Source organism: Nocardia sp. JMUB6875 (assembly GCF_041154655.1).
Lineage (GTDB): Bacteria > Actinomycetota > Actinomycetes > Mycobacteriales > Mycobacteriaceae > Nocardia.
The window spans coordinates 1-56,146 of sequence record NZ_BAAFGR010000029.1 but is presented as its reverse complement, the minus strand read 5'-3'; the positions used below and the strand labels follow the sequence as shown (position 1 = coordinate 56,146).

The window sequence follows — 56,146 nt, the reverse complement described above, 5'->3', positions numbered from 1 at the left end:
GACGAGGGCCGGATCACCAAGATCGATGTGGTGCGCAATCCCGACAAGATCCAGCTGCCCGACGACCGCGAGCCGGACTGGCCGCTGGGCGAATCCCTCGACGGCGACGCCTGAGTTCGAAACCGCGGGCCCGCAAGCACTCTCGCCCTCGAGGCGGGGCGGCTGCGGGCCCGCGGCGTGTCAGGAGGCGACCGGCGTCACCGGCCGCAACCCGTGCGCGGCGGCGACCTCCGGCGAATACAGCTGCCCGGCATGCGCCGTAAGCCCCTGCGACAGACCGTGATCGGCCTTGCACGCCTCCCGCCACCCGAGATCGGCGATGGCGCGCGCATACGGCAGCGTCACATTGGTGAGCGCCACCGTCGAGGTGTGCGGCACCGCGCCCGGCATGTTCGCCACGCAGTAGAACAGCGAATCCGCCACGCGGAACGTCGGTTCGGCATGCGTGGTCGGATGCGAACTCTGGAAGCACCCGCCCTGATCGATGGCGATATCCACCAGCACCGAGCCGGGCCGCATGTGCGCGACCAGACTGTCGGGCACCAGCTTCGGTGCTCGCGCCCCCGGCACCAGCACCGACCCGATCACCAGATCCGCTGCCAGCACCGCCTTTTCGACCTCGGCCGCATTGGATCCGATAGTCGCCACCCGCCCGCCGAACCGCGCGTCCAGCTCCCGCAAGCGCGCGATATTGGTGTCCAGCACCGTGACTCGCGCCCCCATCCCCATGGCGACGACCGCCGCATTGCTGCCCGCCACCCCGCCGCCGAGCACCACCACATCCGCGGGCCGCACGCCGGGCACCCCGCCCAGCAGCACGCCCGCCCCGCCCTGCGGTGACATCAGGTGGTACGCGCCCACCTGGCTGCCGAGCTTGCCCGCCACCTCGCTCATGGGCGCGAGCAGCGGCAGCGATCCGTCGCCCGCGCGCACGGTCTCATAGGCGATGGCGGTGATCCCGGACCGCAGAATCGCGTCGGTGCACTCCCGCGAGGCCGCCAGGTGCAGGAAGGTGAACAGCACCTGCCCGTCCCGCATCCGCGAATACTCCTCGGCGATGGGCTCTTTCACCTTCAGCACCAGTTCGGCGGCGCTCCACACCTCCTCCGGCGTCGGCACGATCCGCGCCCCGGCGGCGACGTAGTCGGCGTCCGCGAATCCGGATCCGACCCCCGCCCCCACCTCCAGCAGCACCTCGTGCCCGTGCCGCGCCAGCTCCCCGGCACCGGCCGGGGTCAGCGCGACCCGATACTCCTGCTCCTTGACCTCCCGCGGAACCCCGATTCTCATACCGCCATCGTGGCCCCGCGCGGCGGCCGCCGCCACGACCGCCACGACCCGATTTCTCGCCCGGCTACCAGCAGGCAATCCCGAATTCGATCAGGACGCGACCGCGAGCGACAGCACCTCGCCGGGGGTCGGGATGCGCAGCAGGTGGTCGCGGCCGGTGACGGTGAAGCGGTGGGTCAGGTAGTCGAGGTGCTCGGAGAAGTGGGCCCAGCCCTCGGCGTGGACCGGGACGATCAGGGCGTCGCCGAGGGCCGCGGAGGCCTGGGAGGCGGTGCGGCCGTTGAGGGTCAGGTCGTGGTCGCCGAAGCGGTCGACATTGGCGGCGCCGACATTGAGGATGGCGAGATCGATGCGGCCGATCCGATCCGCGATCCGCTGCACGACCTCGACCGAGGCGTTGTCACCCGAGACGTACACGGTGGGCAGCCCGTCGGCCTGCAGCACGAATCCGGTGACGACCCCGGTCAGCGGCTCGCATCCGTCCGGCCCGTGCTGGGCGGGCACGCCGGTGACGGTCACCGCGCCGATCTGGATCGACTCCCAGTTGGCCAGTCCCCGAACGCCTTCGATGCGCCCGGCGGCATCCGGGGTGGACAGCACATGCTCGACGCTCGGCAGCAGGGCGCGCCCGGCGGCATCGAGGTTGTCGGCGTGCTGGTCGTGCGAGAGCAGCACCACGTCGATCGGGCCGACCGCGGCGGCGGGGACGGCGGGACCGTTCAGCTTGTAGAGGGTGACCGGCCCCGGGTAGTCGGTGGGCTCGTCGAAGGTGGGATCGGTCAGGAAGGTCAGATCGCCGTACGCGAATCGGACTGTGGGGCCGCCGATGTGGAGCACCTCGATGGTGGTGGCGGCTGCTGCGGTGTCGATCGTGTTCGTCATGCCAATGAGTTTCGCGATCTCACCGCACTCCCGACAGTGGCCCGAAGGCCGCTTATCGATAAGATCGGGCCATGGACAATTCCGTCGCCGCGCACACCGTCGCCACCCCGCACACCGTGGCCGTCCTCGCCTTCGACGGCATCAGCCCGTTCCACCTCTCCGTCCCGACCCTGGTCTTCGGCCGCATCGGCGCGGGCGGCGGCGCAGACAATCCCTACCGGGTGATCGTCTGCGCCGAAAACTCCGGAACCATCTCCACCCCGGCCGGTTTCGACCTCGTCATCCACCACGGCCTGGAGGCCACCGAGATCGCCGACACCGTCGTCATCCCCAGCTGGGAGCGCGATCGCCCACTGCCCGAACCCATTCGCGACGCCCTGCACCGCGCGCACGCCCGCGGCGCCCGCATCGTCGGCCTGTGCCTGGGCGCGTGGGCGATCGCCGCCAGCGGTCTGGCCGACGGCCGCGAGATCACCACCCACTGGTCGGCCGCCGCCGAGATAGCCCGCGCGTATCCGGCCGTCCGTGTGCGCGCCGACTCGCTGTGGTCCGATGACGGCGACCTCATCACCTCCGCCGGTGTCGCCGCCGCCCTCGACTGCTGTCTGCATCTGGTGCGCTCCGATCAGGGCAGCCGCGTCGCCGCCGAGTTGGCCCGCCGCCTGGTGCTGGCCCCGCATCGCAGCGGCTCACAGGCCCAGTACATCCCGGTCGCCGTCCCCGAATCCGCCGACCACGACCCGATCGAGCAGGCGATGGTCTGGGCGCGAACGCATCTCGACGAACCGGTGGACCTGGACGGCTGGGCCCGCACCGCGCTCATGTCGCGGCGCACCTTCACCCGCCGCTTCCGCGACCGCACCGGCACCAGCCCGCAGCAGTGGCTGCTGCAGCAGCGCGTCGACCACGCCCGCCTGCTGCTGGAATCCACCGACGACACCATGGACCGCATCGCCACCGACGCGGGCCTGGGCACCAGCATCAATCTGCGCCACCATTTCCACCGCCTGCTCGGCACCACCCCCGCCGCCCACCGCGCCCAGTTCCGGCGCTAGGTTCGGGCCATGAGGATTCAGCTGGGTGAGCATGCGCCGCAGGTCGATGAGAACGCGTGGATCGCGCCGAATGCCACCGTGGTGGGGCGGGTGCGGCTGGAAGCCGAAGTGAGCGTCTGGTATTCGGCGGTGCTGCGCGGGGACATGGACGAGATCACCGTCGGCGCGCGCAGCAATATCCAGGACGGGTGCGTGCTGCATGCCGATCCGGGCTTCCCGTGCACGGTGGGCGAGGGAGTCTCGGTGGGCCACAACGCGATCCTGCACGGCTGCACGGTCGGCGACGATGTGCTGATCGGCATGGGCGCGACGGTGCTCAACGGCGCGGTGATCGGGGCGGGGAGCTTGATCGCCGCGAATGCGCTGGTGCCCGAGGGCGCGCAGATTCCGCCGGGTTCGCTGGTGGCCGGCGTGCCCGGCAAGGTGCGGCGGGAGCTGAGTGAGGCGGAGCGTGATCACATTCGCTTGAATGCCGCTGCGTACCTGCACAACACGGCGCTGCACCGGCAGGGTCAAGAGGCGTGACTGAACGGGGTGTGTGAGAATCCCCACACTGAACAAGCGACCATAAAGGCCGCTGTTAGCATCGTGCGAAGCGTTCCCGGCGGCCCGGGCTGTGCCGCCGCAAGCCGGGTGCGCGCTCGGGGCTAGCAGGAGGTTTTCCACGGTGTTGTACGAGCACGACAGTATGCACCGACGCCGGATCAGCGTGGCCGACATCGCCGCGCAGCCCGGAGGGATGGAGGCGCTGCAGCGCCGGGTCCACGAGTTACGTTCCAACGGCCGGGATTTCGCGGCCAACGCCATCGAATGGGAAATGGCGGCGCTCAACGTCCGCTGATCGGATGCGGCGTGTATCGCTACGATCCGTCGATGCGATAATGCGGCACGGCCCGCACACCACAAGAGTGCCAACGCCGTTCGCCGCAATGTCGCGGTCGCCACCCGATCGACTGGAGACTCGATGCCGTCCGTGCCCACCATCCTGCAACGCATTCTGGAGAAGCCGCGGGCCGAAGGCGAACAGCTCTTGGAGAGCGCGCTGTCGGCCTTCCTCGACTTCGGGATTCGCCGAACCAGCATGGGGGAGATAGCGCGTCGCGCCGGCATCAGCCCGGCCACGCTCTACCGGCGCTTCGAATCCAAGAACGATCTGGTCGCCGCGGTCGGCGTGCGCGAGGCGCAGCGGTTCATCGCCGAGATCGACAAGCGGGTGCAGGAGGCCACCAGCAACGGCTCGGCGGTCAACGATCAGCTGGTCGAGATCTTCGTCGCGTTCATCACCCAGCTGGCGAACAACCAACTGCTGCAACGGCTGCTGCGCACCGAGCCAGACACCATCCTGCCGCGGCTGACCACCGAGGCCGGTCCGGTGCTCGCGGTCGGGCGCACCTATCTGGCCGAAAAGCTGCGCACGCTACAGGAATCCGGCGATGTGCCCGCCTTCGACGCGGATCTGGTGGCGGAGGTGCTGGCGCGGCTGGGGCAGTCGCTGGTGCTGACGCCGGACGGGCTGATCCCGCTGACCGACGAGACCGCGGCGCGCGACTTCGCGCGCCGAACCGTGCTGCCGATGATCGGCGTCCAGCCGGTCTGAATCAACACCGGGGTCTCCGCGGACCCGCGGCGATGGTCAGATATTCCCGACCCCCATGGCCGCGCTACCGGTCGCGCCCGCGGCGACCGCGCTTCCCGTCATCAGACCGACCGCCGCGAGGATGAGAGCAAACATTCCAGGACCTTTCGAATTTCGTTGTCGGAGACGAATCGAAAAGTACTGCCGTGCAATATCCTTCGGCGAGATCAGGAACCGGATTCTGGGCGGACTGTATGCCGATACCCAGCACTTTCCCAGTACCCGATTCCAACGCCGTGTGGTAGGTCGAGCAGAATGCAAGGCGTCGGAGCGTTATGCGTGCGTTCAAAGGAGATCGCGACGTGGGCGGTGCTGTCGAGGCTGAATCCGAAGTGAATGGCGAATCGCGGCACCGGAAATTGGTGGCCGTGACCGCGTGCCCGGCGGGCATCGCGCACACCTATATGGCCGCCGAGAAACTCGGGCAGGCCGCCGAAGCGCTCGGCGTCGAGATGAAGGTCGAGACGCAGGGGTCGATCGGCGTCGAGAACGCGATCACCCGCGCCGATGTGGCCGCCGCCGACGGGGTCATCATCGCCGCCGACAAGGACGTGGATCTGAGCCGGTTCGCGGGCAAGCGGGTCCTGATCGTGCCGGTGTCGGAGGGCATCCGGCATCCCGAGAAGCTCATCGAGGACGTGCGGTCCGCGCCCGTTCAAGAGGGTGCGACCGACTCCGGCCCAGCCGACAGTGAGCGCAGTGTGGCCCTCAAGGCGCTCATGAACGGCGTCAGCTACATGATCCCGTTCGTGGCCGTGGGCGGTCTGCTCATCGCCATCTCACTGTCGCTGGGCGGGCACACCGATCCCTCGGGCGGACTGGTCATTCCGAAGGATTCGATCTGGTACAGCGTCAATCAGATCGGCAGCATCGGGTTCACGCTCATGGTGCCGATCCTGTCCGGCTATATCGCCTACGCCATCGGCGACCGGCCCGCGCTGGTGCCGGGCATGATCGGCGGGTGGATCGCCAATACCGGGTCGCTCTACGACTCCAAGGCGGGCGCGGGCTTCCTGGGCGCGATCGTGACCGGGTTCCTGGCCGGGTATCTGGTGCTGTGGATCAAGAAGGTGAAGGTTCCCAAGTTCGCGCAGCCGATCATGCCGATCATCGTGGTGCCGATCGTGTCCACGCTGGCGGTCGGGCTGTTCTTCATCTATGCGATCGGGCGGCCGATCTCCTACATCTTCGAGCACCTCACCAGCTGGCTGGGCGGGATGACCGGCACCAGCGCCATCGCCCTCGGCGCGATCGTGGGCCTGATGATCGCCTTCGACATGGGCGGACCGGTCAACAAGACCGCCTTCCTGTTCGGTGCGGGCCTCATCGCCACCGGCAATCTGTCGGTCATGGGTATGGCGGCGGCCGCGATTCCGGTCATGCCGCTGGGGCAGGGCCTGGCCACGCTGCTGCGGCGTCCTTTGTATGACGATCAAGAGCGCGAGGCCGGGCTGGCGTCGATGTTCATGGGATTCTTCGGCATCTCCGAGGGCGCGATCCCGTTCGCGGCTTCCCGTCCCGCTCAGGTGATTCCGGCCAATATGATCGGCGGCGCGGTGGCGGGCGCGATCGCCGGACTCGCCGGGGTCGGGGACGCGGTGCCGCACGGCGGGCCGATCGTGGCGCTGCTGGGGGCGATCAAGGGGATTCCGATGTTCTTCGTCGCGGTGGTGGCGGGGACCGTGGTGACCGCGGTGCTGACGATCGTGCTGATCGAGTTCCGGGCGCGCCGGAAAGCCCCGTCGCAGAGCGGAACCGCCGCGGCCGTCACCGAAACCGGGGTCGTCACCGAAACCGCCTCCGGAACAACCGAACCGCAGATCCTCGACGGGGCGCTCACCGAGCGCACGGTGCAGCCGGTCCTCGAGGCCACCGACAAGCAGTCCGCCATCCGCGAAATGGCGGCGCTGCTGGCGCGCAGCGGCAAGGTGAGCGATGAGTCCGAGCTCCTCGCCGCCGCCCTGCGCCGCGAGGCCGAGGGCGTCACCGGGCTCGGCGACGAAATCGCCATCCCCCACGCCAAAACCGACGCGGTCACCGCGCCCGTGGTGGCCTTCGCCCGCGCGCCACAGGGCATCGACTGGGACTCCCCCGACGGCAATGCCGCCAAACTCATCTTCATGATCGCGGTCCCGCTGGCCGCCGCGGGCGACGAGCATCTGCGCATCCTGGCCCTGCTGGCCCGCAAGTTGATGGACCCGGCGTTCCGCGAGCGCTTGCTCGCCGCGCCGGACCGCTCGGCCATCCTGGAAATCCTGGGCGAAATTCAGCAACCGGCCGAGCGCGCTTGACCGCATTCACCTCATCAAATCTGGAATACCGACGAGTCGTTTTGCCAAACCTGCTGGTAGGCAAGGGAACTCGCGCATTCCGAATCCGCACACAGCCGCCTTGCGACCGTTGTACGATCTGCTATACAACAGGATCGGCAAAAGCCTTCCACCCCTGGTGAATTCGCGAATTCCCTTTATGCCATGAAGGGAATCTGACATGTCGCAAGCAATTCCGGGTCAGTTGCGCCTCTTGACTCCGGATCAGGAAGCCAGTGCCCTCGCATTGGTGAACGACCTGCTCACCGGTGACGCCACCGGCGTGTCCAGCTACGCCACCACCGACGTCGACGCGGTGCGCGGCCGGTGCGTAATCCAGAACGTGAAAATTCCGGGCCATCAGAATGTTTCACTGGACGCGCTCATCGCGTACCCGCGAACCGACGAACCGCATCCGCTGATCGTCATGCCGGCCGGTCTCGACAAGACCGGCTGGAAGATGTACGGCGGGGCCGTGATCCGGCTGCTCATGCGCGGCTACGCGGTCGTCGCCTATACCGAACGCGGTCTCCCCGGATCCGAAGGCGACCTGACCGTCGCGGGCCCCGAGGATGTCGACGACGGATGCGCGGTCATCGACTGGGCGCTGCGGCACAACGAGCTACACGCCGATCCCGAACGGGTCGGCATGGCGGGCATCTCCTACGGTTCCGGCATCAGCCAGCTGGTCGCGAACAAGCACGACAAGGTCAAAGCCGTTGTCGCGCTGAGCACCTGGGCCGATCTGGGCGAGGCGCTCTACGACAACGACACCCGGCACGTGGCTGCCGCGGCGGCGCTGGCCAAGGTCAGCGAGCATCCCAGTGACGAGCTGGTGAAGGTGCTCGAATGGTTCAACGCGAATACCAATATCGAGGGAGTTCTGGACTACGCGAAGCCCCGGTCGCCCGCACAGCTGGAACCCTCCGAGATACGTCCCGTGCCAACCTTTTTCACCAGCTTCTGGCACGAGACCATCTTCCCGCAGAATCAGCTGCTGAGATATTTCGACCGCTACCCCGGCCCCAAGCGCCTGGACATGGCGATCGGCGACCACGCGGCCGTGGAGATCCCCGGGCTGCTGCTCGGCGTCTACACCCGCACCACCGAGGCCGCCTACGACTGGTTCGACCACTACCTCCTCGGCGTGGACAACGGCATCGACCGCGACGGCGAGGTGCACACCGAATCCATGCACAACTTCACGATAACGGCCTCCCCCGACCTGGCGTCCTGGCCGAAGGCGAAGCGCCGCTATCACCTCCAGGCGCCCGCCACCGGATCCCCCGACGGCACCCTGACACTCGACCAGCCGTCGGCCGTCAGCCAGACCTTCCAGTCGGGTCCCGAACAAGTCGTGGTCGCGAAAACCCTGGTCTTCGACGGCATGTCCGAGCGCCTGCTCATGCCCAACCGCCAGCGCTTCGCCGATATCGGCCGCAACCGGGCCGCCGTCTGGACCACCCCGCACGTGTTCCTGAAACGCCAACACATCGCCGGTACTCCCCAGCTCGAGGTGACGGTCACCCCCTCCGGCACCACGGTCACCCTGATCGCCTACCTCTTCGACCTCGAGCCGTTCACCGGCACCCTCCGCATCATCACGCATGCCGCGGCCACGGTCACCAATACCGACCCCGCGCAATCGAAGCCACTCGTCCTCCCCCTCCAAGCCACCGACTACGAGATCGACCCCTTCCACAAACTGGTCCTGGTCATAGACAGCTCCGACCCCTTCTATACCGACCAGGTCGACACCCGCTCCACCATCACCCTGTCCAACGCCAACGGCGCGGCTCACCTGGACATCCCGATCGCCCCCTGACCGATCCCCACCGAATCCCGCGGTGCGGCCGACCCCTTCGGCCGCACCGCGATCCCGCTATGAGCGAAATCACGCACGCCATTGGCGTCCAGCCGTGCGACCGGGGTAACACTGCTATGACACGTCAAGTCGGTCGCGCCATGGACACCCCGTTTCCGCCGGCCCTTGTCAGACCGCCGGAAACAAAGGAGTTACCAGCGATGATCAGATGTATCGCATCCGCCACCCCGGTCAGTGACGGCTGGACCATCACCGTCATCGGCCTGCCCGTCGACGTCGATCCTTTCCACGCCGCCACCCTCTCGGCCGCCCGCACCGCCGTCGCGGAGCTGGCGGCCTCCGTCACCGGAATCCCTTGCGGTACCGAGGAAATCGAGATGTACGTCGAATCCGTCGGCGACCTGGTCGGCGCGGTGGAAATGGCCCGTGCCGCCCGCGCCCGCGCCGCCGCCCACGAGCAAGCCACCCTGCTGCGCGCAGCCCGGCGAATGATCGCCCAAGGCCTATCCGAAGCCGACACCGCCGAACTCCTCGGAGCCGACGTATCCACTCTCGCCCTCATGGCGAATTCAACCCCGTGACTGGCTGAATGCGCCGTCAGGCCGGGGTGAGGGCTGTTCGGAAGGCGGTGAGGGTGGTTTCGCCCGGGGAGCGATCCAGAATGGCGAAGGTGATCTCGTCGAAGTGTCCGCCGAACCGGCCGCCGTCGGCGATCAGTCCGCGGAAGATACCGGCCACCACGCCAGGGTCATTGCCGTAGGCGCCGCAGCCCCAGGCGCCCAGCACCAAACGCCGGTAGCCGGCGGCTGTTTCGAGAATGCGCTCGGCGCGGGCGGCCAACACCGCGGGAATTCGATGCGCCTCACTCGGCGACTCTTGAAGGATCACATTGGTCCGGGGTGCCGGGCAGCTGAGGAAGCCGACCGTATAAGGGTTTTCGAGCAGGGTGCCCGTGTCATCGCGGAAGACGGGCACGGCCGGCGATAGAATCACACGATCGCTGCAGAACGGATCCGGCGTGCCCCGGTGGTATTCGTAATATTGCGGCACCGCCAGCAGCGTGGTGTACAGCGCCGACGCCCGGCACAACGCCTCTTCTTGAGTACGCGCCCCCAAAAGGTAGTGGCCCCCCGGATTCCGAGCGGATGCGAAATTCAGCACCGCAACCGGCTCCGGATCGGCATCGACCATCCGCCGCGCCGCCTCGAGACTGCTCTCCCCGGTCACCGTGATGACAGTGCTCGCCTCCCCGCGGGTGCTGACCGACACCGGCTCAGGACCAAACATCCGGGTCCCCTCGACAGCCGCCCGCACCGCCGCCCCCAGCGAAACATACTTCCCACTCGGCGCCCGATAACCCCCCGCCGCGATAATCCCCTCATTCTCGACAGCCATGGCCACCAGCAGCTCACTCACGCCCGCCATGCTCTCACGAGGTTCGACGAGCATGCTTCTGGCAGACAAACGTCGAGAACGCATGTGCCCAAATGCATTCTGGTGAGGTTGGGGACCTCAAGGGTGCCGAAGACTCCCGTTCCCGATGCCGGCGGTGAAGGCATCCCACTCTTCCGGCGCGAAGATCAGCGCCGGACCGGTGGGGTTCTTCGAGTCACGGACGCCCACCTGCCCGCCACCGAGGAAAGCGACCTCGACGCAGTCCTGGCCCCCTGAGCTGTGGGTGGACTTGAACCATTGAGCCCGGCTCAGATCAACGGCCATTGTCGAACTCCCTTGCTATCTCGCGGATCAGATCTCGACTCGGGCGGGCGTCCAAGGTGGCGCGCTGAACCTTGCCGAACGCTTCACGATAGAGCTCGACCTCTGTCTGACGCTCAAAGTACATTGCGCCGGCGAAGCTTTCAGCGAACACCACAGTGGGCTCGGTCAGCTTGCCGCGAGCGTCTTTCGCGAATCGGAAGATGATGAACGGCGGTAGTGGCATGCCCAGCGGGAATCCGGCACGGAACGGCAGCAGTCTGACCTCGACGTTCTCGCGGGTGCTCAGGTCCGCGATGTGCCGTAACTGCGCGGCCATCACCCGGCGGTCACCTACCACTGTGCGCACCGCGGCCTCTTGAAGAACCACCAGCGCCTGGGCTGGATGGCGTTGGCGCAGAATCACGTTCTGACGTTGTGCACGCAGTTCGACCCGTCGATCGAGCGCGGAGGCCGTGTCCGCCGGGAAGTAGATTCGGTCGAGGGCGCGGGCGTAGTCGGCGGTCTGCAGGAGTCCGGGGACGATCAGGGGTTGGAAGATCGTCATGCTCTTCGCACCGGCCTCGAGTCCGACGAACAGGTTGGAATGCGCCGGGATCAGATCGGCGTAGGCATGCCACCAGGATTTCGCGGGAGTCTGCTCGGCCAGCGATTTCGCTGCGGCGGTCTTCTCATCGTCGAGTCCGTACACCTCGCACAGCCCCAGAACATCTCTGACCCTTACCTTTTCGGTCAGTCCCCGTTCCAGCCGACTGAGGGTCGACTTGTTCCATTCCATCAGCCCGGCCGCCTGCTCCACCGTGAGCCCGGCCCCGTCCCGAGCCTCCCGCAGAAACCTGCCGAGCTGCCTGCGGGGCAGGGTGCTTCCAGTCTCTCCGGGCTCATCCCCATCGGTCATGCCGCTCGCCTCCGTTGCGTGCCGCAGTCGAGAGTTGTTGCGAAATGCACCAACGATAATCCGTGTTGCACAACGCGAGCTGGGGTTTCTCGCTGATTCCGCAGATTCTCTGCGCGTGCCGCACCGACTGCGACTCGTGTCGCATCGTTCTCCCATGACCAACAATGCTTCGACAATCGGTGCGATCGCGCTCCTCGTCGCCATGGTTCTCGTCGGGCACTTCACGATGAACCGCACCGGCTGCACCGCAGCGCATTACAGCGGTCGGGCCACGATCAGCGTCGGTGAGCTGCGCCGCCGCCTGATTGCCGAACGACCGTCGAATCAACCGACGCTGCAAACGAATTCATGGCTGTCCGCGTGGTCGCACGATGTACCCGAGGCACCGCTCACCGCAGCCCAGGCGCACGACGCCATGCGGCTGCATCGGCAATGCCAGATGGATTCCTGCGAACGCAAGCGCGCCGCCTACTGGGCGCTGGTGGCGGACGGGCGAATTCGGCCCGATGGGCGAGCCGAACGGAGGGCAGCACAATGAGCTGGATCGACGATTTCTGCGAGAACGCCTACGTCGAGGGCCGCCGCCGCGCCGAAGGCATCCTGAAGATCCACGCCACCTGCACACCGCCCTGCCCCCGAGCCCGCGCCGCGGCCGAATACCTCGCCCAACTGCCCGGGGAGGTCACCGGCTCGCAACCTCAGCAATGAGTGCGCTGCGTGGGGCCGCTAATTCTGCGCGGGAGCTGGAAAAAGGGTGATCAACTCGTAGATCAGCCACCCGATGCCGCAGAAGATCGCGATGATCCCGACCGCGGCGAGGAAAGCCACGGCGGCCGACAATGCGATTCCGCGGATGGTCTCGCGTGATTCCGGATCAATCCTCACTGTTCGAATGTTATGGGCTGATGCGGACTGCCGTGAGCCTCACGCCGCGGCAATCGGAAAGAGCCAGTTGGCATGTGGGCCCTCGGCGCCGATATTTCGCAGGTACACAATGAATTCGGCAGTGCGGGGGCCGTGCATTCTCTGCCATGTGCCTTCGAGGCAGAGCCTGCCCGTTACCGTTCCCGAAGCCTCGACGACGCCCTTACGTGGCAGTGAATCGCCTTGGTCGGAGGGGCAATCGATGGGATAGGCGAATCCGAAGCCTTCGGTGTAGGCCACCGCGGAGTAGAAGTCCACCGAACTCGAATCCGCTGGGGCTGCGGCGTTGTTGCGCAGTCGGACCGTCACCGCGAGGCGAGGCCGATCGCTGACCGAATCGAGGAAGGTGAAGTCAGAAAGCGTCAGTCCCCAAGACTCCAGTGTGCCTGGGGTATTCGGCTCCAACAGCGGAACGGCCGAGGGCGGCGCGGCGGTTGTGGTCACCGGCACGGTCGAACTGGTTGCGGCGCCCGGGGACACCGGGTCCGGTGCATGAGCGGCCGCACATCCCGTCACCCCGACCAGCATCGCGCCCATGGCCAGTTTCCCGACGCCCTTCATTCCGTCCCCCGTTCCGAATCCGACGCGGCGACCACCGCACTCCCCAGGCTGGACCCGGTCTCCAATGAAACCCTGAACATGTCCTGAAAGTCCGTCGTAGCGCGAAAAGGGTGGAGCAGGTGCCGGTTCGGCACCTGCTCCACCCTTCAGGGAAACCTTTTTTCTGCTGCGCTTTACGCGGGGACTTCGCTGCGATCGCCACTCCAGAGGGTGTGGTACTTGCCTTCGGCGTCGATGCGCTCGTAGGTGTGGGCGCCGAAGAAGTCGCGCTGGCCCTGGGTCAGGGCGGCGGGGAGGCGGTCGGCGCGGAGGCCGTCGTAGTAGGACAGCGAGGACGCGAAGGCCGGGACCGGGATGCCGAGCTGGGTCGCCACGACGACGACGCGACGCCAGCTGTCGATGGCCTTCTCGATGGCCTCGCGGAAGTACGGGGCCAGGATCAGGGACGGCAACGACGGGTCGGCCTCGTACGCTTCCTTGATTCGGTTGAGGAAGCGGGCGCGGATGATGCAGCCGCCGCGCCAGATGGTGGCGAGGTCGCCGGGGTGGAGGTTCCAGTTGTATTCGGCGGAGCCGGCGGCGATCTGGTCGAAGCCCTGGGCGTAGGCGACGATCTTGGAGGCGTAGAGGGCCTGGCGAATCGCTTCGGTGAATTCGGCTACGTCGGTGGGCTTTTCGCCGAGGACGCCCGAGGCGAGGCCCTTGGCGGCGGCGCGCTGGGTGCGGGAGCCGGACAGGGCGCGGGCGAAGACGGCTTCGGCGATGCCGGTCACCGGGATGCCGAGGTCCAGCGCGGACTTGACGGTCCAGCGGCCGGTGCCCTTCTGCTCGGCGGCGTCGACGATGACGTCGACCAGCGGCTTACCGGTCTTGGCGTCGACCTGGTTCAGGACCTCGGCGGTGATCTCGACCAGGTAGCTCTCCAGCTCGCCGGAGTTCCACTGGGTGAACACATCCGCGATCTGCTTGGCGTCGAAGCCCAGCGCGTCGCGGAAGAGGTTGTAGGCCTCGCCGATGAGCTGCATGTCGGCGTATTCGATGCCGTTGTGCACCATCTTCACGAAGTGGCCGGAGCCGTCGGGGCCGATGTGGGTGCAGCAGGGGGTGCCGTCGACCTGTGCCGCAATGGATTCCAGCATCGGGCCCAGCGACTCGTAGGACTCCTTCGGGCCGCCGGGCATGATGGCCGGGCCGTTCAGCGCGCCCTCTTCGCCGCCGGAGATGCCCGCGCCCACGAAGTTCAGGCCGCGCGCGGCCATGGCAGCCTCGCGGCGGATGGTGTCGGTGTAGAGGGCGTTGCCGCCGTCGATGATGATGTCGCCGGGCTCCATGGCGTCGGCGAGCTCCTCGATCACGGCGTCGGTGGCGTCACCGGCCTTGACCATGATGAGCACGCGGCGCGGCTTCTCCAGCGCGGCCACGAACTCCTCGATGGTCTCGGTGCGCACGAAATCGCCGTCGCCGCCATGCGCCTCGAGCAGCGCGTCGGTCTTGCCGATGCTGCGGTTGTGCAGGGCGACGGTGTATCCGTGCCGTGCGAAGTTGCGGGCGATATTGCTACCCATGACCGCCAGGCCGGTCACGCCGATCTGGGCGCGCGCTTCCGAGGTCGCCATGAAACAGCCTCTCCATTCGACAGGTGTAGTGACCGCACGAAATCTCCTCGGCGGCGGCATCCCGGACGCGTCCACGACGCCATACCTTTTCTACCCGGTCGGCCTCGGTCACAGCAGAGTGGCCCCGGACAGGACCGTGGAGCGGCCCCGGACAGCGCGGTTCGATGGCACCGGACAGCGGGCTCGACTCACCCGGCGCGCAGGCCGGTGACGGGCGCCTCGGCGGGTTCGCGGCGGGAGGTCCAGCCGAGCCGCTCGGCCAACATGCGCGCACAGCAGCGGATCGATCGCACGGCCTCGGTCTCCCCGTTCGCACGCCACAGCAGTGACCACGGGTAGTAGGCGGGCTCGGCGAGAGGAATCCAGCGCAACCCCGGCAGCGGCGCACAGGACCGCGGCACGCACGCCACCGCATGCCCGTCACGGACCAGGCGCCGCGCCCCCAGCACACTGTGCACGGTGCCCGGATACGCCTTGGCCGCGAATCCCCCTGTGCGGCACAGCTCCCGGATGAACTCGTTGTACTCCGGTGCCCGGGACTCGTCGGCGAAGACCAGCGGCTCCCCCGCCACCTCGGCCAGCGACACCGCCAGCCGATGCGCCCACACATGATCGTCGGCGACCAGCACCCCCAGCCGATCCAGCCGGATCACCTCCGAGGCCACCCCCGCCGGCAGCTGCACCGCCCGCCCGATCCCGACATCGAGCCGCCCCTGCGCCAGCAACCGGCACTGCTCGGGCACCCCGGCCTCGACCTCGTGCACCTCGAGCAGATTCGGATGATGCTCCCGCACCGCCGCCAACACCACCGGCATGGTGTCGAAACTGGCATCGCCCATCGCGACCCGCAGCACCGCGTCGGTCCCGGTCATGGTGCGCGCCGCCGCCGCGGCCCGATCCACATGACTGAGAATCAGCCGCGCCTCGGCAAGCAGCAGCGTCCCCGCCGCGGTCAACCGCACATGATGGGTACTGCGCTCCACCAGCGGCACCCGCAATTCGCGTTCCAGCCGCTGGATCTGCTGGCTCAGCGCCGACTGCACGATGTGCTCGCGCGCCGCCGCGCGCCCGAAGTGCAACTCCTCCGCAAGCGTCACGAAATAACGCAGTTGCCGCAGTTCCACGGCCGTTCCCCCTTCGCGTGCATATGGAATATCGCGCACGCGGGCGCGGGGGTAACGAGTGGCGGGCTACCCGAATTCCGGGGGCATCCGCGCGATCAGTTCGAGTGAAGATGTTTTCGTTTTTCGCTCGTTTCCGAATGCCGCCGCCCCCGCTGCACTGGACCCATGAAATCGATCAGCACCAAGCAGACCAAACAACTCGGCTGGATCCCGGACCTGCCTGACCAGCGCGACCACCTCTACGCCGCCCCGGCGGCGGTCATGGCCCAACTGCCGCCGGCGGTGGACCTGACCTCGCACTTCGCCCCCGTCTACGACCAGGGCAAGCTCGGCTCCTGTACCGGCAACGGCATCGCGGCCGCCCTGCAATTCGACGCCATGAAACAGGGGCTGGCCGACCAATCCGTGCCGTCGCGCCTGTTCATCTATTACAACGAGCGCGTCATGGAGGGCACGGTCGACCAGGATGCCGGGGCGATGATCCGCGACGGCATCAAGAGCGTCGCCAAGGTCGGCGCCTGCCCGGAAACCGAATGGCCCTACGACATCTCGAAATTCGCGGTCGAACCGCCGCCGTCCTGCTACCACGATGCCGCCGACCATCAGGCCATCGCGTATTCCCGTGTCGCGCACACGCTCTCGCAGCTGCGCGGCTGCCTGGCCGACGGCTACCCGATCGTCTTCGGCTTCACCGTCTACGAATCCATCTTCACCCCCGAGGTCGAGAAGACCGGCGCGATCCCCCTGCCCCACGCCAGCGAACAGGTGGTCGGCGGCCATTGCGTCCTCGCCGTCGGATACGACGACACCCACCAGGTCTTCCGAATCCGCAACTCCTGGGGCGACTCCTGGGGCAAGGGCGGCTACGGCACCATGCCCTACGCCTACCTGCTCTCGATGAACGCCTCCGACTTCTGGACCATCCGCACCGTCGAGGGCTGACCGAAACCGGGATGCCCGGCCAGCTCGGCCGGATGGGTGAGCTGCGGATAGTGTCCGGCCCCGGGCACTTCGGTGACCGGATGAGCGACGGGCACGATCAGCGGATCGGCTGCGCCCGCGATGATCTCGACCGGGACGCGCACCCGGTCCAGCAGTTCCCGGGACCGTGCGCGGTCGGAGTGCACCGTCCGGAGCGCCCGCACCACTCGGCGGGCGGCTCCGGGACGACGCAGATCCGCTGCGGCGCTGTCGATCTCGGGGCCGGGTCGCAGGCCCAGCGTCGCGGCGAGCCGGTCGGTGGACATGCGGCGCAACATCCCCGCCGCGAGCGGTGACCGAGCCGACCTCGGACCCGGTGCCTGGAGAAACGGCGGCGAGATCAGCACGAGCCGGCTGAGCCGATCCGGATGCTCGACCGCGTAGCGCAGCGCGGGCCCGCAGGCAGCCGAGTGCGCGACGAGCACCGGCCGGGTCCGGACCCGGCTCATCAGATCGGCCAGCCAGGTCTCCACCGGCCGGTCCGAGGCCGCCGAGCGGCCGAGCCCCGGCAGATCGGGCGCGAGGACGGAACCGGGCAGGCGACTCGCGACCGGAGCCCAGGAATCAGCGTTCAACGGAAGCCCGTGCAGCAGAACATAATCGGGGGTATCCCGGTCACCGGAAATCCACGTCCGGCTACCCGCCACGGCCTCGAAACCGTAGGGGCGCAACCAGGGTGAACTCGCACCGAAACGTTCAGCGACCAGGTGATCAGCCCACTCCCGCAGTGCCTCCTCCGCACCGGGCATCTCCAATCCCGCAGCGGCTGCGACGGATTGGGCCGAAGCGGTCGGATAGGTATCGGTCGAGAGGAACGACAGCGTCTCCGGATCGGCGCCGGTGAGCCTGCGGGGCAGGCGGCGGAGCAGGCCGACGGGAACGCTGCGCCGCGGCGCCCGAACCCCCATGTGGTCGGCGACCGTGCGGATCAATGCGGGCAGTCGCGGCGTGTTGTCGTCGAGCACCCAATGGTGTTCGCCCGCAGGCGATTCGGGAAGTCTCGCGAGGAAGCGCACGAAGTAGTCGATCGTGACGATGGGCACGAACACATCGGGACCTCCGGGGATCGCGGGCAGCCGCCCCTCCCACAGATCGCGGACGAGACCGGCCAGCCCGAGATACTGCCCCGGCCCGATCACGGTGCTCGGATTGGCGATGGTCAGCGGCACGCCGCGTTCGCGGGCGAGGCGGCGCACCGCGAGATCCCCCTCGAATTTCGACGCCTCGTACGCCCCGAGCCCCGGGTAGTCGGGTTCGCCTTCCGGCGCGCTGACCCGGTATCCGCTCACGTGCACCAGCCGCCGCAGCCCGGGCAGGGTCGCGGCCCATTCCAGGACATTGATCGCCCCGATCACATTGGTGGCCCGCGCTTCTTCCACTCCGAGCCCGAAGGCGTACCGCGCGGCGGTGTTGTAGACATCGCGCGCCTGCGGCAAATCCGTGAGCGGTCGGGTGATGTCGGCGGTGACGACGGTCAATCCGGCGAGGTCGACGCCCCGGGCGGTGAGCCACGGGGTGAGGGTGTCGTTCCGGACGGCCGCGGCCACCGTCTGCCCGCGGCCGAGCAACTCGGCAACCAGCGATCGGCCGATGAATCCGGTTGCCCCGAAGACGATTGCGTCCACACTCACTCCTAATAGATCGGTCTACATATTTTTCAGGTAGAAAAGAAGGCCGACGATGACGCCGGCCCGGGATCAGCCCAACCAGACGGCGAGCTGCCTGCCCACCCGTTTCAGCGGTTCGCGGCTGCGATGCGCCCTGGCCAGCAGCAGCGCACCCTCGATCAACGCGAGAATCGTGGTCGCGAGGTCGTCGGCCCCGGGCTGCCCGGCCAATCGGGCGCGCACGGTGTCCTCCCACCCGGAGTAGACCTCCGAACACGCCTGCTGAATCGAATCATGGGAAGCGGCCGTCTCGAGTGCCACGGTGGCGACCGGGCAGCCCTTCCGCCACTCCGATTCCTCCAGCCGGTCGCCCAGCTGCCGCAGCACCCGCTGGATGAACTCGACGGTGGACACGTCGGAATCGGCCAGCGCCCCAAGGGAATCGCCGATGGCCGCCCCGGCCCTGCGCACGGACTCCCCCACCAGCTGGTCCTTGCCGCCGGGGAAGTGGAAGTACAGCGAACCCCGCGGGGCGCCGCTGTGCGCGATCACCTGATTGAGCCCGGTGCCGAAATACCCTGCGGCCTCGACCAATTCCTGCGTCGCGTCCAGCAACCGGTCCCGCGTCTCGGCGCCCTTCTGTCCCATGCGAGAAAAGTAGACCGATCTACATATTCCTGTCAATCCGAGGGTGGACGGCCGACGGCAATCGGAAGCCGACCTCGGCCCCGCCGCCGGGGCGCGCGGCCGCGAAGACCGATCCCGCGTGCGCGGTGACGATGTCGTGCACGATGGCCAGGCCCAGGCCCGAGCCCGGGGTGGAGCGGGTGCGGTCGGCGCGGTAGAAGCGGTCGAAGACGGAGCCCTGGTCGGCGGGGTCGATGCCGGGGCCGTGGTCGAGTACCGCCAATTCGGTTCCACGGATCCGGATTTCGACGGCGGTGTCGGCGGGGCTGAACTTGAGAGCGTTGTCGAGGAGGTTGTCGATGCAGCGGGACAGGGCTCGTGGGCGGGCGATGACGGCGACCGGATCCTCGGCGGAGATGGTGATGGTGCGGCCGGTGCGGCGACGGAAGCGTTCGGCACTGGCCTCGGCGAGTTCGGGGAGCTCGAGTTCCGCGGGCTGCTCGTCGGCGTGCTGGTCGGTTGCCAATTCGACGAGTTCGCCGACGAGAGCGTCGAGCGCCTTGGCCTCCTGCACCAGGGTGGTGAGCACCTGGGATTCATCCGCCGGTTCGAGTCGTCCCTTCGCGCGGTGCAGCAGTTCGGCGCTGCCGCGTACCGAGGTGAGCGGGGTGCGTAGCTCGTGTCCGGCGTCCTGGACCAGTCGATGCTGTTGTGCCCGCGACAGTCTCAGGGCCGCGAGCATGGCGTTGAAGTCGCGGGTCAGGTCGCCGACCTCGTCGCGGCCCGCCTCGGGGAGGACGGTGGAGAGGTCACGGGTGGTCGTGATCCGTTGTGTCGCATGGGCCAGCCGCCGCATGGGGCGCAGGATCCGGCCGATCGCCAGCCAGGCGGCCAGTGCGACCAACAGCACCGCGGCAGCCGTGATCGAGGCTGTGCGCCAGAGGAATTCACGGTCGACGCGCTCGACCTCGGCGTAGTTCTGGCCGACCATGACCGCGCCGCCGCCCGGCCGCGCCTTGGTCAGCACCCCGTAGGACACCGCGCCGACCGTCACCTCCGTCTCGGCGGAGCCGGTCCCGCCGCGCGCAACGGCAAGATCGGAGTCATTGACCGGCAAGGGATCTCGTCCCGGAGTCAGCGGCAGCACGGTGCCGTCCGGGAGCAGCAGCTGTTCGGTCATATCGACCCGCACCGGCAACTTCGACGCCGCCAAGGCCGTCCCACCCGACCCCGGCGAGCCCTCACCCAGCAAGGCGAGAACCGTATCGGCCCGATCCACCAACCCGCGATCCACCTGAGCCGCGACCAGCGGTGAAACGCTGCGGTACGCCGTCACCAGTGCGACCACGATCGCCACCACCGTCGCGCCGAACACCACCAGCGTGAGCCGGGTACGCATCACAGCGCCTTCACGGTGTAGCCGACATTGCGGACGGTCTGGATCAGCCGCGACCCGCCGCCCTCCTCGGTCTTGCGCCGCAGATACCCGATGTACACGTCCAGCGACCGCGACTCGGTCTCGAAGTCGAAGCCCCAGATGTGCTCGTAGATCTGGCTTCTGGTGAGCACCACCGGCGCGTTGCGCAGCAGCAGCTCCAGCACGTCGAACTCGGTGCGGGTCAGCTCCAGCTCCCGATCCCCGCGCCGTACCTCCCGCGTCGCCGGGTTCAGCGTCAGGTCGGCGACCGTCAGCACCGCGGGCTCGTCGGGCGCGCTGCGGCGCAGCAGTGCCCGCAGCCGGGCGAGCAGTTCCTCGGTGTCGAACGGCTTGGCCAGATAGTCGTCGGCCCCGGCGTCGAGCCCGGCCACCCGATCGCCGACCTGCCCGCGCGCGGTGAGCACCAGGATCGGCAATCGGTCGCCGCGCCGCCGCAGCGTCCGGCACAGCGACAGCCCGTCCAGCCGCGGCATCACCACATCCACCACCGCCAGGTCCGGGCGGTCGGTCTCGAGCAGATCGAGCGCCTCCCGCCCGTCACCGGCCAGGCTGACCAGGTATCCCTCGAACCGCAGCAACTGTTCCAGGGTGCTGCGCACATTCGGATCGTCCTCGACCACGAGCACTTTCGCTGATGTCACGGGGCCAGTCTGGTCGGTGGCGGGCATATTCACAGCAATCCACCCGTCAGTTCGTGACCGGCGCCACGGCGATCGGCGGCACCGACGCGACGCACTCCGCGCCCTGCACGGTGCCGGTGCGCACGAACCCCGCGATCAGGCCGACCACGCACCCGCTCGGCTCGAGGTCCGGCACGTGCCCGGTGTTCGGCACCGAGATGAACGTCGACCGGGGGAATTTCGCCGCCGCCAGCTTGCCGTTGGCGTCGGGGGTGATGGCGTCCAGATCACCGGAGAGCACCAGCACCGGGACATCGGGCATGGGAGTGCGAACATCGGCGGGCCGCTGGTGGCCCGGGATACCGGGCCAGCGCAGGCAGGCGTCGCCGCCGTCGCGCTGACCGCCCGCGAAGCCCTCGGCGCTGAACGCCCCGAACTGTCCGGCCGCCCGGGTCAACGCGGCCCGGTATTGCTGCTCACGCTCCGGGACACTGGCCTCCCGCGACCAGAGCGGCTGATAGTCGTTGCAGGCCACCGTGATGTAGAGCCCGATGTTCTCGTACCCGGGTTCGATCGTGGTCAGCTTCACGAACTCGATCAGCCCGCTGTCGTCGCCCCGCACGGCCGAATGCAATGCGGCGGGCAGCATGCCGAGCGGGGTCATCGCGGTCGGATCCGCGCCCACATTGCTGGTGGCAGCCTCGAACACCAGGCTCGCCAGCTTGGCCTCGTCCAGCACCACGCGCCCCTTGGCCTGCACGGTGATCGGCCGCTCCCGCAATCGCGCGGCCACGGTCCTCAGATCCTCCACCGCGCGGTTGCCGTCGCACACCCCGCTGCGCTCGCAGATGCGTTGCAGGGCAAGCGAAACCGCTTCGGCATTGGGCCGCTGCAACGGATCGTGGTCGTGCGGGTACGCGCCCGACAGAATCATGGCACTCACATGCTCGGGATGCCGCTGCGCGTAGATGGGCAGCAGATAGGTGCCATACGAGATGCCGTAGGGAATCACCTTGTCGATCCCCAATCGCGCACGTACCGCGTCGAAGTCGTCGACGGTAGCCGCCGAGGTGTATCCGGCAGCCTTGTCCCCCAACCGATCCGCGCACCGGCCCACGGCCTCCCGCTGTTGCTCGCGGGTGCCCAGCTGGAATTCGTCCTCTCCCACACCGCAATCGAGCGCATCCGACACCCCGGTGCCGCGCGGATCGATGAGCAGCACATCGTGGTCGCTCAGCATTTCGGCCGAGAGCTTCACCGCCTCGGCGGCATGCGCGATCATCGGTACCCCGGGCCCACCCGGATTGGGCAGGATCGCGCCCTTTGCGGCGCCGTTGCCACTATGCCTGATCAGCGCGTACCCCACATTCACGGTGCCGAGTCCGGGATTGCCTTCGACCAATGGCCGTTCCACGGTGCCGCAATCCACCGCGTAACCCTCCACCGTCGGACACCACGACGGCGCCGCACTCGAATTCTTCTCTCCCGCATCGCATCCCGTGACCAGTCCGGCCGCAATGGCCGCGACCGCCGCGAAACTCGCCCATGACCGTATTCCGGCGCGCATCCCGTCGCTCCCTCACCCGTTCCCGCCCGGCGCTTCCGAGCGGCTCACAGGCATCCTGCGCACCGAGAATCAAACGTTGTTCAAACGAATGACAAAGGCGTGTAAGAATCCGCCGCACACCGAATCCCGCACGCACGCCGATGCACCGGCCGCCGCGAATGCGGCCGGTGCACGGGATTGGATCTACTTACCGGCTAGTGGCGCTTCTCCGGCTTGTGCTTGTGCTCCTCCTTTTCCGGCGGCAGCAGCGAACCGTAGACATGCGTTCCGGCCCGCTTCTGCGCGGTGCGCCCGTAGGTCAGCCCCAGCGCCGACGGGTTCATATTGAACAAATACGGCTCCCGCATCCAGTCACTCGGCGAGTACACCGCCTGTAGCATTTCGATGGCGTGCCCGGGCGCGAGCCCCTGCTTGCCCACCACCACGTAGCAGGCCGATCCGGCCTGATCGGTATAGCCGCGGAACTTCTTCCACTGGTCCATGTTCGCGCCGATGCTCAATAGCCAGCGCTGGAATTCCGGTGACGGATAGTTCTGCAGATCGACCCCGAAACCGCTGACCGCGGCGATGTACCCGCGCTGGGTGACGGCGTCGATATCGGCCATCATCGCCTTGTAGATGTCGGGATTCGGCTTCAGCGTGTGCCCGACATAGGTCTGGTAGTAGGTGTGGACCATGAACGGCACGTAGTTGTCGTCGTACAGCGCCAGCTGGTATCCGCCCACCGGCGCGGCCACCCCGGGCTTGACCACATGCGGGGGCGGCGGCTCCACCGCCGGATGCGAGATCGCCACATTGCCATTGGTGATGATGCCGAAATTGGTCGACACATTGCCGGGCCCGGGGGCGGTGCCGGGCGTGTACGCGGTGTCGGCCATGACCAGGATCGCGCCATTGACGTAGGCCTCCAGCGCATTCCCCACCGCCTTGGCCTGGTTGCCGGAGAACAGCACGCTCAGCGGACGCAGGATGAACCGCATGACGCCCGGATAGGACATGATCGAATCGGTCCACTGGCTGAACATCACGTTGTGGTTGTCGCCGTAGGACGGATTCAGGTGATCCATCGCGAACTTCGGATCACCGCCGGCCGTCATCACCCGCACCACGCGGCTGTTCGACCAGTTCTTCCCGAGCGTCTCCCACTGCGTATGGGATTCGGCCTTGCTCGAGGTGAACACGGCCTTGTACTCGAGTTCGATGTTGGCGCTGATCTGCTGCTGGTTGCTGGAGTAGCTGGTCTGCACCGCCTCGTAGTAGTCGAGGCTGCCGCCCACCACGACGTGGGTGACCACATGGGTTCCCCACTTACGGAACACCGCGAAGAATTGTTCTTGATTCTCCGGCGTAAAGGTACTCGGCAGATTCTTCACATCGGGATCGTCGCGGAACTCCGGAGTCAGCCAGGACTGCGAGGCATTTTCGACGGCGAGTTCCCATGCGGTGTACTCGGCTTCGAATCCACCGTAATAGTATGACTGGTCGGTATTTACAGTCTTCTGGTACGCCAGATCGAACTGTCCGCTGAAGCCGCCGTACGAGGCCTTGACACCGGCCTTCTGCGAGAAATGCGATTGGAACTGCTCAACCGTGTTGTATACGTAGGATGTTCCCGTGGTGTGGGTCCACTCGATCGGCCGGGCGTTCTCCGGCACTTCATAGGTGGTCCCGGTGGGTTTGAATTCCCAGGTCTTGCTAGCCGGACCAAGATTGACTATCTGCCACGTGAGCGACTTCGCGTCATAGGTGCCCAGAATATTGAATCCGCGCCCGATAGCGGAGGCGCCGGGTATCAACGACATGGTGTGATCCTTCCGTTGTCGTCCCCACGGCAATGGTAGGGTTTACCCGGTCGAAACACGGTGAACTCCAAAGGAATTAAAAAACATACCATTGGTCGCACAATTGCAATCCCCTCGTACGCCGAGAAAGGCGCGCGGGGCTTCAGCCTGCGTAAATCACCTCGAACCCAGGGCGGGCGCAACCCATCTCGAGAGATAGCTGCGAATCTCGTTGCCGCGCCGCGGCGGTCGCCCCGGATCGATGACGAACGATTGCACGATCCGCAACATGTGTTCCACGAGTTCGTCGAGATCATTATCGGAGAATCCGGCCGCCGCCCAATCCACCGAGTAGCGCTCCAGCAGCGACCGCCCGAAAGACCGTGCGGTATCGGAAGTTACGCCCGCCGAGAACGCGCTGGCCCGGCCCGGGCGCAACAACAACCCGAGATACTTCTCCTCCGGCAGCCGCTCGAGCGTGTAGGCGATGCCCTCCACCACCGCGGTCGCCGGATCGCTGATATCCCCGACCCGCTCGGCCAGCACATCCAGGAAGTGTTCGGTCTGCGCGATCGCGGTCGCCGTCAGAAGCGCTTCGGCACTGGGGAAATAGCGGTACACCGTCTGCCGGGTGACGCCGAGATCGCGGGCCACCTCGGCAATGCTGAACTCCTCGCCCGAACGGTCGATGGCCCGCCGCGCCGCGGCCACGATGCGTTCGACGGCCTCCGCGTCGTCGGCGGGTGCCGCCCCGGACCATCCATGCGTGCGCACCGGATCGCTGTCCTTTCGCTCACGATCAGTCGTGCCGAGGTTACCGCCGAGGCTTGACCATACACATGGCAGTGACTGTATGGTCGAGACGGCGAAAGGAAACCCATGACGACCATCCCGCCCCGGCCCGCCCAACTCGACTCCCCCGTCCTGCCCAAGATCTTCAAACACGTTGGTAAGGCACAGGTCTGGCTCTACCGCCGCACCGGCGGCCGGATCGGCGGCAAGTGGCGCATCGGGGCGGGCTTCCGCAAGCCGGTGCCGACGCTGCTGCTCGAGCACCGCGGCCGCAAGAGCGGGACCGTCTACACCGTGCCGCTGCTGTACATCACCGACGGCCCCGACACCGTGGTGGTCGCTTCGCAGGGCGGGCTGCCCAAGCATCCGCAGTGGTATCGCAATCTGGTCGCGCACCCGGACACCCACGTTCAGGTGGGGCCGCGGCGGTTCGCGGTGCATGCCGTCACGGCCGATGCCGAGCAGCGCGCGCGGTTGTGGCCGCTACTGGTGCAGGCCTACGCCGACTTCGAGACCTACCAGGCCTGGGCCGAGCGCGAGATCCCGGTCGTGATCCTGCGCCCCGCGGCCTGAGTTCCAGATCGGCAGAGCCCCAGCTCAGACCGGTATGCCCACTGTGCCCACGATGTGGCCCGCGTAGGGCGTGTTCTCCAGCAGCCCGACCTGTACCCGGAACCGCCGCAGCGCGCCCGTGTTCCGATCCCGCAACCGCAATGTCCGGACCGGCGGCGCGAATCCCACGCCGCCCTCGTTCCAGAAGGCGCGAAACTCGGGGAATTCGGCGAGCTCGCGCATTATCTCGGCATATCCGCTCAGATCGGCCGCCGCGCCGACGGTGCCGCGCAGCCAGCCGATCGATTGCCGGACCTCGGATTCCCAATCGGCCAATACCTTTCGGGCGATCGGGTCCGCGAACATCCAGCGAAAGAGATTCCCGTTCTCGCGCAGCCCCGAAAAGGCGGCGGCCCACTCCTCGTTCCCGGCCAGCACATTTCCCCGGGTGTCGTACAGCGCGGCCAGCTTCGGGGAATGCAGGTCCAGGGCGCGCAGGGCGTCCTCGCTCAACGAGTTCTTCAACTCCTCGACCGTCGGATATTCCGTGGTCCCGAGCCCGGCCAGATCGTGGAGATAGCGGAGTTCGCTGGCCGACACCGGATTCCAGCGTTCCAGACAGCGCACCAGCGCCTCCACCACGGACCGGGTCGGTTTCGCCTTACCGCCCTGTTCCAGCTGTGCGACATAGCTGGCGCTCACCCCGGCGCCGAAGGCCAGCCGCTCCCGGGAGGCCCCGCGTTCCTCGCGTAGCTTCCGCAGCACGTCACCGAAGGTGGGAAGCGGTATCCGCGACCGGCTTCCGGTGTTGTTCATTCGGCCCGTCACAGCAGCCGACTCCCTTCCCGACACCCCGCCGATTCGCGGACTCATCGTCCGGAATTTCCCGTGCGGGGCGACTCCCGAGCCGCAATGCTTCCACAGATGCCGGTCCGAGTCACCCGGCCGACAACTGATAGCGAATTCGAATCCGCAAACGGTCGGCACAACGCGATGAGCGGCGCACCGCGACAGCCATTCGACATAAGTGCGTCCGGTCTCGGAATTCACCGGATTACGCGGCGCTCGAAGTTCCTTCGCTCCCTCGCGAATCCGGTTTGTCCGGCTCTCGGCGTTTCTCTGTCAAGTCGCCGCCGGACCAACCAGTTCCTTTGGTATGTTCGCCTCGACGTGCCGCCCTCCGATCAGGCAAACCCGCCGTTATGCACCGATGACAGCACCGAGGACGCGCACGGGAACCAACCCCCGCGTTATGGGGAGAAGTCGACCGAACGATCCGAACAAGGGGTGCGAACCTTGTCCTTTCGAACAGTGCGATCCTTCAAAACAACAGCGCGATCCCGCAAAGTAGCGGGCGGCGCGCTCGCGGCGGTGCTGGCGGCCGCGGCCGGAATCCTCACGGCCACCGGCGCACCCGGCGCCCAGGCGGCCCCCGCCGATTGCCCCGGCCTCAATGTCATCGCGGTGCCCGGCACCTGGGAGACCTCCAAGGACGCCCCGAAGCAGGGCATGCTCGCCCAGGTCACCCGCGGACTGCCCGGCACCGTCCGCACCGACTACGTCAGCTATCCGGCCACCGCCTTCCCCTGGGACGGCGAGGTCTACGGCCACTCCAAGCGCGAGGCGGTGAACGCGGCCCGCGCCATGATCGCCGGCACCGCCGCCCGCTGCGCCGCAACACGTTTCGCCCTCATCGGCTACAGCCAGGGCGCCGACGCAGCGGGTGATCTCGCCTCCGAGATCGGCACCGGGCTCGGCGTCATCCCGCCCGACCGGGTGGCCGCGGTGGGCCTGGTGTCCGATCCGCGCCGCTCCCCCACCGACGCCATCGTCGGTCCCCACGTTCCCGGCACCGGCGCGGGCGGCGCGCGGGCGGGCGGCTTCGGCTGGCTCAGCCCGAAGGTCCGCACCTTCTGCGCCGCGGGCGACCTGTACTGCTCGGTCCCCACCGACGATCTGGCCGGGCGCTCGGCGGGTCTGCTCACCCAGCTCACCGCCGAGGATCCGCTGCAGATCCCGAGCTACCTGCTGACCCTGCAGTCCATCCTCGCCGAGGCGCTGATGCCCGGCTGGTCGGCAATCATGTCCGCCCCCTCCGACAACCCCACCCACGAACAGTGGCTGCGCCAGGTCCAGCAGTTCCTGGCGTCGGGCGTGCACCAGTCCTACCCGCGCTACGTGGTCGACGGCAATGGCACCACGGCCACCGCCTGGCTGCGCAACTGGCTGTCGGACACCGCCAACGAAAACCCCTGACGCCTAAGCCGATCGGGTCAGCGCCTCGTACAACCAATAGTGGGCGGCACCGGTCGTCACGGTGCCGGTGATCTCCGCGGTCAAGTTCCAGTAGCGCTGGACGCGCTCATCGGAATCGGTCGCGCCGGACAGCAGCCGCCGGCGCAGACCGGCCGTATCGCGCACCCCGCGCGCCCGCGCGTGCGCCGCGACGAACCGGTCCAGTTCGGCTCCCGGTCGCGGTGGTTCATGTGCCGCGAGCAGCCCGCCGACGGCTTCGCACGCCTCGGCGACGCCGGTGAGCAGCGCCCGCGGATGCCGGACCCCGGCCGGGTCCGACCGCCACAGCAGCCGGGACATGACGGCGGACAGTCCCGGCTCGCTGAGCATCCCGACCAGTTCGCCATAGGCGAGCAGCCGACGCGGATCCGGCTCCGCGGTCGGCGCGGGCGCGTTCATCTCGAGGAACGCGTCGAACAGCTCGGCGGGCAACGGTTCCAGAATCCGCGACCAGAACGCCGTCACCTCCCGGTGCGCGCGCCCCGGATCGGTGACCGCCCGCAGCACTTCACACCGGCGGGTCAGCTCACCCAGCTCGGCCTCCACCGCCCGCCGCTCGGCCGCCGCCGCCTCGGCCACACTGCGTGTCCCGCCCAGCACCTCCGCGATCGCGCCGAGCCCCAAACCCAGCCCGCGCAGCCTGCGCACCAATGCGAGCCGGTCCGCCGCGGCCACGGGATCGAACGCCCGATGCCCGCCCGAACTCCGTTCCGACTCCAGAACCCCTTCATCGCAATAGAACCGGATCGTCCGCACCGGCACGCCCGTGCGCCGCGACAACTCGCCGATACCGATCCACCCGCGAGGGCGTATGCCATGGGTCACATTCACTAGAACCTCCACCCGGCTGGAATTCCTACGGTACTGGGACCACCAACCCGGGAGACCCTCATGACCACCACCGAATCGATGACCCCCGAGCGCATCTGGCACGCCGTCGCCACCGAACGCACCACCCTGCACGCCCTGCTGACCACCCTGTCCGAGGCCCAGTGGAACCACGAATCACTGTGCGACAGTTGGCGAATCCGCGACGTAGTCGCCCACATCATCCTCTCCGCCGACCCGACCTTCTCCGCCCTACTACTCGGCCTGATCCGCGCCCGCGGCAACCTCCACGCCATGATCCGCGACACCGCAATCCGCCACGCACGCCAATCCACCACCCCAGACCTCCTGTCCCAACTCCACGCCACCATCAACCACCGCACGACCCCACCCGGCACCACCCCGGCCGACCGCCTCATGGACCTCCTGGTCCACGGCCAGGACATCGCGATCCCCCTCGGCCTCTCCCGCGAAATCCCCACCGCCGCAGCCCGAGTCGCCCTCGACCGCATCCGTCACGCCCGCACCTTCGGCATTCGCAAAACCCTGGCCACCCATCGCCTCATCGCCACCGACACCAACTGGTCCGCAGGCACCGGCCAACCGCTAGAGGCCCCCATCGCCACCCTCCTCCTGTTCGCCACCGGCCGCGAACAAGCCCGATAAGCAATGAGTTTTCCGTTGGTTGGCCGTTAGTCGGGGCTCGCATTCTCGGTGCACACGATCAGCACCACACGAAGGAATGCACACCGATGATCGCCACTCACGTCCGTACCGCCGCCCGCGCCGCGCTCGCAGCGGCCGTCGTCGGTACCGCAAGTCTCGGATTTCTGGGGAGCATGGGGGTCGCCAATGCGGGCGGCGACTATGGGCCCGATACCTGTCAGGAGGGGTATGTCTGGCGGGAAGCCAATGCGGCCGATCATGTCTGCGTGAAGCCCGCCACGCGTGATCAGGCTCGCGCCGATAACGCGGCTGCCGGGTCGCGGCGGGCCGGGGGCGGCGCTTACGGACCCAATACCTGCGTCAACGGGTTCGTCTGGCGCGAGGCCTATGACGGCGACGTGGTGTGCGTGACCACCGCGGTCCGGCAGCAGGCCAAGGACGACAATGCCGCAGCGGCGTCGCGTAAGGCGTCGCTGAACATCTGGCTGACCACCTACGTCTCCGGCAACAAGTGCACCGGCGATGTCTGCACGGTCGTCTCCGACTCGGGCAGCCAGTACAAGATCAACGGTGACCACTTCAACAACGGCACCATCACCCTGATCGTCAACAGCAACAACGGAACTCGGCTGGCCACCTACACCGTGACCGCGGGCGCCCACAACGGCTACGCCGGGGCCTCCTTCGGCTACGAGACCAATATGTGGGACCCCACCAGCGGCTTCGGCTCCTCCTGCAAGAAGGTCAACGACGCTTACATCCAGGCCTACGACCCCAACTCGCAGCGCTGGTCGGAGAAGCTGCCGTTCGTCCACAACTGCACCCGGTAATCACCGCCGTCACGGCCGCGCTTCGAGGGCGTTTGTCCCTGTAGCGCGGCCGTTGCGCGTTGTTAGCGTCGGATTCGTCAGTCATTCCGTGGCGCAGTTCGTGATCCGAGGAGAGTCGCAAATGTCCGAGACCACCAAGACGCTGAATCCGAATCAGCAGGTGGCGTTCGCGATGATCAATATCGTCACCTTCATGACCGGGTTGATCGTGCTGGCCGTGCTCGATCCGCGCGATCAGCGGTTCCTGCTGACCGCGCTCGCGGTCGCCGCGATCCTGGTGGTGGTGAACCTGACGAAGTGCCGCCTCAAGAGCACCCAGACCGACCACCTGCGCTACCCGGCGGGCAAGCTCGCCGACCAGTAGTCTCGAAATTTCCGGAACAAGTTCATTTCAAAACCGTCCGGTCACTCCCCGTCTCGGGGTAACTTCCTGCCCGTGTCCGTCCTCGGACCGGAAGGAAAGACAGACAGTGAGCATTGGGCAAATCGTGCTGCCGGCGGTCGGAGCGGTAGTGCTGGTCGCGGGACTCGTCCTGCGATCGCGATCGCAGGCCAAACCCGGCACCATCGTCGCCATCGCGGGCGTGCTGATCCTCGCGCTCGGGCTACTGGCCAGCATCAGCCGGACGAGCACCTCCGAGGCCACCCACCACGATCCCGAGCTGGCCGTCGGCAATTGCGTCACCGCCAAGGACTATCGCGCGGCCCAGATCGGCAAGATCCCGCCCGCCTCCTGCGCCGACCATGCCGCCGTCTACGAACTGGCCGCCTCGGTCACCAACGGCGCCACCTGTCCGGACGGAAAGCTCAAGGACGCCGCCTATTTCGTGCTGACCGACGGCAAGCATTCGCTCTGCTTCGCCCCCAATGTCCAGGTGGGCGACTGCTACAGCATGCAGGCCGACGTCAACCAGATCACCCCGGTCGACTGCGCCGCCAAGACCGACAACGGCGTCACGGTCCAGATCGGCGGCCGCTTCGACGGCACCACCGATACCAGCAAATGCGCGATGCCCGCGGGCGCGACGGTCACCCCGCAACCCGCCCGCGTGGTGTGCTGGCAGCCGGTCACCCCGAGCTAGCGCGGTGACAACCCTCAGCTAGCGCGAAGGGCCCGGGCAGCAACACTGCCCGGGCCCGATTCGCTTGTGCCGCTGGACTATCCGACCGCGACGAGCGCGTCCTCGCCCAGCTGCGGGTAGGTCGGGTATTCGATGCCCGAGATGTACTGCACGGTCCGCACCACCTGGCACGAGTAACCGAATTCGTTGTCGTACCACAGGTACAGGATCGCGGTGTCACCATCGACGATGGTGGCGTTGGCATCCACGATCGACGCCGCCCGCGAGCCGATGAAATCGCTGGACACCACATCGGTGGCGGCCGTGAAATCCAGATTGCGGCTCAGCGGACCCGACAGCGACACCCCGCGCAGGTACTCGAGCACCTCGTCCTTGGTGGTCTCGCGGCGCAGCTGCAAATTCAGGATCGCGACCGAGACATCCGGTGTGGGAACGCGAATCGAGCTGCCGGTGATCTTGGCGGCGAAGTCCGGCATGGCCTTCTTCACCGCGGACTGCGCGCCGGTCTCGGTGAGCACCAGGTTGAACGGCGCGGACCGGCCGCGGCGATCGGACTTGTGGTAGTTGTCCAGCAGGTTCTGGTCATTGGTGAACGAGTGCACCGTCTCCACGTGCCCACGCACGATGCCGAACTCGTCCTCCATGGCCTTGAGCGGCGGCACGATCGCATTGGTGGTGCAGGAGGCGCAGGAGTAGATCTGCTGGGTCAGATCCAGCTCGCGGTGGTTGACGCCGTGCACGATGTTCGGCACATCGCCCTTGCCCGGCGCGGTCAGCACGACCTTCGCGATGCCGGGGCGCAGGTGCTTCTCGAGGCCCTCACGGTCGCGCCACTTGCCGGTGTTGTCGATCAGGATGGCGTCGTTGACGCCGTACTCGGTGTAGTCGATCGCCGCCGGGGAGTCGCTGTAGATGAACTTGATCACGTTGCCGTTGGCGATGATCGTGGAGTTCTCGGCGTCGACCTTGATGGTGCCGTTGAACTTCCCGTGCACCGAATCGCGCCGCAGCAGCGAGGCACGCTTGACCAGGTCCTCCTCGCCGCCCTTGCGCACCACGACCGCGCGCAGGTTCAGGCCGTTGCCCGAGCCCACCTTCTCGATGAGCAGCCGGGCCACCAGGCGGCCGATGCGGCCGAAGCCGTAGAGCACGACATCGCGCGGTCCCTGCGGCTGTGCCTTGTTGCCGTCGATGATGTCGGCCAGCACGTCGGCGGTGAACTCCGGCACTGACAGTCCGCGCGTATCGGCGCGGTAGGCCATGACCAGGCGGCCCAGATCGATCTTGCTCGGGCCCAGGTCCAGGGCGCTGAGCACCTCGAGGAACGGGAAGGTCTCGTCGATCGAGAGCTCCTCGCCCTCGATCTGCCGCGCGAACCGGTGGGTCCGCAGGATGCTGATCACCGACTTGTTCACCAGCGAACGGCTGTGCAGCAGGATCGTCACCCCCTTGTCCCGGTACAGCTTCCCGATGATCGGGATCATCGCCTCCGCCGCGGCCTCGTGGGCGTTCCAGCGGTCAAGATGTTCGGTAGTCAACACACGTCCTCGGGGTTTCCTCGATCTCTACGTGGAACGATGCTATCCAGCGGCTCGGTATCACAATCTCCGGCTACCCGCATGTGAGATCCAGGTCGCGTCGAGGGTGGGGGCTCAGCCGAGCGCCGGGTTGCGCCACATGGCCCACATGGTGGGGTGCGCCCCAAGCGGCAGCTGGAATTCCCCGGTCACCTTGAAGCCGAATCGCTCGTAGTACGCGACGTTCTCCTGCTTCGTGCACACCAAATACTGACCCCGGTCGGGCGCGGTCTCGGCGCGGTCGGCGAGCAGCGCGGCCGCGTAGCCCTGACCGCGATGGGTCGGCGCGGTGCCGAGATTGGCGAGGTACCAGTGCTCCGGCTCGCGGGGGTGCCGCTCGTCGAGGGCCCGGCGGATCGCGATGGCCGCGGCGGTGCGCGTGCGCAGCGCGGGCAGCAGGTCGGACAGCGCGCGCAGGGTACGGGTGATCGGCTGATCCCAGGCGCCCGGCGGATCCCACACGGCGACAGCGCAAATGCGATCCTCGCGATCGGTGGCGAGCTGCACACCGCCGGCGGGCAGGTGGAAATGCCGCAGCGAGGCCGCGAAATAGCCTGGCAGCGCGGCCTTTCGGCGCACCGGATCGGGCCAGATGGTGGACATGAGCGGATCGTCGGCGAAGGCCTGCGCGAGCACCGTGGCACAGGAGTTCAGGTCGGCGGGGGTGGCGACGCGGGTAGTGTGCACGGCGATCATCTTTCCTCAGGGCGGCGAGCGGGGCACCGGTGACGAAGCAGGGTTGGACACTGGTCGAGACGCTCGGGCCCGACCGGCTCAGTGTCATCGCGCGCGACGGCGAACCGCGGGCGCGAACATCGTTCGAGCGCACCGTGACCGAGCTCGTCGGCGCGGGCAAGGCGCCAGGCGCCGATGCCGCGCGGTGGCTGCGGACGGTGATCGAGGAACTGCGCGTGCGGCCGGGCCCGCGCACCGCGTCGATGATGCTGCGTTCCGGCCGCGAAATCCACGCGCGCCTGCTGCCGGTGGTCGGCCCGGATGCCTCGCTGCACGGAATTCACCTGTGGCTGAGCACGATTGAATCGACCCCGTCGACTCCCCCATTGTCCGCGTTCGGATTCGAATGGGATGCCCAGCGCCGCATCGCCGACATCCCGCCCGCGCTGGCCGCCGGGACTCCGCGCACGCGACTCACGGCCCCCGAAGTCTTCCGGTTCCTCGAACCGGTCGATGCCCTGTCGCTGTTCGAAGCCCTGCTCTCGCAACGGCCGGACGCGGACTGGGACGGCGCGGTCACCATGGCCGCCAACGGCTCTCGACTCCCGGCCCAGCTGGTGATGACCTCCGGAGCCACCGCCGCGGACGCCCACCTATGGCGTGGCATCCTGTTCGAAACCCCTGCGGCGGAAGGGGTTCGCACCGACAGCTTGGAAGCCGCCGCCTTGGCCGCGATTCCGCGCATGACCTCGGTACACATGGCGATGCTCGATGTCGCGAAGATGCGGCTATTGCGCTGGATCACCGATCCGATGACCGACGTCCAGTGGAAGGGCCAGGTCGACCAGCGCGACACACCGCATCCCGAGGATGTCCGGCGCATCTTCGAAGCGGCGGAGGGCATCTTCACCGGGCGCACCGAGGTCGTCTCCGTCCCGGGAATTCGCCTGCGGCGCAAGGGCGGTGGCTGGGTGGTCGTGGCTTGCACCGGATCGCTCATGCGGACGCCCGCGGGTTCGCCGCAGCTGCTGCTCGCGCAGTTCCACGTCACCGGATACTCCGATGAGCCGGATCCGGTGCCGCCGTCGGACGCCGGTCATCCCGGGCTGGATGATCCGGAATATCCGCGCTATCCGTTGAAATGAATCCGGCCCGGCCCGCTGGTTGAAACCGGCCAGCCTCTTGGTGAAACCGTCCCGCACGGCCATCACCACGCTGCTAGGCTGTGGGCCATCTTCCCCGGTACCGGTCCTCGACCGGATGCCGGACGCACTCAGACCGTCGGCGCGGGAATGAGTTCCCGCCGCATGCGCATCCCCGGGTATCGCTGATCGTCGTTCCGCTCCGCCCCTGCCGCACGCGCGCCGGGCCTGGTGAGATGCGCGCACGACGAAGGGGGTTGTGCGCGCATCTCAGCGGGTCCGGCCGCTAGCGGGCGGAGAGGCTGCTGAGGATCTCGCCCAGTGCACCGCCCGCGTAACCGCTGCCGAAGGCACCGCCCATCACGAGCGCGGCACTGCCCACGTCCACCGACCCGGCGCCCACGGCATTGCCCAGGTCCGCGGCCGAGCCCGGCGAGATGTCCACGTCCTGCAGGGGAATCCCCTGCGCCGCAGCCGTTCCGCCGCCGGCGCCGAGCACGGCGAAGGCCGCGATACCCACGAATATGGTTCGTTTCATCAAGATGTCCTCTAATCGATCCGGCGAGGCGGGTGGAGTTTCGCCCACCCCGCGCGCCAGAGCATATGAAATATGAGCAAGTCAGATAGCGGTTTTGGACCGTTTGTTTCCCGAAATGCCGAGGTCGGGCGGTGCTCGAAGGTTGCCCGGCGACTGCTCATAGCCGCCCGGGCATCCTGCGAAGCCGGTCACAAACCTGTTGTGGCGCACGAGCCGCCGACGATGGGGTGGTGAATGCATGCTCGAGCTCGGAGAGGCGGACAGACATGGCAGGACGGCATCGCGCGGAGAACAAGCGCGGCAGGTTGCTGCGCGGACTTCCGGTGGCCGTGGTGGTCCCGGCCGCGGTCGGCATCGCGGGGACCGGAACGGCGACCGCGCAGCCCGCGACCGCCTCGATCGCGGTTCCCAGTGCAGAACTGACCGCGCAGCCCGCCGACTTCGCCCAGCCCTTCACGCAGTCCGCGGCACCGATCGCCTTCGCCCCGGCCGCGGCCACTGCCACCCCGGTCGTCGATCCCGTCGAACCCATTGCTCCGCAGCCCATCCCGGCCGCGGCTCCGGTCGCCACGGCCGCGCCCATCGCGAGCCCGATGGAGAACGGCACCTACATCGGCCAGACGGCGGGCCAGATCATCGGCGGTGTGTCCGGAGCCGTGCTGGTCGGCGGACTCGGCTCGGCCGTGGGCCCCGTCGGCACGATCGCCGGTGCCGTCGTCGGCGGTGTGGCGGGCACGTTCATCGGCTATTACGCCGGGTCGTTCATCGGCTCCTGGGTGGGCGCGCAAGCGCCCCAACTCATTCCGAACGTCCTGCCCTGAGTTCGGCGGCGTCGCCCGATCTCGGCGCGTTCACGGTCCTGGACGTGAGTGCGATACTGCCCATGAATCCCGCGCCCGGTGCGGCGCGCGGGATCGGAGCAGGACGGAATCGGGCATGAGCACCTCGAAACTGGCGGAGACGACCGGCGGGCAGAACCCTGAGCTGGCCTTCGAAGGCGTCGCCGGGATGGCGGAAAAGGTTGCGGAGCAGGCGATTTCCGCGCGAGAGTTGACCGCCTACTGCCTGGATCGCATCGATCGGTTGGATCCGGTGCTGGGCGCGTTCGTGGCGGTGCTGCGCGAGGAAGCGCTGGCCGAGGCGGCGGCGCTCGACGAGCGGCAGGCGCGGGGCGAGGAGCTGGGTCCGCTGCACGGCGTGCCGATCGCCATCAAGGACGAGAACCATGTCCGGGGCGTGGTGACCGGTTACGGGACAGGCGCTTTCGATCGGGTCGCCGAGTCCGACAGTGCCGTGGTCGCGCGGCTGCGGGCGGCCGGGGCGGTCATTATCGGCAAGACCGCCATGCCGGAGTTCGGGATCTACCCGTTCACCGAGTCGATCACCCACGGGCATACGCGGAATCCTTGGGATCCGGACAAATCCACCGCTGGATCGTCGGGCGGCACCGCGGCGGCGGTGGCATCGGGCATGGTGCCCGCCGGAATCGGCGGCGACGGCGGCGGTTCGATCCGGCTGCCCTCGGCGTGGTGCGGATTGTTCGGGCTCAAGCCCCAGCGTGGACGGGTGAGCACCGCGCCCAATGCCGACCTGTGGCGGGCGCTGGGCACGCTCGGGCCGCTGACCCGATCGGTGCGTGACAGCGCCCTCATCTACGACGTCATCTCCGGTGCGACACCGGGTGTGGATCGGTTCTCCGCCGAGCCGTGGCCGATCACCCTGTCCGAGGCCGCTGTTCGCGAACCCGGGCGACTACGCATCGCATTGTCGCTGGCCGCACCAGCTTTCACCACGTCGGTGGACGCGGCCACCGCGAGCGCCGTCCGCCGCATGGCCGATCTGCTCGCCGATCTCGGGCACGAGGTGATCGAACAGGATCCGCCCTATGTCGACCTCTCGGCGGCGTTCGCACCGCAGATGGCCGGGGGCGTCGCGGAGGAGGCGGCGCGCGCCGATCACCGCGAAAGATTGGACCGGCGTACGGCGATCGTGGCCGCACTCGGCCGACCGGCGGACAACCGGGTGATCGGCCCTGCGGCCGAGGCACTCGGCGCACGGCTGTCAGCGAAGATTCTCAGTATCTTCGACACCGTCGATGTCGTTCTGTGTCCGGCGGTGCCGAGCACGGCGTGGCCGCTGGGTCAGCTCGATGATGTCGGCTTCTTCAAAGCGTCGGCCCGCGGTCTGCGGGCCGCCGGCTACACCATCGTGTGGAATGTGTGCGGCAACCCGGCCGCGGCGGTGCCCGCCGGATTCGATATCACCGGAATGCCTTACAGCGTTCAGCTCGTGGGTCGGCCTCACGACGAGCCGGCCCTCGTCACCCTCGCGGCACAGATCGAAGCGGCACAGCCGTGGGCGCACGCGCGCCCACGGCTGTCGTGATTCAGCGCGTGACGATGGTGGCCGAACCGTGGCCGAACAGGCCCTGATTCACCGCGATGCCCGCGCGGGCGTTCTCCACCTGACGGCCGTCGGCCTGACCGCGCAGCTGCCAGGTGAGCTCGCAGATCTGGGCGATGGCCTGCGCCGGGATGGCCTCGCCGAAGCAGGCCAGGCCGCCGCTGGGGTTGACCGGGATGCGGCCGCCCAATGTGGTTGCGCCACTGCGCAACAGCTGCTCCGCGCCGCCGACCTCGCAGAGGCCGATGTCCTCGTACCAATCCAGTTCGAGGGCGGTGGACAGGTCGTAGACCTCCGCCATCGACAGGTCCTCGGGCCCGATTCCGGCTTCCTCGTACGCGGCGTGCGCGATGGCGGAGCGGAAGGTGTGTTCCGGGGCCGCTACTGCCACAGCGGAATCCGTGGCGAAGTCGGGCAGGTCGAGCACCGTCTTCGGGAAGGTCGGCGTGACCGTCGAGAGCGCGCTGATGCGGACCGGATCGGCGATGCCGTGGCGTCGCGCGTAATCCATCGAGGTCAGCACCAGGGCCGCGCCGCCGTCGCTGGTGGCGCAGATGTCCAGCAGCCGCAGCGGATCCGAGACGATGGCCGAGGCGGCGATCTCCTCGACCGAGACTTCCTTGCGGTAGCGGGCATTCGGGTTGTTCAGGCCGTGGCGGGCGTTCTTCACCTTGACCGCGGCGAAATCGTCGAGCGTGGCGCCGTGCAGGGCCATGCGGCGGCGGGCGTACAGCGCGAAATAGATGGGGTTGGTCGCGCCGAGCAGGTGGAAGCGCAGCCAGTCCGGGTCGTCGCGGCGTTCGCCGCCGACGGGCTGGAAGAAGCCCTTGGGCGTGGTGTCCGCGCCGATCACCAGGGCGACATCGGTGAGCCCGGCCAGGATCTGCGCGCGAGCGTTCGCGATGGCCTGCGCGCCCGAGGCGCACGCGGCGTAACTGCTCGAGATGCGCGCGCCCGACCAGCCCAACGCCTGGGCGAAGGTCGCACCGGAGACGAAGCCCGGGTAGCCGTTTCGAATGGTGTCCGCGCCGGCGATGTAGCCGACATCCTGGTGGCTGATCCCGGCGTCGGCCAGCGCGGCGCGGGCGGCGACCAGGCCGTATTCGACGAAGTTGCGTCCCCATTTGCCCCACGGGTGCATGCCCGCGCCGAGCACGGCGATATCGCGGTTAGTCATTGACCGGCCTCCACTTCCACACCGTGTGCTCCGCCTCGTCGTCCTCGTAGAGGGTGCCGACGGCCAGTTCCACCGGCATGCCGACGGCCAGATCGTCGACCGTGAAGCCCTTCACGACCTGCCCGAGGATCACCATCTGCTCGACCTCGAGCTCCACGGCCGCAATGACATACGGCTCGAACGGATCGGCCGAGACGTAGGGCGCGGGCGGCTTGTACCTGGCATCCGCGTACGACCAGATCCGGCCACGCGTGGAAAACAGGTATTCCTCCAGCTCGGAGCCGTCCTTGGGACCGGCACAGCGGGGATTGCGGCAGGCCAGCGTGTTCTTCGGGAAATACGGTGTGCCGCATTCCTTGCAGCGGCTGCCCTTCAGCCGCGCGACGCCGTCCTCCGCGGTGAACCAGTCGGCCACAGCGGGGCGTTGTTCTTTCTGCACAGCCCCGACGGTATAGGAACACGTTCTATTTTGGGAGCGAATTCCGCTCCCCGAATCCGCGCCCGCGAGTACGGTTGACCCGAGTCGAGGACCCACCCCCTCCTCGAGGCGACCTGGAGTACCGCAACCCGATGGGCACCAAAGCCATTGACCCGCAGTCGATCCGCAACGTCACCCTGATCGGCGACCCCACCGAGACGACCGGCCTGGTCGACCGCGTGCTCCGCTGCTACGGCAGCAACCGGTCCGGCGGTCAGACCACTGTCCACTGGCCAGCAGACGGGACCAACCACACGATCCGCCTCACCGAGCTGTCCTCCCGAGCCCCGATCGCGACATTGGAACGCTGTATCCGGGTGGCCGACAGCGTGATCACGATCGTGAACGCCGCCGCCACCCGCACCCCGCGACTGGAAACAACCCTGCGCGTGGCCGACGACCACCAGGTCGCCCGCCTCTGCCTGATCATCGGCCTCGATCAGCCCGCCGCCGACTTCGAGCGCTGCGTGCGCACCATCGCCGACATCCGAGGCGCGTCACCCGTGGTCCTCCACGACCCGGCCAACCTGCCGCACCAGCGAATCCGCTCCCTAACCCGAATCGGCGACATCGTCCCCGTCCTGTGCACCCCACCCCCCACCACCGACGACATCGCCCCATTGTTGGACGCCATCGCCCGCTATCTGCCGTCACCCCTTGACGTCTGCCAGCCGGAACACGCCCTCGACTACTGAGTCCCCCGGCAGTCCCTGACTCACCTACCGAGCAAACAGAATTTTTTGGACGACGCCGGGGAACTCAACTCGGCCCCCAGCTATAGATCCAGGAGCATTCCCCGCGTCGCGGCGACCACTGTAACGACCCCCTCCCAGAGCCGCCACCTAATTTCTCTGCCTCCCTATGAGGGGGCATTCCACGTACTGAACGTGTTCGCGATCAACCGAGCCATTGCACCATCAACAGGTGCACCTCACGTTGCTGTTCGAGCACGAGGTAGATGACCTGCCCGGCCTGGCCCGGCCCGAATGCCCAACGGCGCACGGCCCCTTCAGGATTGGCAATGTTCTGCGGAGAACCGGCCCAGGGTGAGATCTCGAGGACAGTGAGAACCTGGGCGTAATCCAGCAGTGCGTCGACCGGAAGCGCAGCCACCTGTTCGGCTGTCTCCGGGTCCGGAACGATCCGGTACAAGCGGCGAGTTTCAGCCAGCTTGCAAACGCTGCTGGATCAGGGCGCGCATGTCCTCGATCGAGACGGCAGTCGACCGACCACCTGCCGCTTCGATCTGCGCAGCCTTCTCCAGCAACCGCTGATACGAACCAGGGTCTCGGATCTCCATCGCAGCGGTGTGCTGCCACTTACTGAGCAGGTCATGGATCTCCCGCAGCGAATGTGACTGCTTCGCCCGATCCAGCACCTGCACCCACTCGGCGTCGAACTCCTCGCGCAACGCGGCAGGTAGTGCTGCCCGTAGCGCCTCAGGATCCGCCGCGGGAATCTGCGGAGGATGCGGAAGCGGCACGGGAGTAGCCATACGCCCACGATAACCGGCATCACCGACGAAGTCGCCGATGATCCGGTATATGGACGGTCAAGAGGCAGATGCCTGCGGGGTGTAGCGCATGAGCCAGTTGCGGGGCCAGCCTCCGGGCGGGTCGACCGCACCCGTCACTTCGAAGCCGAAGCGCTCGTAGTACGGGATGTTGTCGGGGTTCGAGGTTTCCAGGTGGGCCGGTAGGCCGTCGGCCTGGCAGCGGGCTAGGCCGGAGAGCATCAGGGCTTCGCCGTAGCCGTGGCCGCGGACTTCCGGGGCGGTGCCGAAGGCGAGTAGATGCCAATGCGGTTCCTGGACATGGGAATTCCAGATCTGACGGGTTCCGGTCGCCACCAGCCGACTGCGCGATCCGTGGGTCCGCCGCATTCTGAGCCACTCATCCAGCGTCATCGACGCCCGTGGCCTGATGTGGGGACTCGCGATCCACAGGGCGCTGCCCACAATCCGATGCGTGTCATCGACGGCGACATCGACTCCGTTGCTGACGCGGCATGACGCCAGGTAGGAACCCTCGAAGGAGATGCGGAGCCGCCTCGCTCGTGAGCGGGACGAGGGATGGAACCACTGCGCTTGAGGATCATCGCCGAATGCCCGCGCCAGCATTCGCGTCGCGTCCGGCATATCAAAGGGCTGGCCACTGCGCACAGTTCTGCGGCCGGAATCCTTACCCTCGACCACGAACCCGCCCTACCAATTCCCGCACCGCAGGCATGGCCTGTCTTTCCGAGTGGGCGCAGAGGGGATCGAACCCCCGACCGCTGGTGTGTAAAACCAGTGCTCTACCGCTGAGCTATACGCCCCGAGTTGCCCGGGTGTGCCGGGCGACGGGTTATGAATCTAGTGTGGCCAACGCTTTTTCCCAAGCTTGCTGGTCACGGGGCTCGCCGGGGCCGTTCATCTCGGAGAAGCGGATGATGCCGTCCTTGTCGATGACGAAGGTGCCGCGGTTGGGGTAGCCGGATTTTTCGTTGAAGACGCCGTAGGTTTGGGCTACCGCGCCGTGGGGCCAGAAGTCGGAGAGCAGGGGGAAGGTGTAGCCCTGTTCGGCGGCCCAGATCTTGTGGGTGGGCGGGGGGCCTACGGAGATGGCGAGGATTTCCGCGTTGTCGTTCTGGAACTTGGGGAGTTCGTCGCGGACCTTGCAGAGTTCGCCCTGGCAGATGCCGGTGAAGGCCAACGGGTAGAAGACGAGCAGGACGTTCTTCTCGCCGCGGAAGCTCGACAGGGTGACTTCCTGGTTGTTCTGGTCCTTCAATGTGAAGTCCGGTGCGACCGTACCGACCTCGAGCGGCATAGCTTCCCCTCCATCCTTGAACCTGGCGCGGCAGCACCGGGTCGGGCTACGAGCCGACCCGGCGCCGAGCGACCCGAACCGCGGACACGAGGTATCCACACGAGTCGTCTCGGCTGACTGAAACCCTAGTGGAGGGCCTCAGCGCTGCTTGGAGGGCGTCTTGGGCTGAGTGAGTTTGGTGCCTGTCCAGGAACCCAGGGAGACCGGGGTGGTCGAGGTGAGGCCCGCGGGGGTGGCCGATTCGGCGATCTCACTGGGGTCCACGTGGCCGGGCTGGCCGGTCTTGGGGGTGAGCACCCAGACCACACCGTCGTCGGCGAGGGGGGTGATGACATCCATCAGCTCGTCGACTAGATCGCCGTCCCCGTCCCGCCACCACAGCAGCACGACGTCGACGACCTCATCGGTGTCCTCGTCGAGCAACTCGGAACCGGTGGCCTCTTCGACGGAGGCTCGAAGCGCATCATCGGTGTCTTCGTCCCAGCCCAGTTCCTGAACCACCATGTCGTGTGAAATGCCAAGCTTCTGAGCGTAGTTCTGCGCGTCCGCCGCGGCGACCACGGTGGTGTCCTCCTCAACTCCAGACAATAGGTAGTTGCAAGCGAACATGGTAAAAGCCCCCAGCGCAAGCCGATCGGCCGAAATCGCACCCTAAATGTCGTATGTGAGACCCGTGAGGTTCGACGGACAAGCCGGTTTCACTTGGCCGGACACGCGTTGCGAACCGCCGTCAGAGCATCGTTGACCTTCTTGCTCGCGTCGTTCAGCGGCGCCACCGACGCCCCGGAGGACAGCTTGCGAATCTCCGCGGACAACGCGCGCGCCGCGGTCACGTATTCCGTGAACTTGCCCACGAGATCGGCCGGCAGCGCCGCGCCGGTGGCGGTCAGCTGCGTCTCGACGCCCTTGGCCGCGTCCTCGAGCGCGGTGGCGGCGGCGTCCCGCTTGGCCAGCTGGTCGGCCGCGCTGGCGTCGTGCGCGTCCACGAACTCGTTGTATCGATCGACCGCGTTCCCCGCCGATTTGCGGAACGGATCACAGTTGTCCGCAGTGGCTTTCGCGACCGCCGCCGCTGCCTTGGCCGAACTGGCCGCCGCCGCCGAGGAAGCCGCCTCGGCCTTATAGGTGGTCACCTCGGCCTGATTCACCGTCGGGGTACCCTCGACCGTGTTCGAGCATCCGGCTAGAACCAGTCCCACCGCCACGGCCGCGGAGGCACACACCAATCCGAACCCCCGCGGGTTCAGCAGCTTCACTTGGTTCCTCCCCGATCACAGCCCGGCGGTTCCCTGCGCAACCGTACTGGATTTCCGGCTGACATGATGACCTGGGCCGCATCATCGGCAAGGATGTGAGATGCGCCCCAGACCAATCGTTACGGGTATGCCGCCGACCGGCGGATATCCGGGGTATTGACGCCACACCAGATGTCCCACCCCATGTGTACGAGGAGCAAACGTCTTGACCGACTTGATGCACCCGGCTTCGTCGAATTCCGCCAACGGAGCGGCACGCAAATCCCCGGCGGGAGGCCGGGTTCGAGTGATTCGCGAGGGGGTGGCGTCATACCTGCCGGACATCGATCCGGAGGAAACCAGCGAATGGCTCGATTCCTTCGACGAGATGCTCACCCGCGAAGGCCCCGGCCGCGCCCGCTATCTCATGCTGCGCCTACTCGAGCGCGCCGGTGAACGCCACGTCGCGATCCCCGCGCTGACCTCGACCGACTACGTCAACACCATCCCCACCGAGAACGAGCCCTGGTTCCCCGGCGACGAGGAGGTGGAGCGCCGCTTCCGCGCCTACATCCGCTGGAACGCCGCGATCATGGTGCACCGCGCCCAGCGCCCGGGAATCGGTGTGGGCGGCCACATCTCGACCTACGCGTCCTCGGCGGCGCTCTACGAGGTGGGCTTCAACCACTTCTTCCGCGGCAAGGACCACATCGGCGGCGGCGATCAGATCTTCATCCAGGGCCACGCCTCGCCGGGCATCTACGCCCGCGCCTTCCTCGAGGGCCGCCTCACCACCGATCAGATGGACGGCTTCCGCCAGGAGTACAGCCACGGCGGCCCGGGCCACGGCCTCTCGTCCTACCCGCACCCGCGCCTGATGCCGGACTTCTGGGAATTCCCCACGGTGTCCATGGGTCTGGGCCCGATGAACGCCATCTACCAGGCCCGCTTCAACCACTACCTGCACGACCGCGGCATCAAGGACACCTCGGACCAGCACGTGTGGGCGTTCCTCGGCGACGGCGAGATGGACGAGCCGGAATCGCGCGGCCTGATCCAGGTGGCCGCCAACGAGGGCCTGGACAATCTGACCTTCGTCATCAACTGCAACCTGCAGCGCCTCGACGGCCCGGTCCGCGGCAACGGCAAGATCATCCAGGAGCTGGAGTCCTTCTTCCGCGGCGCCGGCTGGAACGTCATCAAGGTGGTGTGGGGCCGCGAGTGGGACGCCCTGCTGCAGGCCGATCGCGACGGCGCGCTGGTGAACCTGATGAACACCACCCCCGACGGCGACTACCAGACCTACAAGGCCAATGACGGCGCGTACGTGCGCGAGCACTTCTTCGGAAGGGACCCGCGCACCAAGGAACTCGTCAAGGGCCTGTCCGATTCGCAGGTCTGGAACCTCAAGCGCGGCGGCCACGACTACCGCAAGATCTACGCCGCCTACGCCGCGGCCATGGCGCACAAGGGCCAGCCGACGGTCATCCTCGCCAAGACCATCAAGGGCTACGGCCTGGGCAAGCACTTCGAAGCCCGCAACGCCACGCACCAGATGAAGAAGATGACCCTCGACGATCTGAAGGCGTTCCGCGACCTGCAGCGCATTCCGATCACCGACGCCGAGCTCGAGGCGAACCCGTACCTGCCGCCGTACTACCACCCCGGCCCGGACGCGCCCGAGATCCAGTACATGATGAACCGCCGTCAGCAGCTGGGCGGTTTCCTGCCCGAGCGCCGCACGATGGCAAAGCCGCTGCAACTCCCCGGCGACGAGGCCTACCGCAGCGTCCGCAAGGGTTCGGGCAAGCAGCACGTGGCCACCACCATGGCGTTCGTGCGCCTGATGAAGGAGCTGTTGCGCGACAAGGAGATCGGCAAGCGCATCGTGCCGATCATCCCGGACGAGGCCCGCACCTTCGGCATGGACTCGTGGTTCCCGTCGTTGAAGATCTACAACCGCAACGGCCAGTTGTACACGTCGGTCGACGCGGATTTGATGCTTGCCTACAAAGAGTCGAGCGTCGGCCAGATCCTGCACGAGGGCATCAACGAGGCCGGTTCCACCTCGAGCTTCACCGCGGTGGGCACCTCCTACGCCACCCACGGCGAGCCGATGATCCCGCTCTACATCTTCTATTCGATGTTCGGTTTCCAGCGCACGGGCGACGGCCTGTGGGCGGCGGCCGACCAGATGGCCCGCGGCTTCGTGCTCGGCGCAACCGCCGGGCGAACCACACTGACCGGTGAGGGCCTGCAGCACAACGACGGTCACTCGCTGCTGCTGGCGTCCACCAACCCGGCGTGTGTCCCCTACGATCCGGCCTTCTCCTTCGAGATCGCCCACATCGTGCGCGACGGCATGCGCCGCATGTACGGCGGCGGCCTGGCGCAGGGTTATCAGGAGGCGCTGCCGGGCACCGATCCCGAATCGCATTCGGTGCACCACGAATTCGGCGGCGAGGACATCTTCTACTACATCACCCTCTACAACGAGCCATATGTCCAGCCGGCCGAGCCGGAGAACCTGGACATCCAGGGTCTGCTCAAGGGCATCTATCTCTACCAGCCGGGCGCCGCGGGCGAGCTGCGCGCGAACATCCTGGTCTCGGGCGTCACCATGCCCGACGGCCTGCGCGCCCAGGAGATGCTGGCGAGTGAGTGGAACGTCCAGGCCGACGTCTACTCGGTGACCTCCTGGGGTGAGCTCCGCAAGGAGGCCCTGGCCAAGGAGATCGCGAAACTGCGCCACCCCGACCAGGATCCGGGCCAGCCCTACATCACCCAGGTGCTGTCCCAGGCCCAGGGCCCGTTCGTCGCCGCCTCCGACTGGATGCGCGCGGTGCCGGACCAGATCCGCCAGTGGGTCCCGGGCGAGTACATCACCCTGGGCACGGACGGTTTCGGTTTCTCCGATACCCGTCCGGCCGCGCGCCGCGTCTTCAATGTCGATGCCGCGTCCATCGTGGTGGCGGCCCTGCAGGGTCTCGCCAACCAGGGCAAGATCGCACCCGCCACGGTCGCCGAGGCGGCCCGCCGCTACGCCATCGACGATGTGAACGCCGCGCCGAAGGCCGCACCCGGTACCGAAGGCGGCGACGCATAACCGAACATAAGTACCGTGGAACGTAAACCGCCGAGGCCGCGCCGGATCAACGAGGAGGGCACCTCCTCCCACGAGGTCTATCTCCCGACCGGCGCGCTCTCCCCGAATCGGCAGACGCGCGACCCGCTTCCGGACACCCTCCTGAAACGGGTCAAGCAGTTCTCCGGTCGCCTGTCGACCGAGGCCGTGGCCTCGATGCAGGATCGGTTGCCGTTCTTCGCCAATCTGGACGCCGCCCAGCGCGCCGGGGTCCAGATGCTGGTGCAGACGGCGGTGGTGAACTTCCTGGAATGGCTGCAGGACCCCGAATCCGATATCCGGTTCAGTCTCGATGCCTTCCAAGTGATTCCGGACGATCTGGCGCGGCGGCTCACGCTGCGCCAGACCGTCGACATGGTCCGGGTGGCCATGGAGTTCTTCGAGCAGTGGCTACCGGCCCTGGCGCGCAACGACCGTCAGCTGGTGGCCCTCACCGAGGCGGTGCTGCGCTACGGGCGCGAGCTCGGTTTCGCCGCCGCCTCGGTGTACGCCTCGGCCGCCGAATCGCGCGGCGCCTGGGACACCCGATTGGAGGCCCTGGTCGTCGACGCCGTGGTGCGCGGCGACACCGGCCCCGAGATGCTCTCGCGCGCGGCCACTCTCAATTGGGACGCCACCGCGCCCGCCACCGTGCTTGTGGGCACTCCCCCCAAGGATCAGGTGGCCGTTGTCAGTTCCGTACATAGTGTCGCGGCGCGGCACAATCGAAACGCGCTCGCCGTGGTGCAGGGTTCGCGGCTCGTCATGGTAGTCAGCGGACATCTCGGGGACCCGTTGTATCCGTCCCAGTTCCTCTCCGATCTGCTCGCCGAGGCCTTCTCCGAGGGCCCGGTGGTGATCGGCCCGACCATGCGCACGCTGTCCGCCGCGCACGTCAGTTCGGTCGAGGCCATGGCCGGTATGGAGGCCGTGGTGGGCTGGCGCGGCGCGCCGCGCCCGGTGCACGCCTCCGAACTGCTGCCCGAACGCGCCCTGCTGGGTGACCGCGCGGCGATAGACGCCCTGAACGAGCACCTCGTGCTACCGTTGGCCGCCGCCAGCGCCGATCTCTCGGACACGCTGGACGCGTACCTGGATTGCGGTGGAGCCGTCGAGACCTGCGCCCGCCAGCTGTTCGTTCATCCAAATACGGTGCGCTATCGCCTCAAGCGAATCGGCGACATCACGGGCCGGGATCCCATGAATCCGCGTGATGCCTACGTGTTACGTATCGCCGCCACAGTAGGCAGGCTGACTCGAACTCGTAACGAATCACCCACTCCTGCCACTGATGTGACTCCCGTCACAGACCCCAACGAGGGGGTGTAACGAGATTCGCGGATGGGGCGATCCGGACAACCCACTTGGTCTTTTGTGGACTCCTCACAAAAGACCAAAGCAAGCTTCATTCGCGCCGACATCTCGTGAGAGCGCGGCCACAGTGTTTTCTTAATCCCGTGATCGCATTGCTCGCCCCTGGACAGGGCTCTCAGACACCCGGCATGCTCACCCCTTGGCTCGAACTTCCCGGCGCCGCGGATCGCATCGCGCTGTGGTCGAAGGCCTCGGGGCTGGACCTGCTGCGTTTGGGTACGACTGCGACCGCGGAAGAGATCGTGGACACGGCTGTCACCCAGCCGCTCGTCGTCGCGGCCGCTCTGCTTGCCTTTGCCGAAATCCCGCAGGAATCGCTTCCCGCGGATACCATCGTCGCCGGACACTCGGTCGGCGAATTCGCCGCCGCTGCCGTCGCCGGAGTCCTCTCCGCCGATGACGCGGTGGCCCTGGCCGCCATCCGCGGAGCGGAAATGGCCAAAGCTTGCGCCCTCGAGCCGACCGGAATGTCCGCGGTGCTCGGTGGTGACGAAGCGGTGGTGCTCGCTCGTCTCGAGGAACTGGGCCTCGTTCCGGCCAACCGCAACGCGGTGGGTCAGATCGTGGCAGCGGGTAAGCTCGAGGCGCTCGAAGCCCTTGCCGCGAACCCGCCCGAAAAGGCCCGCGTCCGCGCACTGCCGGTCGCCGGCGCCTTCCACACCGCGTTCATGGCTCCGGCCCAGGACGCGGTCGCGGAGGCCATCGCCAAGATCGCTCCCAACGAGCCGACCCGGACCCTGCTGTCGAACTTCGACGGGCAGCCGGTCGGCTCCGGACAGGACGCGATCGACAAGCTCGCTGCTCAGGTCACCCGCCCCGTGCGCTGGGACCTGTGCACCGAAACAGTCCGTGCGGCAGGGGTTTCCGCGGTGGCAGAGTTGCCGCCGGCGGGCACCCTGGTCGGCATCGCCAAGCGGGAGCTCAAGGGCACCCCGAACCTGGCGCTGAAGACCCCCGCGGACCTCCCCGCGCTCGCCGAGCTGACTTCAGCAAGCTAGCTTGGCTCGCGGCCCGCTCTCATCAACGGCGATGGAGCGTTCGGGTCGCAAACAACGAAATCCCCACCCCTCACAGAAGATAAGGAGCCACCACAGTGGCCGCTCTGACCCAGGAACAGATCGTCGAAGAGCTCGGTAAGATCATCGAAGAGGTGACCGGCATCGAGCCGTCCGAGGTCACCATCGAGAAGTCCTTCGTCGACGACCTGGACATCGACTCCCTGTCGATGGTCGAGATCGCCGTCCAGACCGAGGACAAGTACGGCGTCAAGATCCCGGACGAGGACCTGGCGAGCCTGAAGACCGTCGGCGACGCGGTGGCGTACATCCAGAAGCTCGAGGCGGAGAACGCTGACGCGGCCGCCGAGCTGAAGGCCAAGTTCGGCGAAGAGGCCTAGGACCGAAACCGTGACCACTCCTTCCACCTTGAACGGGAACTTTCCCAACGTCGTCGTAACGAGCATGGCGGCGACCACGTCGATCGCCGGTGACGTCGATGCGACGTGGAAGGGCCTCCTCAATGGCGAGAGCGGCATCGACACTCTCGAGGACGACTTCATTGCGGAGTACGACCTTCCGGTTCGAATCGGCGGCCACCTGAAGGTGTCGCCGGACACGCTGCTCGATCGCGTCGAGATCCGTCGCATGGCGTATGTCGAGCGCCTCGCCATCACGCTCGGTCGTGAGGTGTGGAAGAACGCCGGCTCGCCCGAGGTCGATCCGTTGCGGCTCGGTGTCGCCATCGGCACCGGTCTCGGCGGCGGCGACGCGCTGATCGATTCGGTCGACAAGCTGAAGAACGGTGGCTATCGCAAGATTTCGCCGCTGGCTGTTCAGATGGTCATGCCGAACGGTCCGTCCGCTGTGGTCGGTCTCGAACTCAAGGCCCGGGCAGGAGTGATCACTCCGGTCTCGGCGTGCTCGTCGGGTTCGGAGGCCATCGCCAACGCGTGGCGGATGATCGTGATGGGTGATGCCGACATGGTGGTCACCGGCGGTGTCGAGGGCTTCATCGACTCGGTGCCGATCGCCGCGTTCTCCATGATGCGGGCCATGTCGACCCGCAACGACAACCCGAAGGCGGCCTCGCGCCCCTTCGACAAGGACCGCGACGGCTTCGTCTTCGGCGAGGCGGGCGCGCTCATGGTGGTCGAGACCGAGGAGAGCGCCAAGGCGCGCGGCGCCACCATCCACGCCCGGCTCATGGGCGCGGGTATCACCTCCGACGGGTTCCACCTGGTGGCGCCCGATCCGGAGGGCAGCGGTGCGGCTCGCGCCATGCAGCGCGCGATCCAGACCGCGGGGCTGTCGGCCTCCGACATCACCCACATCAACGCGCACGCGACCGCCACCCCCGTCGGTGACACCGCGGAGTGCAACGCGATTCACAAGGCAGGCGTGCAGCATGCCTCGGTGTACGCGCCCAAGTCGGCCCTGGGCCACTCGATCGGCGCCGTCGGCGCCCTCGAGTCGGTGCTCACGGTGCTCAGCATCCGGGACGGCATCGTTCCCCCGACGCTGAACCTCGAGAACCAGGATCCGGCGATCGATCTGGATGTCGTGCACGGCGCGGCGCGCCAGCAGGACATCCAGTACGCGATCAACAACTCCTTCGGTTTCGGTGGGCACAATGTCGCGCTCGCCTTCGGCCGGTACTGACGCGCAAATTTCCAGAAGAACCGCGCACTTCTAGAACCGGTCAGTAGACAAGCGATCCCGGTAGGGGATCCGAACAGCTCTTCGGCTCTTCGGATCCCCTACCGGGGCAACGACATTTCCTTACATGAGGAGAGTTCGCGATGACCATCATGGCTCCCGCACACGCTGACACCACGACCGATCCCCGTGACCCGCTGGGCCGGTTGCAACGTTTCTTCGATCCGGGAACCGTGCTGCCGCTGCACCCGCGCGACAAGTCCGGCGTGCTGGCCGCCATCGGTGAGGTCGACGGTGTCCGCACCGTCGCGTACTGCTCCGATGCGACCGTGATGGGCGGCGCCATGGGCGTCGAGGGCTGCAAGCACATCGTCGATGCGATCGATACCGCCATCGACTCCAAGATTCCCGTTGTCGGCCTCTGGCATTCGGGCGGCGCCCGGCTCGCCGAGGGCGTCGAGGCCCTGCACGCCGTCGGACTGGTCTTCGAGGCCATGGTCCGCGCGTCCGGCCAGGTCCCCCAGATTTCCGTGGTGCTCGGCTTCGCCGCCGGTGGCGCCGCGTACGGTCCCGCGCTGACCGATATCGTGATCATGGCTCCGGAAGGCCGGGTCTTCGTGACCGGGCCCGACATCGTGAAGACCGTGACCGGCGAGAGCGTCGACATGGAGACCCTGGGTGGCCCGGTCACCCACGGCAAGAAGTCCGGCGTGTGCCACATCGTCGCCGATGACGAGTCCGACGCCATGCACCGCGCACGCCGCCTGGTCTCGATGTTCGCCGAGCAGGGCGAATTCGACCTGGCCGCCGCCGCGCACGGCGATGTGGACCTCAAGGCCATGATGCCGGAGTCGGCCAAGCGCGCCTACGACGTCAAGCCGATCATCAACGAGCTGCTCGACAATGTCGACGGCGAAAGCACTTTCGAGGAACTGCAGGGCGGCTACGCGCGCTCCATGGTGGTCGGCCTGGGCCGCCTCGCCGGTCGCACCGTCGGCGTGCTGGCCAACAACCCGATCCGTCTGGGCGGCTGCCTCAACTCCGAGAGCGCCGAGAAGGCTTCGCGTTTCGTGCGCCTGTGCAACGCCTTCGGCATCCCGCTGATCGTCGTCACCGACGTGCCCGGCTACCTGCCCGGCGTCTCGCAGGAGTTCGAGGGCGTGGTGCGCCGCGGCGCGAAGCTGCTGCACGCCTTCGCCGAGGCCCGCGTCCCGCGCGTCACCCTGGTGACCCGCAAGATCTACGGCGGCGCCTACATCGCCATGAACGCCCGCGCCCTGGGCGCGACGGCCGTGTACGCCTGGCCCGGTTCGGAAGTCGCCGTCATGGGCGCCAAGGCCGCGGTCGGCATCCTGCACAAGAAGGCCCTCGCCGCCGCGCCGGAGGAGGAGCGCGAGGCCCTGCTCGAGCGGCTGACCGAGGAGCACGAGCGGATCGCGGGCGGCGTCGAGCGTGCCATGGCCATCGGTGTGGTCGACCAGGTCATCGATCCGGCCAAGACCCGCTCCGCCATCGCGGCGGCGCTGGCGGCGGCTCCGGCCCGGCCGCAGCACAACAAGAACATTCCGCTGTAATTTCATACGTGGCAACGCGATAGCGGGCGGTCTCCTCGGAGACCGCCCGCTTCGCTTTTCCGATGGCCGCCGTGTACAAAACTTACGAAATGTCGGGGATACGGGCTGGTCACCCCGGGGATACGGTCTGTGCCTAGCGTGCGGGCCATGTCTGAGACGTTCGAGGCCGCAGCGGCATCAGAGGTCGGGGTGCCGGGGCCGCCCCGGACCGCCTGGTATCGCTCGATGTTCGTGCAATTGCTGGTCGCCGTGGTGGCCGGGATCGTGGTGGGGCGGCTGTGGCCGTGGCTGGGGACGGATCTGAAACCGTTGGGGGACGGGTTTATCAAGCTGATCAAGATGGTGATCGCGCCGATCGTGTTCTGCACCGTGGTGTTGGGGATCGCGCATGTGGGGAATCTGAAGTCGGTGGGGCGGATCGGGGTCAAGGCGCTGATCTACTTCGAGGTGGTGACCACCTTCGCGCTGCTGTTCGGGCTGGCGGTCGGGAATCTGGTCAAGCCGGGCGCGGGATTCAGCATCGACGCCAAGACGCTGGCGACCGGGGCCGATCAGATCGCGAAGACGACGAAGAACGGCGAGCTCCCGCACACCGTCGACTTTCTGATGAATATCATTCCGACCTCGTTCATTTCGGCGTTCGCCGAGAACAAGCTGCTGCAGGTGCTGTTCGTCTCGGTGCTGTTCGGGCTGGCGCTGGCCAAGTTCGGGGAGAACGGGCCGCCGGTGGTGCTGGAGGCCATCGATCATGTCAGCCGGATCCTGTTCATCGTCATCGGCTGGATCATGCGGCTCTCACCGCTGGGCGCGTTCGGGGCGATGGCGTTCATCATCGGGCAGTACGGGCTGAAAACCCTTGGCACGTACGGGAAGTTGATCGCCTGCTGTTACGGAGCGGCGGTGTTGTTCATTCTGGTGCTGGCCGCCATCACCCGGCTGTATGTGGGCGCGAATCTGTGGAAGTTCCTGCGCTACATCAAGAATGAGTTGTTCGTGGCGCTGGGCACCGCCTCCACCGAAGTGGTGCTGCCGCGAATCATGACCAAGCTGGTGGACGCGGGCTGCTCGCGTGCGACCACGGGTCTGGTTGTACCGACCGGGTATTCGTTCAATCTCGACGGCGCGACGCTGTATCTGGCGATCTGCGTGCTGTTCCTGTCCAAGGCGCTCGGTGTGGATCTCAGCGTGGGCGAGCAGATCACCGCGCTGCTCACTCTGATGCTGACCTCCAAGGGCATGGCCGGGGTGCCCGGTTCCTCCTTCCTGGCGTTGTCGGCGACCATCAGCGCCATCGGGCACGGGTCGATTCCCGTTGCGGCCGTGGCGATTCTGCTCGGCGCGGATCGGCTCATGGACTCCATGCGGGTGACGGTGAACCTGCTCGGCAACTGCGTCGCCACGTTGGTGGTCGCCAAGTGGGAGGGGCAGTTGGATTCCGACCGGCTCGCCCGCGTACTCGACGGGAAGCCGGTCGAACCGATGGCCGACCCGGATCCGATGGCCGACCCGGATCCGGTGACCGATCCGGTGCGGGTGTGAGCGTCAGGCCGGAGGGATGTTGGCGTTGTGGTGGAAGACGTTGTCCGGATCCCACGCCGACTTGAGGGCGGTCAGGCGGGAGTACTTGTCGCCGTAGGACTCCCGCAGCCGGTCCGGGTCCTCCTCGGCGAGGAAGTTGACGTAGGTCGCCGAGGAATTGGAGTACGGGCGCAGGGCGTCCCAGAGGTCGCGGACCCACTGGCGTTCGGCGGCGAAACCGGCCGGGTCCGGGGTCATCGCGCTGATGTTGACGACCCAGCAGGGATTGCGGGTGCCGCTGAAAGCTGTTTCGCCGTCCGCGATTTCGCTGTATCCACCGCGCAGCGGGAAGATCGGGACGATGGTCAGCGGGGAGCTGCGCAGCGGGAAGCGATCGATGATGGTGGTCAGCACCGCGTTGGACAGGTCGTCGACGTAGAGGGACTTCTCGTAGGCGGGCAGGCCGTGCGGTGCCGCGGCGTCGAACATCTGCTGCAGCGCGGTGTACGGGATCGGGGTGACCAGGTCCCAGGCCGGAGCGGGGGCGGCGTCGCGCAGCGGCTTCACCACCGACTCGAGTTCGGCGGGCGAATCGAAACCTACGATGGCGACGGCGAATCCAGGTTGCCCCCGGTACTGCTCGGGGACGAACGGCTCCGGCGGGCCGCAGACGGCGAAGGCCGCCGCGCAGTAGCCGGCGGGCAGGTCCTCGATCAGGGCGCGGCCCGCGGCGAGACCCGCGGCGGCGGTGTCGGGGGTCCACCACAGCATGGTGAGCTGGGCCAAGGGCGAGAGGTCGTGCAGGGCGAAGGTGAAGGTGGTGACGATGCCGAAATTGCCTCCGCCGCCGCGCAATCCCCAATACAGGTCCGGATTCTCGCCGGGTGAGGCGGTGACGATGCGGCCGTCGGCGGTGACCACCTCGGCGGCGGCCAGATTGTCGCAGCTGAGGCCGTGGCGCATGGTGAGCCAGCCCATGCCGCCGCCGAGGGTCAGGCCGCCGATGCCGGTGTGGCTGATGAAGCCGCCGGTGACGGCGAGGGCGTGCGCGGTGGTCGCGGCATCGACCTGGGCCCAGGTCGCGCCGCCGCCGCAGCGGGCCAGCTTGGCGTCCGGGTCGACGGTGACCGAGTCGAGGGCGCGCAAGTCGATCATCATGGCGTCGTCGGCGACCGCGTGGCCCGCGTAGTTGTGGCCGCCGCCGCGCACGGTCAGATCCAGGCCGAAGCGGCGGGCGGCCAGCACGGCGGCGGCGACACCGGCCGCGCTGGTCGGGCGGACGATGACCCGGGGGCGGCGATCGAAACAGCCGTTCCAAATCTTGCGCGCCGCATCGTATTCGGGGTCGTCAGGGGTGATCACCACCCCGTCGACGGTCGCGCGCAGCCCCTCGATATCGATTTCCGCAGTGGTCATGTCCCGCTCCTTCGGTGTGACAGCCTCGATGGCGAACTCAGGTTGCGATGTCGAGCGGCCCCGGCACATCGGTCGTTCTCCCTATCGACAAGCCCCCGGTGTCGTGCCGCTCTCCATGCGTTACGCGCAACGCGGGGGGCGGGGTTCACCGCCGGCACGAATCCGGCGGCAGGCGACAATTCGCGGGGTGGTGGGCGGAGCCCGGGCGTATGGTGGCCTGGCTGGCATTTGGGGCATCGGCGGAGGCGGCATGCGGCTCGTTCCGGGGGCGGAGTTCGCGGGGTTCACCATCGAGCGGGTGCTCGGCCAGGGCGGCATGGGCGTGGTGTATCTGGCCCGCAATCCCCGGCTGAACCGACTGGTTGCCCTGAAAGTGCTGGGGGACTTGATCGCCACCGACCCGCGCGGCCGCGCCAAGTTCGAGCGCGAGGCGGCGCTGGCGGCCCGGCTCGAGCATCCGAACATCGTCGCCATCTACGACCGCGCGGGTTCGGAGGCCGAAACCCCGTGGATCTCCATGAAATACGTGCCCGGCGGCGACGTCGCGCAACGGATCGGCGAACGCGGCGGCCCGCTGTCCCCCGACGAGGCCGTCCGCATCCTCACCGACGCGGCACACGGCCTCGACCACGCCCACCGCCACGGCATCCTGCACCGCGATGTGAAGCCCGGCAATATCCTGCTCGACCGCACCGACTCCGGCCGAGACCGCGCCGTCCTCACCGACTTCGGCATCGCCCGCGCCCTCGACGACACCCTCACCATGACCGGCGCCGCCGCCACTTTCGCCTACGCCGCGCCCGAACGCTTCCACGGCACCCCCGCCGACCACCGCGCCGACATCTACTCCCTCGGCTGCACCTTCTACGAACTCCTCACCGCCACCCAGCCTTTCCCCCGCACCGACCAGGCCGCCATCATCGCCGCCCACCTCCACACACCCCCACCC

General features: G+C 67.5%; 59 protein-coding genes and 1 tRNA gene (1 of these 60 cut by a window edge). 29 read left to right on the top strand and 31 right to left on the bottom strand.

What is annotated here, in order from left to right:
• Positions 1-114, top strand: partial view of an RNA polymerase sigma factor SigJ gene (gene sigJ, locus ACAM49_RS10380; protein WP_369635248.1) — the 3' portion only. The gene continues 846 nt to the left of window position 1, outside the view; only the last 114 of its 960 coding nucleotides appear in the window; the start codon falls outside the window, past its left edge; its stop codon occupies positions 112-114.
• A gap of 66 nt (positions 115-180) precedes the next feature.
• Here sigJ and ald read toward each other — a convergent pair whose 3' ends face one another.
• Together ald and ACAM49_RS10370 are read right to left on the bottom strand one after the other, a co-directional pair.
• The gene (ald, locus tag ACAM49_RS10375; RefSeq protein WP_369635247.1) at positions 181-1,290 is read right to left on the bottom strand and encodes an alanine dehydrogenase; all 1,110 of its coding nucleotides are present in this window, start codon (positions 1,288-1,290) and stop codon (positions 181-183) included.
• Positions 1,291-1,380: 90 nt separating this feature from the next.
• Positions 1,381-2,172 (bottom strand): MBL fold metallo-hydrolase, encoded by a 792-nt coding sequence (locus ACAM49_RS10370; RefSeq protein ID WP_369635246.1) that lies wholly within the window; start codon positions 2,170-2,172, stop codon positions 1,381-1,383.
• Positions 2,173-2,243: 71 nt separating this feature from the next.
• On the opposite strand from ACAM49_RS10370, the gene ACAM49_RS10365 reads away from it, so the two are divergent.
• The 7 genes from ACAM49_RS10365 to ACAM49_RS10335 all read left to right on the top strand — a co-directional run bounded on the left by ACAM49_RS10365 (position 2,244) and on the right by ACAM49_RS10335 (position 9,578).
• Positions 2,244-3,227, top strand: coding sequence for a GlxA family transcriptional regulator (locus tag ACAM49_RS10365; protein WP_369635245.1), 984 nt, complete (start codon positions 2,244-2,246; stop codon positions 3,225-3,227).
• Positions 3,228-3,236: 9 nt separating this feature from the next.
• Positions 3,237-3,752, top strand: coding sequence for a gamma carbonic anhydrase family protein (locus ACAM49_RS10360; protein ID WP_369635244.1), 516 nt, complete (start codon positions 3,237-3,239; stop codon positions 3,750-3,752).
• A 142-nt stretch (positions 3,753-3,894) separates the two neighbouring features.
• Entirely contained in the window at positions 3,895-4,068 is a 174-nt protein-coding gene (locus ACAM49_RS10355) for a hypothetical protein (RefSeq protein ID WP_369635243.1), read from the top strand.
• Between the two features lie 123 nt (positions 4,069-4,191).
• Positions 4,192-4,824, top strand: coding sequence for a TetR/AcrR family transcriptional regulator (locus ACAM49_RS10350; protein ID WP_369635242.1), 633 nt, complete (start codon positions 4,192-4,194; stop codon positions 4,822-4,824).
• 341 nt (positions 4,825-5,165) lie between these two features.
• Positions 5,166-7,154 carry a fructose-specific PTS transporter subunit EIIC gene (locus ACAM49_RS10345; protein WP_369635241.1) on the top strand — a complete coding sequence of 663 codons (1,989 nt, stop codon included), beginning with the start codon at positions 5,166-5,168 and terminating at the stop codon, positions 7,152-7,154.
• 199 nt (positions 7,155-7,353) lie between these two features.
• The gene (locus ACAM49_RS10340; protein ID WP_369635240.1) at positions 7,354-8,997 is read left to right on the top strand and encodes a CocE/NonD family hydrolase; all 1,644 of its coding nucleotides are present in this window, start codon (positions 7,354-7,356) and stop codon (positions 8,995-8,997) included.
• A 200-nt stretch (positions 8,998-9,197) separates the two neighbouring features.
• Complete coding sequence (locus ACAM49_RS10335; RefSeq protein ID WP_369635239.1) at positions 9,198-9,578, top strand: hypothetical protein; 381 nt, start codon at positions 9,198-9,200, stop codon at positions 9,576-9,578.
• A 16-nt stretch (positions 9,579-9,594) separates the two neighbouring features.
• On the opposite strand, the gene ACAM49_RS10330 is transcribed toward ACAM49_RS10335, so the two are convergent.
• From ACAM49_RS10330 to ACAM49_RS10320, 3 genes are all read right to left on the bottom strand, one after another.
• Positions 9,595-10,413 carry a TIGR02452 family protein gene (locus ACAM49_RS10330; RefSeq protein WP_369635238.1) on the bottom strand — a complete coding sequence of 273 codons (819 nt, stop codon included), beginning with the start codon at positions 10,411-10,413 and terminating at the stop codon, positions 9,595-9,597.
• Between the two features lie 96 nt (positions 10,414-10,509).
• A complete protein-coding gene (locus ACAM49_RS10325) occupies positions 10,510-10,716 on the bottom strand; it encodes a DUF397 domain-containing protein (RefSeq protein ID WP_369635237.1) in 207 nt (68 codons plus the stop codon).
• On the bottom strand, positions 10,706-11,611 hold the full coding sequence (locus ACAM49_RS10320) for a helix-turn-helix domain-containing protein (protein WP_369635236.1): 906 nt from the start codon (positions 11,609-11,611) through the stop codon (positions 10,706-10,708). Before ACAM49_RS10320 ends, ACAM49_RS10325 begins: the two co-directional genes overlap by 11 nt.
• Positions 11,612-11,726: 115 nt before the next feature.
• Between ACAM49_RS10320 and ACAM49_RS10315 the strand changes: the two genes are divergently transcribed.
• On the top strand, positions 11,727-12,149 hold the full coding sequence (locus ACAM49_RS10315) for a hypothetical protein (protein ID WP_369635235.1): 423 nt from the start codon (positions 11,727-11,729) through the stop codon (positions 12,147-12,149).
• Entirely contained in the window at positions 12,146-12,319 is a 174-nt protein-coding gene (locus tag ACAM49_RS10310) for a hypothetical protein (RefSeq protein ID WP_369635234.1), read from the top strand. Before ACAM49_RS10315 ends, ACAM49_RS10310 begins: the two co-directional genes overlap by 4 nt.
• Positions 12,320-12,337: 18 nt before the next feature.
• Here the strand turns inward: ACAM49_RS10310 and ACAM49_RS10305 are convergent, their stop codons facing one another.
• From ACAM49_RS10305 to ACAM49_RS10290, 4 genes are all read right to left on the bottom strand, one after another.
• On the bottom strand, positions 12,338-12,496 hold the full coding sequence (locus ACAM49_RS10305) for a hypothetical protein (RefSeq protein ID WP_369635233.1): 159 nt from the start codon (positions 12,494-12,496) through the stop codon (positions 12,338-12,340).
• Positions 12,497-12,535: 39 nt separating this feature from the next.
• Positions 12,536-13,096 carry a hypothetical protein gene (locus ACAM49_RS10300; RefSeq protein ID WP_369635232.1) on the bottom strand — a complete coding sequence of 187 codons (561 nt, stop codon included), beginning with the start codon at positions 13,094-13,096 and terminating at the stop codon, positions 12,536-12,538.
• 173 nt (positions 13,097-13,269) lie between these two features.
• The gene (gene gndA, locus ACAM49_RS10295; RefSeq protein ID WP_369635231.1) at positions 13,270-14,712 is read right to left on the bottom strand and encodes an NADP-dependent phosphogluconate dehydrogenase; all 1,443 of its coding nucleotides are present in this window, start codon (positions 14,710-14,712) and stop codon (positions 13,270-13,272) included.
• 188 nt (positions 14,713-14,900) lie between these two features.
• Positions 14,901-15,836 carry a LysR family transcriptional regulator gene (locus tag ACAM49_RS10290; RefSeq protein WP_369635230.1) on the bottom strand — a complete coding sequence of 312 codons (936 nt, stop codon included), beginning with the start codon at positions 15,834-15,836 and terminating at the stop codon, positions 14,901-14,903.
• A gap of 165 nt (positions 15,837-16,001) precedes the next feature.
• On the opposite strand from ACAM49_RS10290, the gene ACAM49_RS10285 reads away from it, so the two are divergent.
• Positions 16,002-16,778, top strand: a complete 777-nt coding sequence (locus ACAM49_RS10285) for a C1 family peptidase (protein ID WP_369635229.1) — start codon at positions 16,002-16,004, stop codon at positions 16,776-16,778.
• Here the strand turns inward: ACAM49_RS10285 and ACAM49_RS10280 are convergent.
• From ACAM49_RS10280 to ACAM49_RS10250, 7 genes are all read right to left on the bottom strand, one after another.
• Positions 16,721-18,442, bottom strand: a complete 1,722-nt coding sequence (locus ACAM49_RS10280; RefSeq protein WP_369635228.1) for an alpha/beta fold hydrolase — start codon at positions 18,440-18,442, stop codon at positions 16,721-16,723. The two genes, ACAM49_RS10285 and ACAM49_RS10280, sit on opposite strands and share 58 nt — an antisense overlap.
• Before the next feature lie 72 nt (positions 18,443-18,514).
• Positions 18,515-19,072: a TetR/AcrR family transcriptional regulator gene (locus tag ACAM49_RS10275; protein ID WP_369635227.1), complete on the bottom strand. Its 558-nt coding sequence runs from the start codon at positions 19,070-19,072 to the stop codon at positions 18,515-18,517.
• A 19-nt stretch (positions 19,073-19,091) separates the two neighbouring features.
• On the bottom strand, positions 19,092-20,450 hold the full coding sequence (locus ACAM49_RS10270) for an ATP-binding protein (RefSeq protein WP_369635226.1): 1,359 nt from the start codon (positions 20,448-20,450) through the stop codon (positions 19,092-19,094).
• Positions 20,450-21,130, bottom strand: coding sequence for a response regulator transcription factor (locus tag ACAM49_RS10265; protein WP_369635225.1), 681 nt, complete (start codon positions 21,128-21,130; stop codon positions 20,450-20,452). Before ACAM49_RS10265 ends, ACAM49_RS10270 begins: the two co-directional genes overlap by 1 nt.
• 46 nt (positions 21,131-21,176) lie before the next feature.
• Positions 21,177-22,676, bottom strand: a complete 1,500-nt coding sequence (locus tag ACAM49_RS10260; protein ID WP_369635224.1) for an alpha/beta fold hydrolase — start codon at positions 22,674-22,676, stop codon at positions 21,177-21,179.
• Positions 22,677-22,870: 194 nt separating this feature from the next.
• Positions 22,871-24,478 (bottom strand): MAC/perforin domain-containing protein, encoded by a 1,608-nt coding sequence (locus ACAM49_RS10255; RefSeq protein WP_369635223.1) that lies wholly within the window; start codon positions 24,476-24,478, stop codon positions 22,871-22,873.
• A 156-nt stretch (positions 24,479-24,634) separates the two neighbouring features.
• On the bottom strand, positions 24,635-25,231 hold the full coding sequence (locus ACAM49_RS10250; RefSeq protein WP_369635222.1) for a TetR/AcrR family transcriptional regulator: 597 nt from the start codon (positions 25,229-25,231) through the stop codon (positions 24,635-24,637).
• Between the two features lie 105 nt (positions 25,232-25,336).
• On the opposite strand from ACAM49_RS10250, the gene ACAM49_RS10245 reads away from it, so the two are divergent.
• Positions 25,337-25,822, top strand: a complete 486-nt coding sequence (locus tag ACAM49_RS10245; protein WP_369635221.1) for a nitroreductase family deazaflavin-dependent oxidoreductase — start codon at positions 25,337-25,339, stop codon at positions 25,820-25,822.
• A gap of 24 nt (positions 25,823-25,846) precedes the next feature.
• Here ACAM49_RS10245 and ACAM49_RS10240 read toward each other — a convergent pair whose 3' ends face one another.
• Positions 25,847-26,566: a helix-turn-helix domain-containing protein gene (locus tag ACAM49_RS10240; RefSeq protein ID WP_369635220.1), complete on the bottom strand. Its 720-nt coding sequence runs from the start codon at positions 26,564-26,566 to the stop codon at positions 25,847-25,849.
• Between the two features lie 546 nt (positions 26,567-27,112).
• On the opposite strand from ACAM49_RS10240, the gene ACAM49_RS10235 reads away from it, so the two are divergent.
• Positions 27,113-28,057 carry a cutinase family protein gene (locus ACAM49_RS10235; protein WP_369635219.1) on the top strand — a complete coding sequence of 315 codons (945 nt, stop codon included), beginning with the start codon at positions 27,113-27,115 and terminating at the stop codon, positions 28,055-28,057.
• 3 nt (positions 28,058-28,060) lie between these two features.
• On the opposite strand, the gene ACAM49_RS10230 is transcribed toward ACAM49_RS10235, so the two are convergent.
• Entirely contained in the window at positions 28,061-28,927 is an 867-nt protein-coding gene (locus tag ACAM49_RS10230) for a MerR family transcriptional regulator (RefSeq protein WP_369635218.1), read from the bottom strand.
• Between the two features lie 60 nt (positions 28,928-28,987).
• Here ACAM49_RS10230 and ACAM49_RS10225 point away from each other — a divergent pair, with 60 nt between their 5' ends.
• From ACAM49_RS10225 to ACAM49_RS10210, 4 genes are all read left to right on the top strand, one after another.
• Positions 28,988-29,590, top strand: a complete 603-nt coding sequence (locus ACAM49_RS10225) for a maleylpyruvate isomerase family mycothiol-dependent enzyme (protein ID WP_369635217.1) — start codon at positions 28,988-28,990, stop codon at positions 29,588-29,590.
• 86 nt (positions 29,591-29,676) lie between these two features.
• A complete protein-coding gene (locus ACAM49_RS10220; RefSeq protein ID WP_369635216.1) occupies positions 29,677-30,420 on the top strand; it encodes a hypothetical protein in 744 nt (247 codons plus the stop codon).
• 121 nt (positions 30,421-30,541) lie between these two features.
• Positions 30,542-30,784, top strand: a complete 243-nt coding sequence (locus ACAM49_RS10215; RefSeq protein WP_369635215.1) for a hypothetical protein — start codon at positions 30,542-30,544, stop codon at positions 30,782-30,784.
• Between the two features lie 106 nt (positions 30,785-30,890).
• Positions 30,891-31,502, top strand: coding sequence for a hypothetical protein (locus tag ACAM49_RS10210; protein WP_369635214.1), 612 nt, complete (start codon positions 30,891-30,893; stop codon positions 31,500-31,502).
• Between the two features lie 77 nt (positions 31,503-31,579).
• Here ACAM49_RS10210 and ACAM49_RS10205 read toward each other — a convergent pair whose 3' ends face one another.
• Together ACAM49_RS10205 and ACAM49_RS10200 are read right to left on the bottom strand one after the other, a co-directional pair.
• On the bottom strand, positions 31,580-33,040 hold the full coding sequence (locus ACAM49_RS10205; RefSeq protein WP_369635213.1) for a glyceraldehyde-3-phosphate dehydrogenase: 1,461 nt from the start codon (positions 33,038-33,040) through the stop codon (positions 31,580-31,582).
• 114 nt (positions 33,041-33,154) lie between these two features.
• Positions 33,155-33,766 carry a GNAT family N-acetyltransferase gene (locus ACAM49_RS10200; protein ID WP_369635212.1) on the bottom strand — a complete coding sequence of 204 codons (612 nt, stop codon included), beginning with the start codon at positions 33,764-33,766 and terminating at the stop codon, positions 33,155-33,157.
• Between the two features lie 38 nt (positions 33,767-33,804).
• On the opposite strand from ACAM49_RS10200, the gene ACAM49_RS10195 reads away from it, so the two are divergent.
• Complete coding sequence (locus ACAM49_RS10195; RefSeq protein ID WP_369635211.1) at positions 33,805-34,899, top strand: GAF domain-containing protein; 1,095 nt, start codon at positions 33,805-33,807, stop codon at positions 34,897-34,899.
• Positions 34,900-35,182: 283 nt separating this feature from the next.
• Here ACAM49_RS10195 and ACAM49_RS10190 read toward each other — a convergent pair whose 3' ends face one another.
• Complete coding sequence (locus ACAM49_RS10190; RefSeq protein ID WP_369635210.1) at positions 35,183-35,434, bottom strand: hypothetical protein; 252 nt, start codon at positions 35,432-35,434, stop codon at positions 35,183-35,185.
• 266 nt (positions 35,435-35,700) lie between these two features.
• Here ACAM49_RS10190 and ACAM49_RS10185 point away from each other — a divergent pair, with 266 nt between their 5' ends.
• Both ACAM49_RS10185 and ACAM49_RS10180 read left to right on the top strand, forming a co-directional pair.
• Positions 35,701-36,255, top strand: a complete 555-nt coding sequence (locus ACAM49_RS10185) for a hypothetical protein (RefSeq protein WP_369635209.1) — start codon at positions 35,701-35,703, stop codon at positions 36,253-36,255.
• A gap of 115 nt (positions 36,256-36,370) precedes the next feature.
• Positions 36,371-37,819, top strand: a complete 1,449-nt coding sequence (locus ACAM49_RS10180) for an amidase (protein ID WP_369635208.1) — start codon at positions 36,371-36,373, stop codon at positions 37,817-37,819.
• Between the two features lies 1 nt (position 37,820).
• Here ACAM49_RS10180 and ACAM49_RS10175 read toward each other — a convergent pair whose 3' ends face one another.
• Together ACAM49_RS10175 and ACAM49_RS10170 are read right to left on the bottom strand one after the other, a co-directional pair.
• Positions 37,821-39,014 (bottom strand): lipid-transfer protein, encoded by a 1,194-nt coding sequence (locus ACAM49_RS10175; protein ID WP_369635207.1) that lies wholly within the window; start codon positions 39,012-39,014, stop codon positions 37,821-37,823.
• A complete protein-coding gene (locus ACAM49_RS10170) occupies positions 39,007-39,429 on the bottom strand; it encodes a Zn-ribbon domain-containing OB-fold protein (protein ID WP_369635250.1) in 423 nt (140 codons plus the stop codon). The genes ACAM49_RS10175 and ACAM49_RS10170 overlap by 8 nt, the downstream gene beginning before the upstream one ends.
• Before the next feature lie 155 nt (positions 39,430-39,584).
• On the opposite strand from ACAM49_RS10170, the gene ACAM49_RS10165 reads away from it, so the two are divergent.
• Entirely contained in the window at positions 39,585-40,187 is a 603-nt protein-coding gene (locus tag ACAM49_RS10165; RefSeq protein WP_369635206.1) for a GTP-binding protein, read from the top strand.
• A gap of 202 nt (positions 40,188-40,389) precedes the next feature.
• On the opposite strand, the gene ACAM49_RS10160 is transcribed toward ACAM49_RS10165, so the two are convergent.
• The 7 genes from ACAM49_RS10160 to ACAM49_RS10130 form a co-directional block, all read right to left on the bottom strand.
• Positions 40,390-40,644, bottom strand: a complete 255-nt coding sequence (locus ACAM49_RS10160) for a hypothetical protein (protein ID WP_369635205.1) — start codon at positions 40,642-40,644, stop codon at positions 40,390-40,392.
• Between the two features lie 10 nt (positions 40,645-40,654).
• Entirely contained in the window at positions 40,655-40,987 is a 333-nt protein-coding gene (locus ACAM49_RS10155; RefSeq protein ID WP_369635204.1) for a DUF6247 family protein, read from the bottom strand.
• Positions 40,988-41,044: 57 nt separating this feature from the next.
• Positions 41,045-41,341, bottom strand: coding sequence for a GNAT family N-acetyltransferase (locus ACAM49_RS10150; RefSeq protein WP_369635203.1), 297 nt, complete (start codon positions 41,339-41,341; stop codon positions 41,045-41,047).
• A gap of 395 nt (positions 41,342-41,736) precedes the next feature.
• Positions 41,737-41,808, bottom strand: a tRNA-Val gene (locus ACAM49_RS10145).
• A 29-nt stretch (positions 41,809-41,837) separates the two neighbouring features.
• A complete protein-coding gene (locus ACAM49_RS10140) occupies positions 41,838-42,302 on the bottom strand; it encodes a peroxiredoxin (protein ID WP_369635202.1) in 465 nt (154 codons plus the stop codon).
• A 138-nt stretch (positions 42,303-42,440) separates the two neighbouring features.
• Entirely contained in the window at positions 42,441-42,863 is a 423-nt protein-coding gene (locus tag ACAM49_RS10135) for a DUF3052 domain-containing protein (protein WP_040804132.1), read from the bottom strand.
• 137 nt (positions 42,864-43,000) lie between these two features.
• Positions 43,001-43,558, bottom strand: coding sequence for a hypothetical protein (locus tag ACAM49_RS10130; protein WP_369635201.1), 558 nt, complete (start codon positions 43,556-43,558; stop codon positions 43,001-43,003).
• A gap of 217 nt (positions 43,559-43,775) precedes the next feature.
• Between ACAM49_RS10130 and aceE the strand changes: the two genes are divergently transcribed.
• The 7 genes from aceE to dctA all read left to right on the top strand — a co-directional run bounded on the left by aceE (position 43,776) and on the right by dctA (position 53,802).
• Positions 43,776-46,643 (top strand): pyruvate dehydrogenase (acetyl-transferring), homodimeric type, encoded by a 2,868-nt coding sequence (aceE, locus tag ACAM49_RS10125; RefSeq protein WP_369635249.1) that lies wholly within the window; start codon positions 43,776-43,778, stop codon positions 46,641-46,643.
• Between the two features lie 15 nt (positions 46,644-46,658).
• Positions 46,659-47,990 (top strand): PucR family transcriptional regulator, encoded by a 1,332-nt coding sequence (locus tag ACAM49_RS10120; RefSeq protein WP_369635200.1) that lies wholly within the window; start codon positions 46,659-46,661, stop codon positions 47,988-47,990.
• A gap of 128 nt (positions 47,991-48,118) precedes the next feature.
• Positions 48,119-49,033, top strand: a complete 915-nt coding sequence (locus ACAM49_RS10115; protein ID WP_369635199.1) for an ACP S-malonyltransferase — start codon at positions 48,119-48,121, stop codon at positions 49,031-49,033.
• 95 nt (positions 49,034-49,128) lie between these two features.
• Positions 49,129-49,431 carry a meromycolate extension acyl carrier protein AcpM gene (gene acpM, locus ACAM49_RS10110; protein ID WP_120743304.1) on the top strand — a complete coding sequence of 101 codons (303 nt, stop codon included), beginning with the start codon at positions 49,129-49,131 and terminating at the stop codon, positions 49,429-49,431.
• A 10-nt stretch (positions 49,432-49,441) separates the two neighbouring features.
• On the top strand, positions 49,442-50,692 hold the full coding sequence (locus tag ACAM49_RS10105; protein ID WP_369635198.1) for a KasA/KasB family beta-ketoacyl-ACP synthase: 1,251 nt from the start codon (positions 49,442-49,444) through the stop codon (positions 50,690-50,692).
• Positions 50,693-50,832: 140 nt separating this feature from the next.
• Positions 50,833-52,263 (top strand): acyl-CoA carboxylase subunit beta, encoded by a 1,431-nt coding sequence (locus ACAM49_RS10100; protein ID WP_369635197.1) that lies wholly within the window; start codon positions 50,833-50,835, stop codon positions 52,261-52,263.
• A gap of 147 nt (positions 52,264-52,410) precedes the next feature.
• Positions 52,411-53,802, top strand: a complete 1,392-nt coding sequence (dctA, locus tag ACAM49_RS10095; RefSeq protein WP_369635196.1) for a C4-dicarboxylate transporter DctA — start codon at positions 52,411-52,413, stop codon at positions 53,800-53,802.
• A 3-nt stretch (positions 53,803-53,805) separates the two neighbouring features.
• On the opposite strand, the gene ACAM49_RS10090 is transcribed toward dctA, so the two are convergent.
• A complete protein-coding gene (locus tag ACAM49_RS10090) occupies positions 53,806-55,197 on the bottom strand; it encodes an FAD-binding oxidoreductase (protein ID WP_369635195.1) in 1,392 nt (463 codons plus the stop codon).
• Positions 55,198-55,447: 250 nt separating this feature from the next.
• On the opposite strand from ACAM49_RS10090, the gene ACAM49_RS10085 reads away from it, so the two are divergent.
• Positions 55,448-56,146, top strand: a 699-nt coding sequence (locus ACAM49_RS10085) for a serine/threonine-protein kinase (protein ID WP_369635194.1), incomplete at its 3' end; no start/stop codon positions are given.

What these genes read in the sequence shown, in the direction of transcription:
- ald (WP_369635247.1), bottom strand. Translation starts at nt 1,290, where the DNA reads ATGAGAATCGGGGTTCCGCGGGAGGTCAAGGAGCAGGAGTATCGGGTC.
- ACAM49_RS10370 (WP_369635246.1), bottom strand. Translation starts at nt 2,172, where the DNA reads ATGACGAACACGATCGACACCGCAGCAGCCGCCACCACCATCGAGGTG.
- ACAM49_RS10365 (WP_369635245.1), top strand. Translation starts at nt 2,244, where the DNA reads ATGGACAATTCCGTCGCCGCGCACACCGTCGCCACCCCGCACACCGTG.
- ACAM49_RS10360 (WP_369635244.1), top strand. Translation starts at nt 3,237, where the DNA reads ATGAGGATTCAGCTGGGTGAGCATGCGCCGCAGGTCGATGAGAACGCG.
- ACAM49_RS10350 (WP_369635242.1), top strand. Translation starts at nt 4,192, where the DNA reads ATGCCGTCCGTGCCCACCATCCTGCAACGCATTCTGGAGAAGCCGCGG.
- ACAM49_RS10340 (WP_369635240.1), top strand. Translation starts at nt 7,354, where the DNA reads ATGTCGCAAGCAATTCCGGGTCAGTTGCGCCTCTTGACTCCGGATCAG.
- ACAM49_RS10335 (WP_369635239.1), top strand. Translation starts at nt 9,198, where the DNA reads ATGATCAGATGTATCGCATCCGCCACCCCGGTCAGTGACGGCTGGACC.
- ACAM49_RS10325 (WP_369635237.1), bottom strand. Translation starts at nt 10,716, where the DNA reads ATGGCCGTTGATCTGAGCCGGGCTCAATGGTTCAAGTCCACCCACAGC.
- ACAM49_RS10320 (WP_369635236.1), bottom strand. Translation starts at nt 11,611, where the DNA reads ATGACCGATGGGGATGAGCCCGGAGAGACTGGAAGCACCCTGCCCCGC.
- ACAM49_RS10310 (WP_369635234.1), top strand. Translation starts at nt 12,146, where the DNA reads ATGAGCTGGATCGACGATTTCTGCGAGAACGCCTACGTCGAGGGCCGC.
- ACAM49_RS10300 (WP_369635232.1), bottom strand. Translation starts at nt 13,096, where the DNA reads ATGAAGGGCGTCGGGAAACTGGCCATGGGCGCGATGCTGGTCGGGGTG.
- gndA (WP_369635231.1), bottom strand. Translation starts at nt 14,712, where the DNA reads ATGGCGACCTCGGAAGCGCGCGCCCAGATCGGCGTGACCGGCCTGGCG.
- ACAM49_RS10285 (WP_369635229.1), top strand. Translation starts at nt 16,002, where the DNA reads ATGAAATCGATCAGCACCAAGCAGACCAAACAACTCGGCTGGATCCCG.
- ACAM49_RS10275 (WP_369635227.1), bottom strand. Translation starts at nt 19,072, where the DNA reads ATGGGACAGAAGGGCGCCGAGACGCGGGACCGGTTGCTGGACGCGACG.
- ACAM49_RS10270 (WP_369635226.1), bottom strand. Translation starts at nt 20,450, where the DNA reads ATGCGTACCCGGCTCACGCTGGTGGTGTTCGGCGCGACGGTGGTGGCG.
- ACAM49_RS10260 (WP_369635224.1), bottom strand. Translation starts at nt 22,676, where the DNA reads ATGCGCGCCGGAATACGGTCATGGGCGAGTTTCGCGGCGGTCGCGGCC.
- ACAM49_RS10255 (WP_369635223.1), bottom strand. Translation starts at nt 24,478, where the DNA reads ATGTCGTTGATACCCGGCGCCTCCGCTATCGGGCGCGGATTCAATATT.
- ACAM49_RS10245 (WP_369635221.1), top strand. Translation starts at nt 25,337, where the DNA reads ATGACGACCATCCCGCCCCGGCCCGCCCAACTCGACTCCCCCGTCCTG.
- ACAM49_RS10225 (WP_369635217.1), top strand. Translation starts at nt 28,988, where the DNA reads ATGACCACCACCGAATCGATGACCCCCGAGCGCATCTGGCACGCCGTC.
- ACAM49_RS10220 (WP_369635216.1), top strand. Translation starts at nt 29,677, where the DNA reads ATGATCGCCACTCACGTCCGTACCGCCGCCCGCGCCGCGCTCGCAGCG.
- ACAM49_RS10215 (WP_369635215.1), top strand. Translation starts at nt 30,542, where the DNA reads ATGTCCGAGACCACCAAGACGCTGAATCCGAATCAGCAGGTGGCGTTC.
- ACAM49_RS10190 (WP_369635210.1), bottom strand. Translation starts at nt 35,434, where the DNA reads ATGAAACGAACCATATTCGTGGGTATCGCGGCCTTCGCCGTGCTCGGC.
- ACAM49_RS10185 (WP_369635209.1), top strand. Translation starts at nt 35,701, where the DNA reads ATGGCAGGACGGCATCGCGCGGAGAACAAGCGCGGCAGGTTGCTGCGC.
- ACAM49_RS10180 (WP_369635208.1), top strand. Translation starts at nt 36,371, where the DNA reads ATGAGCACCTCGAAACTGGCGGAGACGACCGGCGGGCAGAACCCTGAG.
- ACAM49_RS10175 (WP_369635207.1), bottom strand. Translation starts at nt 39,014, where the DNA reads ATGACTAACCGCGATATCGCCGTGCTCGGCGCGGGCATGCACCCGTGG.
- ACAM49_RS10165 (WP_369635206.1), top strand. Translation starts at nt 39,585, where the DNA reads ATGGGCACCAAAGCCATTGACCCGCAGTCGATCCGCAACGTCACCCTG.
- ACAM49_RS10155 (WP_369635204.1), bottom strand. Translation starts at nt 40,987, where the DNA reads ATGGCTACTCCCGTGCCGCTTCCGCATCCTCCGCAGATTCCCGCGGCG.
- ACAM49_RS10140 (WP_369635202.1), bottom strand. Translation starts at nt 42,302, where the DNA reads ATGCCGCTCGAGGTCGGTACGGTCGCACCGGACTTCACATTGAAGGAC.
- aceE (WP_369635249.1), top strand. Translation starts at nt 43,776, where the DNA reads ATGCACCCGGCTTCGTCGAATTCCGCCAACGGAGCGGCACGCAAATCC.
- ACAM49_RS10100 (WP_369635197.1), top strand. Translation starts at nt 50,833, where the DNA reads ATGACCATCATGGCTCCCGCACACGCTGACACCACGACCGATCCCCGT.
- dctA (WP_369635196.1), top strand. Translation starts at nt 52,411, where the DNA reads ATGTCTGAGACGTTCGAGGCCGCAGCGGCATCAGAGGTCGGGGTGCCG.
- ACAM49_RS10090 (WP_369635195.1), bottom strand. Translation starts at nt 55,197, where the DNA reads ATGACCACTGCGGAAATCGATATCGAGGGGCTGCGCGCGACCGTCGAC.